Genomic DNA, 57,671 nt, shown 5'->3' with positions numbered 1-57,671 from the left:
ACACTCCTTTTATTTTTCAGTTGAAAAACGAAAGATAATTTTACTTATCTTTCTCTATTGCAATTCTTATTAATTGCGCCAAATCCAAAATATTTTACCCACTTTAAATAGTGACAAAATATATTGGCTGGCGGAAACAATTTAAGACGTAAACCAATCAATATTAATGCAATTATTTTATAGCATAAAATGATTCATCCTAAAACAGAATTACAATTCATTAACAAGGAAGTTGGTTATGGTGTGGTGGCCACTGAATTTATTCCTGCAGGGACTATCACTTGGGTGTTGGACAGGTTAGATCGCGAATTTACACCAACTGAACTTGAATCCCTGGAACCCCTTTATCAGACCATTTTAGACACCTACACCTTTAGGGACAACAAGGGTAGGTTTATCCTTTGTTGGGACAATGCACGGTACGTAAACCACAGTTTTAATTCCAATTGCCTCACAACGGCCTACGATTTTGAAGTTGCCATACGTGACATCCATGTTGGCGAACAGCTCACGGATGATTACGGGTATTTGAATATCCCACAACCCTTTAGAGGCATAGATGAAGGCACCAAACGTAAGGTTGTATATCCTGATGACCTTTTAAAATATTACAAAGTGTGGGACAAAAAGCTTGAACTGGTATTTCCGAAAATCCCGAAGTTGGACCAACCTTTAAAACCTTTGATTTCCGACAATCAGTGGAACGTGGTCACCTCTATTTCTGAAGGAAAAAAAATGATGGATTCCATTAAAAACAATTATTATAAAGCGCAATAAGCGAGGTAACCAATACAAACTCTGACCGTGCAATATAAGTTGTGCGGCACCAATACTTTATTGGACCATAACGATTCAAAATATTATTTTAGCTTTATCAAAAACTGTTCTGCAATCTTCCATCTAAAACCAAAATAATGTTCAAAAATTTACCCTTAGTTCTCTTTATCTTAATTATATTTTCCTGTGCAGAAGAGAAAAAGGAATCGAAACCAGAGATTCCGCCTAACATAATTCTAATTTTCACCGATGATCAAGGGTATCAAGATGTAGGTGTTTTTGGCTCCCCCAACATTGAAACCCCCAATTTGGACCAAATGGCCCAAGAAGGGATAAGACTTAGCAGCTTTTATTCAGCACAACCTATTTGTTCTGCCTCCAGAGCCGGTATATTAACAGGTTGTTACCCTAACCGAATTGGGATACACAATGCACTTGGCCCGGGTAGCCCTATCGGAATAAATTCTTCTGAGATGACTTTAGCAGAAATGCTTAAACGCATTGGATATAAAACGGCAATTTTCGGGAAATGGCACTTAGGCGATAGTCCACAATTCTTGCCTACAAGACATGGTTTTGATGAATTTTTTGGCATCCCCTACTCTAATGACATGTGGCCTTACCACCCACAACAAGGCACAGTATTCAATTTTGGCCCTCTTCCATTATATGAAAATGAAATTGTACTGGACACGCTTACCGATCAGTCCCAACTTACCACGCAAATAACGGAAAGAAGTGTAGATTTTATCAATAGAAACAAACACAATCCTTTCTTCTTATATGTACCCCACCCACAACCACATGTACCACTTTTTGTTTCCGATAAATTCAAAGGAAAATCGAAAAGGGGCCTATATGGAGATGTAATAATGGAAATCGACTGGTCCGTGGGCCAGATCTTGGCTGCCTTAAAAAAGAATGGCTTGGAAGATAATACGGTAGTAATCTTTACATCGGACAATGGGCCTTGGTTGTCCTATGGCAACCATGCTGGCAGTGCACTACCATTTAGGGAAGGCAAAGGTACGGCATGGGAAGGCGCACAACGGGAACCCTTTATTATGCGCTACCCCAACAAGCTAACCCCCGGAAAAACAATAGACGTACCGGTAATGGCCATCGATATTTTACCCACCATTGCAGAAATTACTGGCGCCCGACTTCCCAATTTAACCATCGACGGCAAAAGCGCCTGGTCCCTTTTCTCTGGGGAAAGCGAGGAGAGCCCACAAGAAGCTTATTTCTTTTACTATAGAGTAAACGAACTTATGGGCGTGCGTTATGGAAAATGGAAAATGTACTTTCCACATACCTATAGGACCATGGACGGCCAAGAACCCGGGAAGGATGGACTCCCCAGGGAATATAAAATGATAGAAATGGATGAAATAGAACTTTATGATGTTACATCAGACATTAGTGAAACCAACAATGTAGCAGAGAATTACCTTGAAGTAGTTGACAAAATAAAGCTACTAGCCAATGAAATGCGGCACGAATTGGGAGATTCCTTGCTGGATCTGGAAGGCACCAAAAATAGAGAGGCAGGAAAAATAGAGTAAGTAAAACCGTCTTCTAAAGGCGAACTTAAAATCAAAATTTTTATGACCAAACCTTTCCAGTTTAAACAATTCCAAATTCATCAGGATCGCTGTGCCATGAAAGTGGGAACCGATGGAGTTTTGTTGGGGGCATGGACTTCGCTACAGCACCAACCTGAGTCAATTTTAGATATAGGCTCTGGAACTGGTGTTATTGCTTTGATGTTAGCACAAAGAAGCAATGCCGATACTGTTGACGCCATAGAGATCAATGAAGACGCCTATGAGCAATGCATGGACAATTTTGAAAGCTCTGATTGGGCCGATCGCTTATTCTGTTACCACGCCGCCCTAGATGAGTTTGTTGATGAACTGGACGACGAATACGACCTTATTGTTTCCAATCCACCATTCTATTCAGAAATGGTCTCAAGTGGAGATGAATCCAGAGATTTGGCCAGGCAGAATCAATCCTTACCTTTTGAGGAACTATTGAGTGGCGTTGCTAAGTTAATGTCCAATAATGGGACCTTTTCAACTATTATTCCCTACAAGGAAGAGCAAGTATTTTTGGAAAAGGCGCGTATTTTTAACCTATTCCCAAAACGGATAACAAGAGTAAAAGGAAATCCTGATTCGGAATTAAAGCGCAGTTTAATTGAATTCCAGTTTGGGAATATATCGGTTAGCACGAACGATCTGACTATTGAATTAGAGCGACACAAATACACCCAGGAATACATTGAGCTTACCAAAGATTATTATTTAAAAATGTAACAATAATACTTCCGCGTGTTATATTTTTAAAAAATAATCCTTAATTTGTTTACTTTTGATTCTAAAACCCATTCTATGCGACCAGATTTATTTGAAGCACCCGATTATTACAATTTAGATGATCTTTTATCTGAAGAACATAAATTGGTACGTGATGCAGCCAGACAATGGGTTAAACGCGATATATCTCCCATAATAGAAGAATATGCCCAAAAGGCAGAATTTCCAAAACAAATTATTAAAGGGCTTTCAGAAATTGGTGCCTTTGGACCTTATATCCCAGAGGAGTATGGCGGGGCCGGATTGGACCAAATAAGTTACGGCCTCATTATGCAAGAAATAGAACGAGGTGATAGCGGAGTACGTTCCACCGCCTCTGTACAGTCTTCTTTGGTAATGTATCCTATTTTCACATACGGCAGTGAAGAACAACGAAAGAAATACCTCCCCAAACTAGCTTCTGGGGAATTTATGGGATGTTTTGGGTTAACAGAACCAAATCATGGTTCCAATCCAAGTGGGATGGAAACCAGATTTAAGGACATGGGAGATCATTTTCTTCTAAATGGAGCCAAACTCTGGATATCCAATTCACCTTTTGCGGACATAGCCATAGTGTGGGCAAAAAACGAAGAGGGCCGTATACATGGCCTTATTGTGGAACGGGGAATGGAAGGCTTTACTACCCCTGAGACCCATAATAAATGGTCTTTACGCGCATCCGCCACAGGAGAATTAATTTTTGACAACGTAAAAGTTCCCAAGGAAAATCTGTTGACCGGGAAAAGTGGTCTTGGAGCACCATTGGGTTGTTTGGATTCTGCCCGTTACGGGATAGCCTGGGGTGCCATTGGCGCAGCAATGGATTGTTATGATACCGCTTTAAGGTACGCCAAAGAACGTATACAATTTGGGAAACCCATTGCCGCTACCCAACTCCAACAAAAAAAATTGGCGGAGATGATTACGGAAATCACCAAAGCACAATTGCTGGCCTTTCGATTAGGGCAATTAAAAAACGAAGGACGTGCCACCACGGCCCAAATCTCAATGGCCAAACGCAATAATGTGGACATGGCCATAAAGATAGCGCGTGAGGCCAGACAAGTTCTGGGTGCTATGGGAATCACAGGAGAATATAGTATTATGCGCCATATGATGAATCTTGAAAGTGTTATCACCTATGAGGGCACTCACGATATTCACTTATTAATTACCGGTGCCGACATCACAGGCCTTCCTGCTTTTTAATTAGTACAACATTAGCTGAAAAAATATCAAAAATAGCATTAAGGAACCTTAATGCTATTTTTGTGATATAGGCAAATTTACACCCAATCAAAGTGCGTCTTTGAACAGGTTTTCTCGATCAGCAAGTTGGGGAGTTCTATGCCCAATCCAAGCGTAACCTTACCAAATATAAATTCATAGAATTAGGAAAATCTAGGATAAGTTGAATATATTTTTTTTAAAATCAAAAATTAAGTATATTAACCTATCATATAGATAATATTTACCTATATATATATTGATTTATTAACAATGAAGCAACTTTGGATCCTTAGTTTTTAAGTTCCTTGCACCAATTTTAGAACCTGGACAATCATCCCCCTAATGACCAATACAAATCAAAATACCGTAGTTCTAGTTGAACAACTCATAGCCGGAGAGGAGAAGGCCTTTATCCTGGTAATGGACAAATACCACCAAAAACTTTTGATGTACGCCTATGGTCTTAGCAATGACTACCCACAGGCTCAAGATATAGTGCAAAATGTATTTCTACGATTGTGGGAACGCAGACAAAATATAAATATCAGGGAATCGTTTCAGGGCCTTTTGTACAAATCGGTTTACAATGAATTTATTGACAATATCCGAAAAAATAAACCCACCACTTCATTGGATGAGGCATATTGGAATGCGGTAAATATTGCAGTGGACGATACCAATAGTCAACTTCTAGAAGATAAAATAAGGCTCATAAAAAAGGAAGTGGAGCATTTACCCACAAAATGCAAGCAGGTTTTTTTACTGAGTAAGCAAGATGGTTTAACCAATATCGAAATAGCTGAATATTTAAATATATCCATTAAAACAGTTGAATACCAAATTACCAATGCCTACAACATAATTAGAAAAGGAACGGAGGTCAAAATAAAGAAATTGGTTTTGATGTTCCTCTCTATGGCTAAATTGGCCTAATCCAAGATCAATTCTACTTCTACTACACTAAAGGGAAGATTGTAACCTAAACTAAGGATGCATCCGCACCAAGATTTAGTATATAATCCAATAGTCTTTACCATCAACAAGAATATTTCACAAAAAAACCAGACCTGCATGCGCACGGCATACAGGTCTGGAAAACTATCTCAAACGACTTGGCTATAGATTATTGTAATAACCACATTAGGGACCATGGATCATTCACAGCAGGTTGCAATCTGCCAGTAGCTAGGGTTAAATTAGCTTCATTAAAGGGATCCGACAAGATTTGTCTTTTAGGTATATCTTGCCCTTTTGCACCCTGAATGACATTCTTTTCCAATTCTGGCAAGCCTGTCCTTCTCCAGTCAAACCAAGCTTCACCTGTCAACCAGCCTGCAATCCATTTTTGATGCATAATAGGCACCATTTTATCTGTTGCATTGGTGTAAATTGATTGGGCATTGGCCATATAAGCGGCCTTATCAAAAGCCACTAGAGAATCGCTGCCTTCATCGTATACCGCTGAGCTGGCACCGTCAGCAATTTGCCAGCGATCAAAAGAAAGTTCAATTCCGCTAAGGTAGTAATCCACAGGGTTACCACCAATCCAACCTCGTTCGCTCGCTTCCGCCAAAATAAATTGGGTTTCGCCGCTGCTCATAAACATAGCTGCAGACAGTTCATTCGCATTCTCAGAATATATATTGGTTAGATAAGAGATATGTGGGTTAGATGAATCTCCCAAATATATATCTGGATCCAGCGCTGTAATACCGGAACGAACATCGGTAACCGTATTTCCCATGTTATAATCATTGGGTGCACTTAGCGCAACCCCAAGTCCAACGAACAACGAAGTATTGACATCATTGGTCAAATCTGAATCGGCATTTCTAGCAGCAATATCTACCGTAGTGTTTCGCCCTACCCTACCATCAACCAACTCCACACCATCAGTAGCACCAGGAAAAATTTGAACATCTACCGGTCTTATCCAAGTCGTTAATCTTGGATCTTTTAATTCGATAAGATCCTTAACAATAGTAGCAGAAGGTTTTCTTCTATAGAATTCTGATCGAAAAGTATACGAAAGTGGTCCCCCAGGAAAGCTGTTGTCAGAAGCAGAGCCTACCCATTTTACCGCAGCATTATCACTAATATCCGTCATAATAGGGTTTTCAGTAGGATTGTTGACTATAGACGCTATCTCCGCCGAAGGATCCAAGCCTGTAAGTGTTTTTTCTGATAAACGCATACAATATCTCAAGCGTAATGAATTGGCAAATTTTCGCCACTTTTGACCGTCACCTTGAAAAACCACGTCTGCGTTAGACGCAATACCAATGGTGCCAACACCTTTTAGCATATCATTTGCTGTTGAAAGGTCTGATAATATGCCCAAGAAAACATCTTCTTGCGCATCGTATTTCGGCACAAAGGCATCACCTCTCTCCTCGCCTTTTATGGCTTCTGAGTATGGGATATCACCAAAGGTTGAAGTCAAAAAACCATACGTATATGACTTCATAATAAGGGATACCGCTTGGTAATACTTTTTTTCATCACCTTCCTTCTCCGTTTCCGCACGGTCATAAATATATTGACTATTAGTTAAGATCGGGTAGAAACTATTAAAATTTTTGGTATCCCAAACAAAATAGAAACTATAGAAGTCAACATTATCACGCTGCAGGTATTGGCTCCCAGCACTTACCTCTCTAGCTTTGTAATTGGTTTCTACCTCATTTTTAGCTGTAGAGGTTAGCACATCCGTTAGAACAAATCTAACGTCTATCTTACTCTCCGGCAGGGTATTGGAGCTAATATTGGTCTCGTCTAGCGAATCACTACAAGAGCACACGGCAAGCATACTCATTGATAGAATGGACCATCTTAAAGTTTTATATATCTTTTTCATTTTTTATCTATTTAAAATGTCAAATTAATTGTAAATCCTACGGGAGCAACCCATGGGAGGGCGTTCCATTTTTCTTTTCCTATGTCGTATGAACCGCCATTTTGATAATAGGCAAGTTCAGGATCTATACCAATATCAGCTGCATTCCATATCATAATATTCTTTGTAAAAACAGAGAATGAAATCCTTTGAGCCGAAATTTTTGAGGCAAATTTTTGAGGCAGATCATAGGTGAGCGTAATATTTCTTAACTTAACAAAAGAGAGATCATACATAAAGGAAGATCCCACATCCCATAATCCACCACCTGGTTCCACGACTTTATAAGCATCGAACAACACGGTTCCAGGACCACCAAAGTTCTCGGCATAAGTACCATCGCCATTATCTACTACCCCAGGCCAAAAAGAACCATTGTCAAACCCGTTATAAGGAAAACCACCTGTTTGAGCATCTCTTCCCCCTACCCAAACATTATCAGCTTGGTATTTGGTAGGATTCGATTTAATTTCATTAGCAAGAGCAGTTCCATCACCGTTAAAAGAATTGGAACCCAAAATTCCGCTAAAAGTACCGGCATCACCTTGCCATTTATCAACCCAACCAGAACGTGATGTTCTCTTCATGGTTTCGGAGTAGAAATTACCACCTTGTCGCCAATCAAGATTAGCTGACAATGTGAAATTCTTATACTTTACAGAAGTATTCAATCCCATGGTAAAGTCATTCGTACTCTTGCCCACCTTTGGTTTAAGTGCGTTGTCTTTCTGAAATGTTAAGCCCCCATTATTATTGAGTATGGGCCAGCCCTCGTATTCGCCTGATTCGACTCTTAACACGCTGGTTGAATAAAGGTCGCCAATAACACCGCCAACAAAGGTCTGTTGTGTTAAGCTTCCCGCGTTACCTACACCAATTCTATCAATACCTTCTACTAATTCTACTAATCTACTTTCCTGTTTGGTAAAGTTAACACCTAAATTCCATTCTAAATTCGCTGTTCGCACAGGCACCGTATTCAAAGCCAATTCTATTCCAGTGTTCTCAACATTACCAGCATTAATCGTAGCACTACTAAAACCAGACATAGGCGATGTTGTTACCCCAATAATTTGGTTCCTATTTTGTGTCTTATACCAAGTTCCTTCAAATACAATCCGATTATTAAAGAAACCTAAGTCGGCCCCAACTTCATAAGAAGTCGCTACTTCTGGCTTAAGCGCAGTGTTCGGCAAACTACCCGGTACGGAGTATTGAATATCGTTACCCCAAAAAGTTTGATTCAATATTGGATTTATTGAATACGGATCTGTATCCTTTCCAACTTCTGCCCAACCCGTTCTAAGTTTGAACAAGGATACCCAACTAGGCATCTGAGTCATTTCTGAAATTAACATACTTAGCGAGGCCGACGGATAGAAATAAGATCTATTTTCTTTTGGTAGTGTACTCGACCAATCGTTACGTGCCGTTAAATCTAGGTAAACCATTTCCTTAAAACTTAAGGATGCCAATCCGTACAGACTGTAAATTTCCTTTTCGAATACGCCTGAGTTATAACCCAGCCCCGGCCTGGCTACATTGGACAGAGTATATAAGGCCGGTAATGTAAGAACATCACCACCTCCATAAAGGCTTGTATTTCTGCTATTCAAATAGTTTCCACCAACAGAAGGGTTAATTCTAAAGTCACCTACTTTTTTATCATAAGAGAATAAGAAATCTACATTGGTCTCTCTTTCATCGAGCTTCGTTTGTTCGTATGCCCCAAATGGTTTTACGGCAGAACTACCAAATCCGTCATAAGACCAAGGATAAATTGACTCAATCTTCTCATTATTAGCACTAAATGATACTCGGCCCATAGCTGTTAAACCAGGCAAAAGATCAATATCCAACCGCACATTTCCAAAGCCACGGATCTGATCTAAGGTTCTGTCTCTTTCATAGGCAGAGAACCATGGATTATTAGGAAGAGCTCCAGCTCTCCTTTGTTGCGAACCTTCTACTTCCCAATAATCTTTTAGGTCATTAATATTCACATGCGGTGCGTTAGCGAAAATATCCATATAAATATCATCACTTCCATTGTTCGTTAATGGTAAATTATCTGATGTAGGCTTAGAAATAGTAATATTGGTAGTGAATTTTACCTTGTCCGTTATCTTATAGCTAGTCGCCAACGAAAATCCAAGTCTTTTCAACTCCATTCCAGGAGTAATTCCATCACTTTTCATGTGGTTAATGGAAAAATTAAAACTGCCACGATCATAATTTCCACTTATACTGGCATCCGTTTGGGTCGATAGCCCTGTTTGAAAGAAATCTCGTAAACTATTATCATACATTACTAAAGGTTGGGGTTGCCCATCGGTATTCCATTGCACTGCTTCAACACCTGCTCTTGCACCATACCAATACTGCCAAGACGATTCGTTAAACTGACCCTTTTGACCCGTAGTAAAGGTGTTCTGTAATTCAAAATAATTATAGGGTACACTAAGAGTTGTACTCTGTGTGAACGAAACTCCGATGCCTTTTTTAGCGCCCTCACCAGAATTAGTAGTAATAAGAATTACCCCGTTACCAGCTCTTGAACCATATAGGGCAGCAGCGCTCGCTCCTTTTAGTACCGAAACACTGGCTATATCCAAAGAGCTTATATCAGCCATCGCATCAGTATTGCCCACAGGTGAGCCATCAATAACAAGCAGGGGCTCGTTGTTGCTTGTCAAAGAGGTCTGACCTCTAATAATCACATTCATTTTAGCATTAATGTCACCCCCCATTTCGTTTATTTGAACGCCAGACATTTTACCAGATAGGCCGCTCAATACATTTGTATTGGGCTGCTGATTTAATGTTTCAGCCTCTACTACCGCAACAGCATAGCCCAAAGCCTTTTTTTCTCGTTTCATACCTAAAGCCGTAACCACGACCTCGTCCATTTTTTCAGCGGCATAATCGAGTAACACCTCCAAGGAAGTTTGATTTCCAACTGCCACCTCCTTGGTTTCCATACCTATGTATGAAAACACAAGAACGGCCTGTGCATTGGGAACAGCAATAGTGAAGTTTCCGTCAAAATCTGACACCACCCCTTTTGATGTTCCTTTTAAAACAATGTTTGCTCCTGGCAACACCTCTCCGTCAACATCTTTTACAGTTCCGGATATTTCAATTTGTTGCGCAGCAATTTCTAAGGCTCCTAATTCGCTACTAATGATTTCAGGTCCAAAAAGTATGGACTCGCTATTTTCATACACGTGTGCACTAATATTGAAAAGAGCACCGTAGAACAGCAAAATAGTAAGCTTAATTTTTAAATTGTTTTTAGGAGGGCAAGACCGCCTACTCCTAACATTAATAAGGTTTTTCATAATTTAGTGTGGATTATTTGTTGGGTATTTAATTACTCTTAATCGGAAAGTGTTCGCGTATTTTCCAATTATTATAATGTGTTGGTATTCATTTGGTCTATTTCATATATTTTTCAATTTACAGGTTGGTTCTACTATTATTTTATGCAATCGGATTTTAAGTATCAGCTTAGATAATAATTGTATTAGTACTCCATCTTCCCTCTCCAATTTCCGATACAATGTTAAGTGTTTCAGAACAAAATAGCTTTAACGATTAAGCAAATTAATATTAACTTATTGTTAAATCCGGACCTAATCTACAACAATATCGCTTTAACGATTAAGCAATAATAACAATTAATTTTTACTTTATTCAAAATTTTACCTAAAAATAATTATTGGCTCCCTAAAAAATAACATATTTAGGTCAGGAATACCTCAAAAAAAACCAGGCCTGGATGCAATTTGCAACCAAGCCTGGGTAAAATATTGTTAAAAAAGTATACTATTGCAGTAGCCACATTTTAGACCACTGATCGTTTTCAGCAGGCTGCAATTTACCAATTGCTTGCAACATATTCTCTTCATTAAAAGGATCATCATAATAAAACCTAACAGGAATCTCTTGTCCCTTAGTCCCTGCTATAATGTTGACACTTAAATTTGGAAGTCCTGTTCTACGCCAATCGAACCATGATTCAGGAGTAAGCCATTGAGAAATCCATTTTTGGTGCATAATAGGCTCCATTTTATCTGAGGCATCATTAAAGATTTGTTGTGCCTGTGCCATATACACTCCTTGATCAAAAGGAATAAGGGTGTTGTTCGCTTTATCATACACCGCAGATGGATCTCCGTCCGAAATTCCATACTGCCCCATTGACAATTGAATACCACTATTGTAATAATCTAAGGCACTGTTAGATACCCACCCTCGAACACTTGCCTCAGCCAAGATAAATTGTACCTCAGCAGCATTCATTAGTACTGACTTTACCATTGGATTGGCATCCTCTGCGTACATTTCAGTTAGATACGAAGCATGAGGGTTAGATGCCGCAGCAAGATAGACGCTTCCATCTAGAGTCGCAATTACCTCATTAGCATTGATACCATCCGCAAATTTCTGAAATTGATTAGGATCCGTTAAGGCAACTGGCAAACCAACAAAAAGGGAGGTATTCAAATCGTTCTCCTTATTTCCATCATTATTTATTGCGTTAACATCTACAGTGGTATATCGTTTTAACACGCCACTTTCCTCTACAATTTCATCGGTGGCCCCCTCAAAAATTTGAACATCTACTGGTCTCACCCAAGATGTTAGTCTTGGATCGCCCAGGGCGGTCAAATCATCAACAATGGTAGCTGATGGTTTTCTACGATAAAATTCAGAGCGGTTACTACTTCTTAAGGGGCCTCCGTACCAACTGTTATCGCTATTAGTTCCCACAAATGCAATGCCCGCATTGTCGTCATTGTTTGCTAAAATAGGATACTCAGCACTATTCCCTACTATAGCTGAAATTTCTGCAGCTGGATTAATATCGATACCTCCCTTTTCTGATAAACGCATGTAATACCTTAGGCGTAAAGAATTTGCAAACTTTCTCCACTTCAAGGCATCCCCATGATATACAAGGTCTGCATCAGCAACTTCTTGAATGACCCCGGCTCCCTTTAGAAGGGTATTTGCTTCTGCCAAATCATTTATTATTCCCTTAAAAATGGTCAGTTGATCATCATATACGGGTTTAAAAAATTCCTCCCCTCCATTTTCTGCTAATAGGGCATTCGTATAAGGCAAATCACCAAAAAGAGACGTTAACATCCCATACCAATAAGATTTCATGATTAGTGCAACCCCCTGATAGTAATCTTTTACCTTCCCTGTCTTTTCCTTCTCTGCCCGATCGAAGATATATTTACTATCTTTTAAAGGTTCGTAATAGCCAGCATAACTCGAAGCCTGCCAATTAAAATTAAATCGGTCGTAACTCGTAAAATCACGTTGCAAATATTGGGTGGTAGCAGTAATCTCTGCCGCACCCATATTAAGCTCAGAAGTCATCGTTGCAGATTGGGACAAAATACCGGTAAGAACGAATTTAATGTCTATCTCAGTATCCGGCAAACTATTAGGGCTTACATTTATCTCCTCCAAAGATTCGGAGCACGATGTAGCAAAAAGTACTACCATTGGCAGTAACAGTGCAATTATATTATTCTTTATTCTAGTCATCTTTATTTTTTTTTAGAAACTTATGTTTAGTCTAAGGCCTACTGGGGCGGTCCAAGGGGCCACATTCCATTCTTCAAACCCTTGAGCTCCTTGGTCATAGGCTAGTTCAGGGTCGATTCCGATACCGGCTGCGGTCCAAAGCATAATATTTTTGGCATAAACGGAAATGGCCACATTATCTGCCGAAATAAATTTAGCTACTTGAGCAGGCAATGCATAGGTCATGGTAATATCCCTTAACTTAACAAAGGATGCATCATACATAAAAGCGTATCCGGTTCTCCAAAAACTACCGCTAGACTCTACTACTCTATAGGCATCAAATAATTTTGTGCCAGCATCCCCAAAATTTTCGGTATAGGTACCATCGCCATTGTCTATTACCCCTGGAAAGAAAGCTCCGTTATAATTTCCGTTAAATTCAAATCCACCTAACTCTTCATTTCGTCCACCAACCCAAACATCATTATCTCTATAAATAGGGTTTGATTTGATTTCATTGGCTAATGTTGCCCCATCCGCATAAGAATTAGCATCTAAGATCCCTGAATAAGTACTTGAACTGATCCCATTTTGCCAGTCCTCTATTTTTCCCGAACGTGCCATTCTTTTCATAGATTCGGAGTAGAAATCTCCACCCTGCCTCCAGTCGAAACTAGCGGATAGCGTAAAGTTCTTATATCGAATAGAAGTGTTCATCCCAACAGCAAAATCGTTATTGAAATTTCCAACCTTAATTTGGTTTTCCCGATTTCTATCGACATCCCATCTGCCATTGGAATCCAATATATTCCATCCCGCATACTCACCTTCCTCTACCTTTCTTATATAAGGGGAATACATATCTCCAATGATTCCTCCTACTTTTGTATGAGCACCACCATCAGTTCCTCCACCAAACCTAACAAGGTCAATACCGTCAACCAATTCTACAAGTTTACTTTCCTGTGTGGTGAAATTAAAGTTCATGTTCCATTCAAGATCTTCCGTTCTAATAGGAACCATATTTAATCCAAATTCAAATCCGTAATTTTCCACATTCCCTGCATTAATGGTGGTACTGGTATACCCTGTAAGTGGAGAGACATTCACATTTAAAATTTGGTTTTTGTTTTGAGTCTTGTAATAGGTAGCCTCCAGTCCCAATCTACCCTTAAAGAAACCTAAATCCGCACCTACCTCATAAGAAGTAGCTATTTCTGGCTTTAGCTTGGTATTTGGCATACTGCTTGGAAGTGAATAGGTGAAATCATTGCCCCAATATCCCTGGGTTAAAGTTGGGTGGATTAAATAAGGATCAGTATCTTTTCCTACCTCAGCCCATCCAGAGCGTAATTTAAGCAACGAAATCCAAGATGGCATTTGGAACATTTCAGAAACCAGAACACTTCCAGAAGCGGAAGGGTAAAAGTAAGAACTGTTCTCCTTAGGAAGGGTACTGGACCAATCGTTACGTGCCGTTAAATCCAAGTAGAGCATATTTTTATAGCTCAATGTAGCCATCCCATAAACACTGTATACCGCCTTTTTAAAAGTTCCGCTATTGTATTCTAGACCTCCTCTGGTTACATTGGATAGGGTAAACAACCCAGGAAGCACCAAATTGTCACCTCCAGAACTATAGGTGTTAACTTCACTATTCAATATATTTCCGCCTACAGAAGGAGATATACGGAAATCTCCAAATTTCTTATCATAGGAAAACAAAACATCTACGTTAGTTTCCTTAGAACTACTATTATCTAGGTTATACGCCCCTGTTGGTTTTGTTGTTCCACCACCAAATCCTTGAAAAGACCATGGTTTTAAAGTTTCCTCTTTATTGTAATTACCACTATAAGCTACACGCCCCATAGCTTTGAAATTGGAGGTAATTTCCCAGTCTAGCTTAATATTCCCAAAACCACTTAGTTTGTCAAATTTGTTTTTCCGTTCATTGGCGGAAAACCAAGGGTTGTTGTAACCATCTGTAACCTTGCGTTGTGCAACGTTCGGTGTTTCCCAATAATCTCCGTTTAGGTCATTGATATTTATATGTGGTGCGATATTGAATAAATCAAAATATTGATTATCACCACTTAGATATCGAATTGGATTATTATCAGAATTGGGGTTCGAAACATCAAAATTGGTGGAAACGGTTACATTATCCGTTATTTTATAGGCTGTATTTAGTCGGAAACCAAGCTTTTGAAGTTCGGTGCCTGGAGAGTAACCTTCTCCTTTCAAATGGGATATTGCTAATCTAAAGTTACCCTTATCATAATTCCCACTTATACTTGCATCGTTTATTGTGGTTACTCCCGTTCTAAAGTAATCTTTCTGGGGGTTCTTATAAAACTTTAATGGTACTGCTTCACCATTGCTATTCCATTGTACCGCTGAGCCGCCTTCTTCTGGGCCGTACCAGTGTTGCCATGTGGCTTCATCAAAAATTCCCCTTTGCCCGTTGGTAAATCTATCCTGAGTTTCAAAATATTTATAGGGCGTATTCAAAGTGACTGTAGATGAGAATGAAACCCCAATCCCTTTTTTAAGACCCTCACCAGATTTAGTAGTAACAAGGATTACCCCGTTACCTGCTCTGGAACCGTAAAGTGCAGCTGCACTTGCTCCTTTTAATATGGAAACACTCTTAATATTCATAGCGCTTATATTGCCCAAAACAGCAGTACTCCCAACAGGTGAACCATCTACAACAACCAAAGGCTCATCATTTCCAGACAAAGAAGTTCTACCCCTGATATACACATGGGTTTCCGCATTTAAGTCGTTCCCAGATCTTCGAATATCCAAACCAGAAACCCTACTACTCAATCCACCCAAGGCATTTTCTTGAGGTACCAAGTTCATTTCTTCGCCATCGACCTCTCCTACAGAGTATCCCAAAGCTCTTTTTTCTCGCTTCATTCCCAGTGCGGTAACAATTACCTCGTCCATTTTTTGGGCAGAAGGGTCCATCACAACATCTAAATTAGTGTTGTTCCCCACTACAACCTCCTTGGTCTCCATTCCTATATAGGAGAAGACAAGAACAGTTTGCGAATTGGGTACAGCAATACTAAAATAGCCATCAAAATCGGTAACCACCCCTTTGGTTGTTCCTTTTATAACCACATTTGCACCCGCTAAGATTATACCATCGCTGTCCTTAACAATTCCTTGGACTTCCGATTGTACCGGAGTATCGGATTTAATGGGGACACTTTTAATGTATTTCTTCTCGTTTCTTTTTAGGATAATATGTTTGTCCAATACCTCATAGGACACATTAGTATTGAGAAAAAGCGTTTGCAATATATTCCTAACCTTTTCTTTGTTAACCTTAAGGGTAACAAGTTTACTGATATCCACATCTTTTAAATTATACAGAAATTTAAATTCTGTATGGGCCTCAATCTCATTTAAGACTTTTTCAATGGAGACCTCTTTAAGATCCAGGCTTATTCGCGTATTTTGGGCATAGTTATTAGCCCTAATATTAAATAGTGCAATGAAGAGTAAAATGGTAGTTAACTTCATTTTTAAACTAAATTCCGGGGGGCATAGCTGCCTACCCCTAATTTTAAAAAGGATTTTCATATTTTTGTATTGATTATTTAGATGAGTATTTATTTACTCTAAAATTTCTTGCTGGGAGATGTTCGCGCATCTTCCAGTTTTTTTTGAATTTATTTGCGGTTTATTTTTTTTAATTCATCTGGTAATCTAGTTTAGTTTATGGTTATTTTATCATTTTCAATCGTATAGGCAAACCTATAGCTTGTTCTAAAGGAAGCGAAGATTTGTTCCATTAGCTCATCCTTGTCGAAACTGGCACTAAAATACTGTTCGCCCAGTTCTTTATTATTATTTACAATCCTAACATTGTAAGTGCGCTCCAATTTTTTAATGATATTTTTAAACTGCATACTTCTGAACACCATTTTTCCCGATTTCCAACTGGTATACAGACTAGTGTCTACCTCGTCCAGAGATATGTTACCACTGGAATGGTCATAAACCCCCCTAAAACCGGGCTTCATAAAAGTGGTAGTTGACGGCCCATAAACATCACCGTTGTAAAGCCCAACCGATCCATTGACCAAAACTGTAGTAACCAGTGTATCTTCAGGGTAAGAGGAAAGATTGAATTCTGTACCCAAAACCCGTACTTTTAAATCGTTTATATTCACAATAAATGGATCAATGCTATCTTTTGCAATGGCAAAATAGGCCTCTCCAGTCAAGACTACCTCTCTGGTCTTGCCCGGCAAGAATTTAACTGGATACTTTATGGAAGATCCTGAATTAAGAAATACACTACTGCCATCTGACAGGACCAATTCAAATTGCTTTCCATTGGGAATATTTAGCTGGTTATGTATTAGTTTTTCCGAATCAACGCCTTCATTATAGTTAAGTGTATTTCCTTTTTGTACTCCAACCTCATTTCCTTCTGCATCAATTATCTTTCGCTTACCATCTTCACTAATGACCTCTATATTTCCATTATCCAACTGAAGTGTAATCTGGTTGGCGTCTATTAATTCCTCTACATTAGTTTCATTGAATTTTTGTTCAAAAAAATAACCAAATCCAAGGAGTAAAAATACTACAGCAACTAATTTAAGCAGCATTCGCGGTTGCAACCTGTATATTCCAGATTTCTTTTTCCTAATTTTACCAAGCAAGCGATTCTTAATAGGTTGATTATCAACCTTATTAAGTCCCATATTAATGGCATGGTGCAATAAAACGTAGTCATTGAAGCTTTCTTTGTTGTACGGGTCCTGTAACCAATACTCCAATTCTTTCAATTCTTGTTCACTTGCCGTTTTCGCTAGGTATCTTTGTATACCTTTTTCTATATCCGATGGAATCATTATGCCTGTTATATTAGATATGACGTAAACTAATTGGACCACCCTAGGTTTTAATGAAAAAAAAGAAATTTATTTTTCCACTACTGCCTGGACAAAAAATATGGTCACTGCCAAAAGCGGTGACCATTACGTTGCCCTTTGATAAAAAAGGACCAAGATTCCAAAATATTAATATATTATAATTGAAGAAATGTTGGGTAACTCTTAAGTTCAAATATAGATAACTCCAATGTTGCCTACCAAAGACACACACAGGGCCAATCTGCCTTCAAAAGCTGCCTATTAAGGTCGTGTCCTGAAATTTTATTTTGAAGGGGATTTCTCGGGCCTTTTCTTCCTTACCAAACTATCAGCCGGATAACTAGCCTTTAAATATGCCATTTGAGCCTTAGACCAATCCATAATTTTATCCTGTTGCCCCTGGGTAAGATTGGCTTCTGGATGAAGTCCTAAATAGGTATATGAGGGTATTGGCATTTCCTTCTCTTCCACCATTTCAACAATCTCCTCGAATTTGTGATATTGAATAGCCAAAGGCAATTTTGTGAAGTTTGAAAAATTTAAATGTTTTTTGCCGTCTACCACATGATCATTTAAAAACCAGGCCACAGGCTGAACATTGGAGTACCAGGGATATTCCGTTTTATTGGAATGGCAATCCATACAGGAGACATCCAAGACATACTTCACATCTTCAGAAACCTCATATTTATTGAACATACTGTAAGCAGTATCATCAGAATCATTCTTGTCTGGGCGGATAAATTGAATCAAAATCAATACAGCACCAAGGCCTATTAAAATTTTTTTTATCATAATAAAAATTGTTGGTTAACGGCAAGTACACCTGATTATTCATTTTTGGTGGTGTACTAAAGTAGTATTTTTTTTAGATTAGACTGGCTTTGCTGCAAATGGTTTAATATTTAACACCAACCTAACCGATTGACTGTCTTAGCTTAACACACCAAATTACAATTTAGTGTTATTTTACAGTAACCTAAAAAAGGATACGTTCTTATAATTTGAATTAGCTAAACTAAACCGATGGTCGCATCGGTTTTTTTTGCTGTATTTTGATTTAGGGATTGAGAAATTAACCATTAAGGCTGATATTGTTGGTAATAATCTTCAAAAAAATAGGAATAGCACCGTTTCGTCCTGATCATAACTTAGATATTACTTTTAAATTAGCCAATGTGATTGTTAGCAGACTGTTCTATAGTGGTACAAAAATTCCATTAACGCTTTACAGTATAGGTTGAATTAAAAATTTAGCTACGCAACTTGAAGTACAATCATCCTGAAATTATTGAAGCGGATTAATTAAAACAGATAAAGTAGCCTAGGATAAAAGCACTACACCCTCACAAGGTAATTGGATAAATTCTGCCTAAGTTTATCGAACGAAATTGGTTTCGTAAAGTAGTCGTTCATTCCAACTTCCATGGCCCCTTGGATCGTTTCCTTGGTAACATCTGCAGAGAAACCTATAATAATAATGTCCTTATTGGACTTCCTTATTTCCACAGTAGCCTCAAAACCATCCATTTCTGGCATATGGATATCCATAAAGACCAAATCATATTCGTTTTCGGCTACCGCAACTACGGCCTCCTTTCCATTGCCTACCCAATAAGTGTTTATACCAAAGGTATCCAAGGTCTTCTTGAGCACTAACACATTTATCCTATTATCGTCGACAATTAAAACCTTAAATCCACTTAAATCTATAATATTTGCTAATGGCGCTATTATTTCCGGTTGTACCTCCGTTATAGGAAAACTGAAAGTTATCATAAACTCCGAACCAACACCTTCTGTACTGTCAACTTCAATGTGACCTTCCAGCAGTTCTATTAAAAGATAGGTAATATATAACCCAAGACCGCTACCTTCATGTCTTTTTGTAATACCAGAATCTATTTGCGTAAACCTATCAAAAATGGTTTTAAGCTTGTTTTTTGGAATTCCTATTCCAGAATCCTTTATACCTATACTAATATTAAGGTCATTTTTGAGTATATATTCCTCGTAGGTAATATCTATTCCGCCTTCCTCGGTAAATTTTAAGGCATTCTTTAAAAGATTTGTAAGGATCTGGCCAAATTTTCCAACATCGCCTATAACGTGGGTTTTTGTACCCGAATCCATATCGGAGCGCACATAAAGCCCTTTAGCCTCAATACTGGGACCATAAATACTAATAATATTCCTAAGTTCCTCAGATGGGGAAAAGACATCTTTTTTAAACGTTATTTGGCCAGATTCTATTTTGTCTATTTCCAAAATATCGTTCACCAACAAAAGTAATTTTTTCGAAGAGACATCCATCAAGGATAGATACTCCATTAAAGAACTATCAATTTTCGACTCTTTTAAAACCTCAATAAAACCCATTATGGCATTTAAAGGGGTTCTGATCTCATGGCTCATATTGGACACAAACTCCGTTTTGGCCTTGGACGCCCGCTCCGCCTTTATCCGCTCATCCCTAATACTTTTATTGGTGTTTTTAAGTTTTAAATTTAATTCCCGAAAGCGTTTGTTTTCAATTCTGGAAGATTGATAAAAATAAAGCAATGCACTCATAAGCAGGGATATTAATATCCCAAAAATTAAAATACTGTTAGACGACATTTTCCTTTCTGCCAATATAGCTTTACTGCGAGGCATTAAATAAAAGGTCCAATTTTGCTGATCAAATTCATCCACCTCATAGGACCTAACAAAAATAAGGTCTTCACTAAAGTCACTCGGTGTTGGGTTATTATAGGTATAGAAAGTGGCACCCTTATCATCCTTAATTTCAATAGCGTAGTTTTTCATACCTATTGCCAGTTCATTAAAGGGCGCAGTAAAATCCATTCCAGCTGTAATAGTTCCTTGAAACTTCCCTCCAAAAAAGACGGGGACATCTACCAAAAAGGAATGGCCTCCCTGCGTTAAGGCTGTCCATGATGTTAAATTGGTAGAAGAATCCTTCACATGCCTCATCCATTCCGCTTGCCGAGGATTTCTCGAAATGTCCAAACCCAAAGCGGCCTCATTTCCTTTTAAAGGCAAAATTTTTCTGATAACTTGTGAACTATCTATCCATTCTACAAATTTAAAGGATGGATTTTGCTTTAGAATAAGTAGCGCATCCTCTTCCCAATATTGAAAATAATCCCCATGGCTCATTTCCATACGTTCCATAAGATTCTCCAAGGCCAATATACTATTTTGACCAGAAGATAAAAATGATTGGGATTGTAGAAGTCCATTAACCTCTAGCTCCCTTTTAAGTAATTCTCTGTCCGAATTCAATGAATGATTCCATAAAAGAGTAACAACAATCATTAAAACTGCAAAAACAGCAACAGGATATATTAGTTCTTTTTTTGAAAATTTAAAGGACATGTTAGGAGTTCTCTAGAACGTAAATTATTAGTACAGTCAAAGATATCACAATAAATAAAAAATACCCCCTTTTTCATAGGCATATAAAATTAAGCCTATTTATTACTGTTATCTTAATTTTAACTTTACACCTATTACCGACGAATTAACATTGAAGTTCACTGCCCAAGTTACTTTTTCTCATTTCTTTTGGAGCTGGCCTTAGGATCCGAAAGTAGATTATGAGTTAATAGATAACAGCCAAAGCTCCTTTTATGATTGAAAGATCACCATAGCAGTTTAGTTGGTCCTTTTGGCTATGGGGGATATAAATATTTCTAAATTACTTAAGTATCCATTATTTTTCAGCGGTGCAAAACCTAGGACAATGCCGTAGATGAAATAATTAAAGAAATTTCTAAATAAACTTTTCTAAAAAATTTATCTTTGTTCTAAATAAAAACTATGAGTATGTCTTATGTAGATTTATATAGTACTGGTACACACAGAAGAAATTTAGCGCATTTTGCGTCCATTACCACTTTAGCCGCCATTGACGGTGCAATAAACACCAAAGAAAAAGAATTATTGGACCGTTTCGCCAATAAACTTGACATTACCGAATCCGAATACCAGGAGGTTATGAAATCGGACAATAAATATCCAATTAACCCACCTGCCAGTTCTGAAGAACGCCTGGAGAGATTATTTGATTTGTTCAGAATTATTTTTGTTGACAATGTCATTGATGAAGAGGAGCGGGCTCTGATAACAAAATACGCCATTGGTTTGGGGTATAGGTCTGAAAGTGCCAATTTGATTATTAAACGATCTATAGATATTTTTACTGGAAAAATTGATTTTGAGGATTATTTATATCTTTTAAAACACTAGATCTACATTCTGATTATATAATTGAAAAGGAGCCCAGGGCTCCTTTTCTTATTTTGCGGCCTGCATAAATTCCTCGGCCTTTTCAACCATTTTTCTACTTCCACAAAAGAAGGGTACCCTTTGATGCAATTCTGTGGGCTTTAAATCCAAGATAGGTTTAAATCCATTACTTGCAATCCCATTGGCTTGCTCGGCAATAAAAGCCATAGGGTTGCACTCGTAAAGTAACCTCAATTTACCTTCGGCCGCCACACTGCTCTTGGGATAAAGATAGATACCACCCTTGATCATATTTCTGTGAAAATCGGACACCAAAGAACCTATATATCTTGAGGTATAGGGCCTATCCCCTTCCTCTTTCTGGCAATATTTAATATAATCCTTGACACCTTGAGGGAAATGCACATAATTACCTTCGTTTACAGAGTAGATTTTACCGGTTTCCGGAAATTCCATATTGGGATGTGAGAGATAAAAAGTTCCCAGTGCTGGATTTAAAGTAAAACCATTTACACCATCACCCGTAGTATAGACCAGCATGGTAGAGGTTCCGTACACAATATAACCGGCTGCAATTTGAGCCCTCCCAGGCTGCAAAAAATCTTCCAAGGCTACGGGTGTACCAATAGGGGTTACCCTTCTATAAATGGAGAATATGGTCCCCACCGAAACATTCACATCTATATTGGAAGACCCATCCAAGGGATCAATCAAAACAATGTATTTATTTTGGTGCTTCTTGTCACTACTATTGATACTAATAAAATCATCTTCCTCTTCAGAAGCGATGCCACAAACGATTTCCCGATTAATTAATGTCTGAATAAACTTTTCGTTGGCCAAAACATCCAATTTTTGTTGGTCTTCTCCTTGAATATTGGTATCCCCGGCAGCACCAATAATATCGACCAAGCCCGCCTTATTAACCTCGTGGCTAACGACCTTTGCCGCCAATCTAATTGCATTTATAAGTTTAGAAAGCTCCCCTGAGGAATATTGAAAAGAGGATTGGTTTTCAATAATGAATTCCCCTAGGGTAGTATTTTTTCTATACATAGCTAAAGCATTGTTTATTTGAGCACAAATATCGGTTAATTTGTGAAACTACAACGTTTTCGTAATATATTGATTTTTTAAATTTATAACTTTGTGTTTTATTTGTAACAATTATGGAATACATCATTCGAGATGCCGAAGCCAAGGATATGGCTCAAGTGCACAAATTGATAAAAGAGTTGGCCGTTTTCGAAAAAGAAGACAATGCGGTTGAGGTAAGTGTTGAAGATTTACAGAGGGATGGATTTGGCACCAACAAGTTATTTCATTGCTATGTTGCGGAATCTAACGGCGATGTGGTAGGGATGGCCCTGATATATAACAGGTACTCCACTTGGAAAGGCCCCATTATCCATTTGGAAGATTTAATTGTTACCGAATCAATGAGAGGAAGCGGGCTAGGTGCCGCCTTATTGACCAAGGTTGTGGAACATGGACATAAACTGGGCGTAAAACGCATTAACTGGGAGGTCCTGGACTGGAACGATCCGGCAATTTCATTTTACGAAAGCAGGGGTGCCAAGGTCTTGAGAGATTGGAATGTAGTTCATTTGGACGAAAAAGGAATTCAAACATTTTTAAATATACTATGAGGGTTTTTAAATTTGGAGGAGCATCAGTTAAAGATGCTGACAGTGTAAAGAACGTTGTTAACGTTTTAAAAGAGGTTGGTCATGAAAATACCTTGTTGGTAGTTTCTGCAATGGGCAAGACCACCAATGCCATGGAAAATGTTGTAAACGCCTATTTCAAGGATAAATCGTTGTTGCCCTCGGCAGTACATGAAGTTATTCAGTACCACGAAACTATTCTGCATGACCTATTTCCTAATGATAAGCACCCCGTATTTGCAAGTGTCAAAACTCTTTTTGATGAGGTGCAAGGGTTTTTGGTCTGGAACAAATCTCCTAAATACGGCTTTATCTATGATCAAGTTGTTGGTTATGGAGAATTGGTGTCCACTACCATTCTCAGTGCCTACTTCAATGAAATAGGCATAGCCAATCAATGGTTGGACGTGCGATCCTTGATCAAAACCAATGATGATTATCGCGATGCCATAGTAAATTGGGAGAAAACCCAAACAAATGTTACTGAAAAGGTAGATCAGCGCAAATTAAATATTACCCAAGGCTTTTTGGGCAGTGATGACAACAATTTTACAACCACCTTGGGCCGGGAAGGTTCCGACTACTCCGCTGCCATTTTAGCCTATTGCCTAAATGCAGAGGAGGTGACCATATGGAAAGATGTACCAGGGGTTTTGAACGCTGACCCCAGATATTTTGAAAAAACCGAATTGTTAAACAAAATTTCTTATCGTGAAGCTATAGAACTTGCTTTTTATGGTGCTTCCGTAATACACCCAAAAACCTTACAACCCCTGCAGAGGAAGGAAATACCTTTGCATGTAAAATCCTTTATCAATCCTAAGGACAAGGGCACAACCGTTGGAAAAGGAGTGGGTATAGAACCCAAAGTGCCTTGCTTTATAGTCAAGAAGAACCAAGTCCTAATGAAGCTTTCTTCTCTGGATTTCTCGTTTATAGTAGAGGACAGCATAAGCGAATTGTTTAAAATGCTTCACGATCATCAGATGAAAGTAGACCTGATCCAGAATTCAGCGATAAGTTTTTCAGTCTGTGTCGATAATAAATTTGGCAAATTAGAGGAGCTTTTGAACCAATTGAAAAGTAGGTTTAAGGTAGTACACCATGAAGGTGTTTCCTTGTATACCATTAGGCATTTTGATACAGAAGCTTTAACATCTCTCCAAAATGGCAAGGAGATATTGCTTGAACAACGTGGCAAGGAAACAGTGCAATTGGTAGTGCAATAGGAATATGAATTTATTTGTTGGTACGTTATAATAGGAATAGGTGTAGTGATTTTCCTATCTTAGCGCTGACCAAACTACACTAAGGCATGGGTTTAGTAACCGCAAAGGAAGTAGCCAAGGCTATTAATCTGGATAAATACGGCTTTCTGGGAACATTTATTGGTTGGTTGCTCATGAGGATAACCAAAATTTCCAGTATTAACCGTTTTTATGACGACCATAAGCATTTGGAAGGACTTGCTTTTCTGGATGCCATTTTGGCCCATTATCAGATAAAATTTGAGATTCCAGAGGAAGATTTTAAACGATTGCCAAAACAAGGTTGTTATATTACTATTTCCAATCATCCCCTTGGTGGGATAGACGGTGTACTACTGTTAAAATTACTTTTAAATTACAGATCTGATTTCAAGATAATTGCCAACTTCCTATTGAATAGGATAGAACCTATGTCGCCCTATATTCTTCCCGTTAACCCTTTTGAAACCCATAAGGATGCCAAAAGCAGCATTTCTGGGTTTAAGAGTGCTATGCAGCATTTGAGGGACGGCCATCCTTTGGGTATTTTTCCTGCAGGCGAAGTATCTACCTATAAAGATGGGAAATTAATAGTGGACAGGCCATGGGAAGAAGCTGCCTTGAAACTTATAAGAAGAGCTGAAGTGCCTGTAGTGCCCATTTATTTTCATGCAAAAAACAGTCGATTATTTTATCATTTATCCAAAATAAGCGATATATTTCGTACCGCTAAATTACCCTCCGAAGTTACCAGCCAGAAGAACAGGATCATTAAAGTGCGTATTGGGCAACCCATTTCTGTACAAACTCAGAACGAACAGGAAAATTTAGCAGAATTTTCGGATCTATTGCGCCGCAAAACATATATGCTTTCCAATGCCTATGAAAAGGAAAGGTTGTTGGACTCTATTCCCAACAGTTTAAAAATTCCTAAAGCACCTCGAAAGATTGCCACTGCTGTAAGTACCGAGATTATACAGGAGGAAATTGAGCTATTAAGGGAGAAAGATTGTAGACTGTTACAAAGCAAAAATTACGAAGTCTTTTTGGCCAAGGCTTTGGACATGCCCTTTATTTTACAAGAGATAGGCAGGCAGCGCGAAGTTACCTTCAGAGCGATTGGTGAAGGAACCAACAATTCCATTGACCTGGATAAATTTGACAGTTATTATCGCCACCTCTTCCTTTGGGACGATGAGGAAAAAGTAATTGTAGGGGCTTACCGAATGGGAATGGGTTCCGAAATATTTGAGGAACACGGTATAGACGGGTTTTATTTACAAGATCTTTTTCGATTTGAGCCTGAATTATATAGCATGATGTCCAAATCAATAGAAATGGGCCGGGCCTATATTATTAAGCAATATCAACAAAAACCAATGCCACTTTTCCTTTTATGGAAAGGAATTGTACATACTACCTTGCGATTTCCTGACCACCAATTTTTAATTGGCGGTGTTAGTATAAGTAATCAGTTTTCCAACTTTTCAAAGTCCTTGATGATAGAGTTTATGAAAAGTAATTATTGGGACCCCTATGTAGCACAATACATTAGACCCAAAAAGGAATTTAAGGTAAAGCTCAACGATGCCGACAAAGATTTTATATTTGATGAAAGCGAAGCCGATCTTAATAAGTTTGATAAACTAATTGAAGAAGTGGAACCGGGAAGCTTAAGACTTCCGGTATTGATCAAAAAATATATTAAACAAAATGCCAAGGTTGTTGCATTTAATGTAGACCCCTTATTTAACAATTCAGTGGACGGATTAATGTATATTAAGATAGCCGATCTACCAGAAAGTACGGTGAAGCCAGTAATGGAAGAGTTTCAGGCAGAATTGGAGCGGAAGTTGGCAGAAGGGCAGCAGGATGATGGAGGCCCGATCTAGAAATCTCCTTAAGCCATCTTTATTAGGCATAAAATGCTTTACTGCGCCCCTACAACGGTACTTCTCCTTTCAAATAACAGGTTATCTTTCCAGACATTATCACGTTGGCCTATACGCTCCCTTTTACCTATAAAGCGAAATCCAATATCGAGATGCAATTTCACACTTCCTTTATTTTCGGGAAATATTCCCGATTGCAAGGTCCAAATTCCTGCCCTTTCACTTTCAACAATTAATTGATGCATAAGCAATTTTCCTACCCCTTGGCCTCGATGGCCCTGCCCAATATAAATACTTACCTCTGCTACACCGCCATAAACGCATCTGTTAGACACAGGGGAAAGTGCAGCCCATCCCAATATGGTTTCCCCATTGGCTGCCACCAATCTTCCTATCTTTAGATGTGCGGCATCCCACACCTGGAGCGAAGGCACCGCTTTCTCAAATGTAGCAACGCCCGTATCCATTCCCTGCTGATATATTTGAGCTACCACTGGCCAATCGCTATTATTCATGTGTCGTATTTCCATTTGAAATCCTTTAAGAACAAGTAGATACTAACCACCCGGATTGGATGTCCTATTTATCGTAATATTACGATAAATATTGTCAAAAATAAAGTCAGACCCATAAAACCTGACTTTAAACTATTCTTAGAACCAAGGTTTTTTACCTACTTGATAAGTGTTATAAAATTCTTCATCCGATTTGGTAAGGTAAATAATACCTTCTATGAGACCAATGATTGCAGTAGCCATCACTATAAAACTACCAATTATAAAACACATAGTAGCATAACCAATTACAGTTGACACCAACATTATAATTCCCTCTTTCTGATATCCCATTATAAATTTATGGACCCCCAATTGGCCAAATACTATTGCCAAGATTCCTGCCAGTAATTTTTTGTTGTCTCCTCCGGCCCCTGCCAAACCTTCCTTGAATTCATTAGCCGTTTTTTTGGCTTCCTGCCCAAAGTCCTTTGCAGCTTCCTTAGTGTCCTCTGTAAATTCCTTGGCGGATTCCTTGGCATCTTTTGCAAACTCCTTTGCCGATTCCTTGGCACTTTTAGCAGCGTCCTCTGCCTTATCGCCTAAATCCTTGTTTTCTTCTGACATGGTTGTTTTTTTAGTTGATTAATAATTGAACTAAATGTAATAATTATTTCCCAATCAAAGAAACGCTTTATCATTAGGTTCCCATAATTCCAATTTATTGCCATCGGGGTCTAAAATCCATCCAAATTTACCGTAATTATACTCTTCAATTTCACCTACAATGGTAACTCCTTCTTCCTCTAAAACTTTAAGTAGCTCCACCAAATTCTCCACTCTGAAGTTCATCATAAAGGTAGATTTGCTGGGTTTAAAATAGGGAGTATCCTCTTTCATAGGGCTCCATTGCGTAGAACAATCGCCACCCTCCTTATCTTTCCACCAAAAAGTACAGCCATATTGATCGGTGTTGAGTCCAAGGTGTTTATTATACCATTGTTTAATACCATTGGGGTCTTTGGTCTTAAAGAAAAAACCTCCCAATCCTGTAACTCTATTTTTCATGATAGCCCTATTTTGATTTCCTTAATTTTAGAATGTACGACAATTCTATATATTAAAGGTAAACCATGTGTGCCAAAAAACTTAAATAGCTCCTAACACCACTGGCTTAACAAAATTTCCCCTTTATCTTATCTACCACAGTCTGTGCCAATTTAATTTTACTCTCTACGGTCCATCCAGCCACATGGGGCGTAAGCAATACATTCTCCGCATTGATCAAATAGGTAAAGGCCTCTGGTAATCCTGACTCACTAAACATATCTTCGAAAGACTTTTTTTCATATTCAAGGACATCCAAACCAGCTCCAAGTATTTTACCCTCTTTCATTGCGGCCACAAGATCCTCTGTAACCACGCATTTGCCCCTAGCAGTATTGATCAACCAAAGCGGGTTCCGGAAATCTTTTAAAAACTCGGCATTTATCATATTCTTGGTCGAGTCCGTCTGAGGCACATGTAAACTTATTACCTCTGCCCTTTGTTTTAATTCCATAATCCCTACTTGCCTAGCGTTCTCATCACCCACACCGCCAACTATATCATAGCAAATAACCTCTACATCAAAGCCCTTTAGCTTCTTGGCGAAGGCCTTTCCCATATTGCCATAGCCAATGATTCCTACGGTTTTACCGTCCAGTTCAATACCACGGTTACCTTCCCGGTCCCATTTCCCATTTCTCACCTCTTGATCCGCCTTATTAAGTTTATTAAAGAGCGACAATAACATTCCCAATGCATGTTCCCCAACGGCATTCCTGTTTCCTTCAGGCGCAGCTGCTAGAAAAATTCCCAGTCGCTTGGCATGTTCGGTGTCTATATTTTCCAACCCAGCTCCCAATCGTCCAATAAACTTTAGGTTGGTGGCCTTATCCAAAAAAGCTTCATCAATAGTGAACCTACTCCTGATGATGAGACCATCATATTCACTTATTTTCTTTTCGATCTGCTCTTTAGTGGAGGTGTAATCTTCGTCATTTTGAAACCCCAAAGCATTAAATTGTTCAATGATCAATGGGTGATTTACATCTAGATGGAGGACTTTCATAAAATTTTTATTATGCCGTAAAGATACAAGACCACTTTACTACTGGAAACAAGAACCAAGACTATTTTTTCATAATTTAATATGAATTGTAATAAGCCATTAGTCTGGATATAATAAATTGAGCGGTATTATCGACGGTAAATAGTCAAGATTTGAAGACACTTTCACTTTCTTTATACAATAGGAAAAATTTTCGGCCTGAATTTCTACTATTCCCCGAAACCACTTAACCTTTTCCCAATGTGCCGACTGGAAATATATTATTTTCCCAAAAATTTAATCTTCGGAAAATATCTAACCTCTTTTTCTTTATCAATTAAAAACGTATTGAATATTATGGAGACAAAATTAAATAAATACATAAAAATTAGAAAGAACATATTAAATCTTATACCCGAAATTATATTGCTCATGGAAACAACTCCAGTAGACTTCAAGGAGTAGGCCATATAGATCGCATTACATACAAACCCGAGGGAAAAAATAATTGTCCAGGTAATTTCGAAATTGATTACATCCTTACCAATTCTATTAATGTCCTTCAATTTGTCTTTTTTAGAAATCCACATTATTAACGGAACAAGAATTCCAAGTAAGGGGAAGAAAAGAAAAGTAAGTGCAGATAAGTTTAGAGCTTTCAAAAAACCTTTATCCTCAACAATTGCCCAATCTACTAGTTCGTTTGGTGTAACATTTAATGCTTTTGCTATTCGTTTAAGGGTATCAGCTGTTGGTTCGGTTTCTCCGTTCTCAATACGTTGGATTGTTCTTAAACTAAGTCCCGAATTTTCAGTTAGCCCCTCTTGGGACAAGCCATTTCTTTTTCTTAATTCCTTTACCCTTTTTGCTAAATTTCTATTCTTCATTCTTGGAGTTTAAATAATTTAAAACAAAACTAAATGAGATCTGATGTTTAGGTAGCGTCATCCTTATGACATCTTTACGTCAACTGTGGCGACCGCTCCCATTTAGGTCGTTTAAGGCCAATGCAATGGCATTGAATTTCACCTATAGCTTTGGATTAAATAGCTTCTGCCCCAAACTTAATCACCCTTATTCCCTAAAGACCAATGAGGTTTATCTGCAAATAAAATTAAATGAAGATTTTGCACTAGGGATTGCAGCTGGCTACCATGTAGCGCGGAAAGCCCGCCACCGCCAAAGAAGGTGGAGTGCCCTAGATTCCCAATATAACCTTGGCGATGGAAAAATATATTAAAATTCCAAAAATATCATTGCTAGTGGTAATAAAAGGCCCTGTAGCAATGGCAGGATCTATGCCCCTTTTATGCAAGAACAACGGTATAAATGTTCCAATAATTCCGGCCACTACGGTTACCGTTATCAGGGAAATGGAAATAGCCAAGGAGGTAAGAAAACTACCTTTCCATATCCAAGTAAAAAATAATAGTATGGATGCCAAAACCGACCCATTGAGCAAAGCCAGCAACATTTCTTTTACAAGCCTACCACCAATACTCCCTTTAAGATCATCATTGGCCAAACCCTGCACCATAATAGCACTGGATTGCACCCCAACATTACCGGCCATAGCCGCTATTAGTGGGGTAAAGAAGAATAGTACGCCATAATCGCTCATCAGTGTCTCAAAGCCCCCCATAATGGCTGCTGCCCCTACACCTCCCAAAAGGCCCAGAAACAACCATGGCAATCTGGCTCTGGTCAGGTCCCAAATACTGTCATCCGCCTCTACATCTTGAGAAATACCAGCTGCCAACTGATAATCCTTTTCTGCTTCTTCCCTTATAACATCTACAATATCATCTATAGTAATACGGCCTACAAGCCTACCTATTTCATCGATTACCGGAATAGCCTCCAAATCGTATTTCGACATAATTTTGGCAACTTCCTCCGGTTTTTCATTTACGTTGACCGCATCTACCTTGGGTATATAAACTTCACTAATATGGGTCTTTGTAGAGGTGGTTAGCAAATCTTTCAGAGAAAGTCGACCTTTTAGTTTGCCTTCATCATCTACCACATAAATGGAATGCACCCTGGTCACTTTTTCCGCCTGTGCCCTCATTTCCTTTACACAGGTAAGTACGTTCCAATTCTCATTGACTTTGACCAATTCCTTAGCCATAAGTCCCCCTGCGGAATTTTCGTCATAGCGCAACAGGTCAACAATATGCTTGGCATGCTCCCTGTCCTCCAATTCCGAAATAACCTCTTGGACCATCCCTTTGGGAAGCTCTCCTATAATATCTGCGGCATCATCCGTATCCAACTCATCCAGTTCTCCTGCTATTTCCTTGGCCGAAAGGTTGGCAAGGATGGCTTCCCGTACATCAACATCCAACTCCGTAAGGGTTTCCGATGTTTTTTCGCTATCGAGAAGTTTTATGAGATAGGTAGCGTGGTCCTCGTCCAATTCATTGATAATCTCCGCCACATCCGCATAATGCACCTCAGCTAACAGGGCAGCCAATTGGGCATCCTGCTTGCTGTCTATTAGCTGCTCTATATCAACTAAATATTCCTCGGTGAGTTTAAATGGTGTCATTTGCTATCTTCTGTGTCAACGAAATGAAGTCCGCAACCGTTAATTGTTCCGGACGCAGGCCAAATATAGCATCTTCTTTGAGAACATCAGAAAGATTGAAGGTTTTTAAACTGTTACGAATCGTCTTCCTACGTTGATTAAAGACTGCTTTTACCACCTGCTTGAATAATCTTTCATCCACTTCCAAATGGAAGTTGGACTTCCTTATGAGCCTTAATACTCCCGACTGTACTTTTGGCGGCGGATCAAAAACTTCTGGAGACACTGTAAATAAATATTCAGCATCGTAAAAGGCCTGCACCAATACGGAAAGTATACCATAGGCCTTACTCCCCTCCTTTTCACAAATTCTTTCCGCTACCTCTTTTTGAAACATCCCTGTAAATTCGGGAACCTGATCTTTAAATTCCAACATCTTAAAAACAATCTGCGTCGAAATATTGTACGGAAAATTACCGGTTATGGCAAACTGCTCTTCCCCAAAAAGGGTCCATAGGTCATACTTTAAAAAATCTGCCTCCAAAACCTTAAACTCACCCGTGCGCTGCATTACCTTATTGTGTTCTAGAGGAAAACTGTGGTTTAGGTAAATTATGGAATCTGCATCCAGATCCATGGCCACCAAATCGATATCCTTTTCCAACAAATATTTGGTAAGCACTCCCGTACCCGGGCCTATTTCTATAACATTGCGATATCCGTTCAACGTAAGGGTATCCCCAATTTGCTGCGCAACAGTCTCATCTTTCAAAAAATGTTGCCCTAAATGTTTTTTTGCCTTTACGGGGCTTTCCTCCTTCCACGGTCTATTAAACTTCTCTTTTTTGGAATGAAATGGTTTTTTTCCTTTTTTACTCATGGCGCTTCGTAATAAAGTAATACAATTAGTGTTCGCTTATGATAGCCAACTCTGTCCTAAAGGCAACAAACTTCCCAGCAAAGAGTTCCATCACTTTTTTACGGAGTCTTTCTGCGTCTTCGTCGTAATATTTTTGTAACATCTCTTTAGAATCGGTCGTATATTGAATGGAATAGGTAATGCCGCCCATCTCCTCCTCTACCAAAACTTTGGTCATTAAAGCCTTGGAAAACTTTCCAGTGGCCAACATCTCGGGGATATGGACCTCCTTCATCCACGACAACCAATTCTTCTGAATCGATTCTTCAATATTCATGGTAACATTATAGATATACATGCTATTTCTTTGCTTTCCCAAATGGGAAAATTCAACTTCGTTTAAAAATGTGCCAGGTTTTTTGGACAATTAATTGATACTGTCTCCCCGCAGCATCCTGAAATTCTTCCTAGCCTGTGGAAAATAGTAACTATCCTGATAATTATAGATGATTTTCTCGTAATGGGCCTTTGCCTTTTCAGGTTGATTTAGAATATTCCGATACAATTCAGCCAAAGCGAAATTAGCATCATCCGCCAAAATATCATTGGCATAAAATTCCACTATTTTAAGATAGTTAAATTCTGCCCTTTCATAATCCTTTAACTCCGTTAAAATTTCAGCCTGCTTCATAAGTGCCTCATCCTCAATTTTCTCCCCCTTATGGTTTTGGAGGATATCCTCCAATAGAGCAACGGCATCCTTCTTTTTATTTTGATACGCCAAGAAGTCTGCACGGGCATATTTTTTTAAAGCTGTTTGAGTAGAATCTTCCAAAGAGTTGTCCGAAATCAACAAGCTTAATTGCATGGCATCATTGGCCATTAATTGAGAAGTTGATCCTCTAAGCACCTTTAATTGGGTCAGCGCCCAATCAAAATCCCCTTTATAGAAACTGGTTTGTGCTACCTTAAACCTGGCCTCTTGACCTAGGACATCGTTTTTTAGGTCTTTCTGGATTTGGGAAAAATAGATCAATGCCTGATTAAATTTCTGATCATATACCAATATATCGCCCAAGGTACTTTTAATAAAGGATTTGCCGTAATTATTTAGAGGAAGTTCTAGGCTTTGACCTAGAATTTCAATGGCGGGTTCCGGGGTATTTCTATTAAACGTTAAAAATTTAGAATAGGCAATTTGAAGTTGTAAAGTTTCCATTTCATAACCGTAAACATTTAATAAATCATTAAACTTAGCCTGAACCTTGTCCAGCACTTTTTCATCAGCATCGAGTAAATCTATATCGATAAGATTAAGTTGGGCATCCAAAACCATGACAGCATCGGCACTATTTTGAGAAATATATTCAAATATGTCCTTTGCCGTTTTTTCATCTTGTTCCTCCAATGCCAATTTACCCAATCCCTGTAAACGTTGCAAAGAATTTTCAGCACCCCTTTTATAAATCGCCTTTTCCTGACTAAAGGCACTTTTAAATTGTTTCTGCTGTACAAAAAGCCAGCTCAACAGTTCATTCCACAAAATATCCGGGTTCTTTTGAGCATTCTGAAGTACGACCTTTTTGAATTTTATGTTATTGGGGTTTTCAGCATCGGAACTAATAAAATCATTTATATTCTTAAGTACATTAGCCTGGGAAGCCCTGCCTTCACTAATTAATTTTAAGTAGGAATCATACATTTGTTCTATGTTCCCCTGCTCACCATAAATCCTTGCCTTTTGAAAATTATAATCCAATTGGGGGTTTAACTCCATTGCAAGAGAATATGCCCTAATGGCATAATCCAACAAAGCATATTTTTGAAATCTATAGCCAAGGCCATAGCCGAAATTCGGATTTTCATTTATTTTCTGGAGCGCTGCGTTATAATACTCGGTTGCCTTTTCTGGCATTTCCTGCAAGGTATAATTGTAACCCAGCTCAATCAGCATCGTAGGATAAATATTTTGCCCATCTACAGCCTTCAACAAGAATTGTTCTGCCTTATCATATGCTTCCAATTGTTGGTAGCAGGCAACCAACCCCTCACCATAATCCGTCCTCATTGGGTTTTTGGCGACCAACTTCTCATAAAACACAACCGCCTTCTCATAGGCGCCATCCTCAAAATACTGTTTTGCCAAGAAGTCTTCTTGGGAAAGCAGCAATTGGCAACAGGAAAATATAAGAAAGAAGAGAAATGGTCGCAAGGAATCTTTTTTTTCAAAGATACGTAGAATGTATAAAGTGGACGTTAAGGGGAATACAAAGAATTACCTGGAACAAAACTTTAAATTCTCTATAGATTTTAGATGTAACTTTGATCATTATCTTGTGTACATGAAACTTTTAATAGCAGAAGACGAAACTTCTTTACAACAATCCATAGTTACCTATTTGGAAAAGGATGGGAATGTTTGTGAATGCGCTTCCAATTATGATGAGGCCATTTACAAAGTATCGCTATATGATTACGACATAATTATACTTGATATCAATTTGGTCACAGGAAGTGGCTTGGATGTGCTAAAACAGCTAAAAAAAGAAAAGAAAAAAGCGGGTGTAATAATTATTTCAGCCAACAACTCCTTGAGCGATAAACTTGAAGGCCTAGATTTTGGGGCAGATGATTATATCACCAAGCCCTTTCATTTGGCCGAGCTTAATTCGCGTATAAAAGCCGTTTTGAGACGAGGTAAATTTGGTGGCGATGAAAGTATTGTATTCAATGAAATACGAATAGATACCAGGGCTAAATCCGCCTATATAATGGACACTCCTATGACCCTTACCAGAAAGGAATTCGACCTATTACTTTTCTTTATTACGAATAAAAATAGGGTACTCTCCAAAGAAATTATTGCAGAACACTTATGGGGTGATAATAGCGATTTGGCAGATAATTTTGATTTTATCTATGTGCACATCAACAACCTGAGGAAAAAATTAACATTCGAAGGTGCAAAATACATCAAGACCGCATACGGGAGTGGTTATAAATTTACTGAAGAATAAAACTTGGCCAAGAAGAATATTAAAATACCGCTGTTGCAACAAGCATCCAAAACATTTCTTTGGGCCAGTTTGCTATTAATGATCATTAGTACCTTTGCGCTCTACTTTTACGTAAGTTGGCTTCTTAAGCAGGAAGTGGAAGAAGAATTGTTTTCAGCAGAGGCAAGAATAGAAAGCGCCCTAATTGCAGGAAAACACCCCAGTTCCCTGGCCCCTATAATTGAGGTGGTGGAGGTAGACCACCCCCAAGCTACATTTACTAAAGACACAGTCATATACGACCCCTCCCAAAATGAAATGGAATTGTTCAGGGAATTATCTACCTATAAGAATATAAACAGCAAATTTTACAAGATATCTGTCCGCGTTCTTGTTGTTGAGTCTAAGGAAATTTTATGGGCCATAATCCTTTCTTACATATTTATAATCCTACTTGTTTTTATTTTCCAGTTTTATCTAAATAAATCCTATAACAAGAAGCTCTGGCATCCGTTTTTCCACAATTTGGAACAAATGAAAACATTTTCGTTGTTGTCCAAAAAACCAATACAGTTTCTGGACAGTGAAATTCTTGAATTTTCCGAATTGAATAAAGAGATTACCCTATTGACAGGTAAAGTTAAGGACGATTACGAAAACTTGAAACAATATACAGAAGACGTCTCCCACGAACTACAGACCCCTCTTGCCATTATACAGGCTAAAATTGAAAATATAATAAACGATCAAACGGTAACCGAGGTACAATTTAAACAATTAACCTCTATCCAAAGGGACATACAGCGCTTAACACAATTAAACAAAGGCCTGACCCTGTTGACCAAATTAGAGAATCAACAATTTACGCACAAGGAAAATATTGACATTACCGGTCTTACAGACCAAATCATCGCAAATTTTAGTGAGATAACCTCAATTACCCTTTCCTTTCAAAAAACCAACAACATTTGGGCCAGCATGGATCCTTATTTAGCGGAGATATTGTGCAACAACATAATTTCCAACGCTATTAAGCATAACTCCAATAGCGAGCCCATAACCATTGAAGCTAAAGACATGATTCTTACCGTATCCAATTTTGGCCAAAAGCCAATTGCCAATCCACAACATCTATTTACCCGATTTTACAGGGAAACCAAGGAAACAAAATCGACAGGCTTGGGGCTGGCCATTGTAAAAAAAATATGTGATCTATACGGTTACCATATTTCCTATAAGCATATAAAAGACCATCATTGTTTTTCAATAGATTTTGATACAACACAAGCCTCCTAAAAATAAATATGCCCAAGGAGATAAGCTTTAAATTCTCTTTAGATTATTCTCCTACTTTTCCACAATTTTGAATTTAGAACACCATAATGAAAAAAAACACCTTCCTTTTAATACTATTTATACTACTTGGACTTACAGCAGTTTCCGCACAGAAATCCATCAGCATCACTGGGCGATTGATAGATGCCGACACTAATGAGACCTTACCATTTGCCAATGTCTCGGTAAACCGATTTTCCGATAATGTTTTGGTAACAGGGGCCGTTACCGACGATGATGGTATGTTCTTAATTGAGAATATCCCGGTAGACACCTATACTATTTATTTTTCTTATTTGGGATATGCAGGAGCAACACAAAAAATAATTACAACTGGCCTTAACACTGTATTTGACCTGGGCCGTATAGCACTATTCCCAGACGCAGAAATGCTAAATGAGATAGAGGTTAGTGCAAAACAGGCAACTACCAATTCTGAATTGAATAAAAAATCCTTTAACCTAAGTGATAACATTGCCCAATCAGGGGGTTCTGTATTGGATGCCATGAAAACTATGCCCGGGGTTAGCTTTGATCAAGAAGGTAAAGTAATACTTCGCGGAAGCGATAAGGTCGTTATTTTAATTGACGGAAAACAATCCAGCCTTACGGGATACGGAAATCAAAAAGGACTGGGCAATATCCCAGCTACCAACATCGAAAAAATTGAAATAATCAATAATCCCTCTGCCAAATACGACGCAAATGGATTTGCAGGGATTATCAATATCATTTATAAAAAAGAAAATCAAACCGGGTTTAATGGTGATGTAGGACTTTCATTTGGCCTTGGGGCATTTGATAAAAAGAAGGAGGACACCAAGACCGATCTGGGTTCTTTCTCCCTTAACCCAAAACTTATTCCCAGTCTCAATTTCAATTACAAGACCAATAAATTGAACTACTTTGTTCTATCGGAATTTATAGTGCAGGAAGCCCTGCCAAATAATGAGTTTACTACCCGCCATTATGATGATGGCAGAAATACTATTTCCCAAGTACCTGAAAACCGCAGACAATTTAGGGTAATTATTAATGGCGGCTTGGATTGGGAGCTTACTGAAAATGATGCTATCACCTTTTCCGGAATGTATGATCGCGAAAAACACATAGACACCTCGCAGGTAGCTTTTACAAATCTGAATACCAATACCCGGGAAAGGTATTACAATTGGCAGGAGGAAGAAATTACAAGTTATATAAATGTTGCCGTTAATTACAAACACAAATTTTCCAAGATTGGACATACGCTTAGTGCCAATGCACAATACACTAGAGGGCTGGAGGATGAAAGCTATTTCCTGAACGATAGTTCCGCCATTAGGGTGGGAAGGGACGCCACCAATATTTTGGCCGTTGAACATACAACAAGCTTCTCTGCGGATTATTCCAGGGCTTTAAAGCACGGAAAAATAGAATTGGGAACCAAGGCTAGAATCAGAAGACTACCCGTGGATTATACTATAACTCCTGGGAACAATAGTATTATATATCCCAATATGGGGGCATATTCCGATTGGGGCGAAAATCTTTATGCCCTTTACACCAACTATTTATTGGAACAAGAAAAATTTGACATTGAAGCAGGTATGCGGGCCGAGCACACCGATGTTTTTTATGATATAGATCCCGCAAATAACTACTATCAAAATAACGACGCCTACAACTATTTCGAACTTTTTCCTAGCCTGCGATTTACTTATAAACTCAATGATTACAATAAGTTCTCCGTATTCTATAATAGACGGGTAGACCGACCAGGGGAACCAGAACTTAGGATTTTTCCAAAATACGACGATCCGGAACTCCTAAAGGTGGGCAATCCGTATCTACGGCCACAATTCACGGACGCCATGGAACTTGCCCATAAATACAGCTGGGGTAGCGGTTCCCTTTTTTCTGCATTGTACCACAGAATGACCAAGGATCAATATATGCGTATTTTTAGTATAGACGACTCCAACCCTGATTATGATATTGTAAACAAAATATATCAAAATACAGGTAATGCCACAAATACCGGAATTGAGTTACTGCTAAGTCAGGACATGACCCGAAATTGGAAATTGTCCGCCAGTTTTAATTGGTACGCAAACCACATAGACAACTATACTGGCTCTTTATTATTCCCTTATGTGAGGCCATTTCTTATTGAAAAATCAACCGATAATGCAGGAGATTTTAAAATTAATAACGAAGTTACCTTGCCTAAAAACTGGACCCTACAACTTACTGGCTTATATTACTCGGACAAGAATATTCCTCAAGGCAAAGAACTATCACGATCCTCGATTGATGCAGGTATAAAGAAAATTGTTTGGGACGGTCATGGAGAATTTACACTATCTGCCTCGGACATCTTTAACACATTTGGCCTACGGCAGGAAGTGAAAAGTGATGGTTTTACAGCTATTTATGAGAATTATTTTGAAACACAGATAGCAAGAGTTGGATTTAAGTATAAGTTTTAATATTACAAAACTTCCCTTGTCTTATATTATTCGATAACCAAAGTAATCAATTCAATATTTTAAGTTATTCCCCTTTTATGCATTCGTACCAGCTCATTTATAATCAAAATGGACAAAATTGAAAGTAATACCGCTGAGGAACCGATAGTCCCGAGATTTAACCCGCCCTTTTCTAGAGGTTTTGTTAGTAAGTCTCCAAAAGTGGCCCCAAATGGTCTGGTTAAAATAAAAGCAATCCAAAAGAGTAAAATAGTGGACACTTGGGTATAAAATTTCAAGAATACCACACCCAGTAGCAATAAGCCTATTAACAGTGCTCCACCAGCAAACCCTAGACCCGAATCATCTGCGAGATAATCACCCAAGGCAGTACCTAAAGTATTGGAGCACAAGATAGCTATCCAGTAAAACAACTCTGGTCTAAAGGTTGAAATATTGGATACTTCCAATGACTTTTCCGTCTTCCACCAAACCAATAAAACGATCATGAGACACAAAAAGAGCAGTAATGACCCCTTTGCATATCCCAAGCCAAGAGTTCTATCCATATAATCCGAAATGGTAGTACCTGCCGTACTGGTTGAAATGATTACCAGCCAATAAATTACCGGATTGTATTTTTTTGATTTTAGTTGAAGTATCAATGTCATCAAAAAAAATCCGAGCAGTATAACAGAACTTAACCCATAACCTATCTTTAAAGTCATAGATAGCAGGTCTCCAGCGGTTTCTCCAAAGGTGGTTGCACATATTTTCATAACCCAAAAAACCAGTGTTACTTCGGCCACCTTTTTCATAAATTGTTTCGATTAGTTTAAATAATTAAAAAGCCGTAGTAAATGACAATCCAAAAGCTTCCTTGGAATAAAAAGGAACCAACATTGCAGTTGTTGTCTTTTCCCTTTCCCTTTTAAAAAGTTTATTTTGAAAATATGGCATTAACCAATAGGCAATTTTTGTGCTTAATATTCCAATCCCAGCACCGGCGACCACATCGGTAATCCAATGCCTATCGTTATAAACGCGAAACATCCCTGTTCCGGTTGCAACTAAATACCCAGCTACACCAATCCATGGCGAAACCGACTTGTATTCCTGATATAGAAATTCTGCCCCCATAAAAGCCGTTGCCGTATGACCTGAAGGAAAGGAATTCAAGGAACTACCATCTGGTCTTTTTACCTTAGTTATGGCCTTTAATCCCAAGGTACTTGAACTCATAATAACATACGAAGTAGCAAGAATAATGGTCCTATCCCAAAAATCATGTTCCCCTTTTACCCCTAACATGTTCAACCCATATACAGATAGACCCGGGGCATATTGAGAGAAATTGTCGATGGTTATTTTCTGATCTATATGCTCATTCACCTCTTCTTTAACCCCAGAATTAACCAACTTTAATCCATCGCTTTCAATTCCAACAATACCATAGGCAATTAGTGAAGCCGGAACAATTATGCTTGGGTATTTAAACTTATACTTATTGGAAAAAGCGATACTATCATGACTTGATTGCTGAGCCATGACGGGTGTCACAACACACATTGTGCACATAGATGCCAAGAATACCAAACGGATGAATTTCAAGTTTTAATAGATTTAAATAATACTTTGGAATTCAAAGCTAAATTCCAAATCTCTTTAAAATCTAAAGTCATAAATTAAAGAACCTTAAACATTAGGACAAACTCCCCTGAACTACTCAACTTTAAGTTTCCCTTAGATTTCAAATCTAATTTTATAACATATTTATTCTATCGATCTTAAAATGTGGCAAAAAATATTCCCTGACCGATTTGCACTATTAAAAACTTTCATCCTAATATTCCTAACGCTGTCTTTTTTAGTTAGGATGGTATTCCTGATATGGAGCTTTGGGGAAATTGACACCTCAATCGGAGCACTAATCGCTACTTTCGGTATTGGATTTTTGTTTGATCTAGGCACCATCTCGTTCTTTGCATTGCCTTACTGCATTTATTTACTGCTAATGCCCCAAAAGTTCCACGGAAGTATTGTAGATAGATGGATTACTTATGTAGCTTACACTATAGGTTTAATGATTTTTCTATTTTCTTTCTTCGCCGAAATCACTTTTTGGGACGAATTTAAAAATAGATTTAATTTTATTGCGGTCGATTATTTGGTATACACCTATGAGGTGGTCACAAACATCAATGAATCCTACCCCATACCCTATTTGGTTGGCCTGATCTTGATAGCTGTTGGAACCTTGATTTTTATCACTTATAAAAAAGCTGCATTTTCAAAAACCTTTAAAAGTACGGCCCACTTTAAGGCCAAGTTACTACCCTTTTTTGTGGTTTTGGGTGTAACTATTATTTCAGGCTTTTTTATTAAGAACAAACATGCAGAACAGTTTACCAACAGATACAACAATGAACTATCCAAGGCAGGAATCTATTCATTTTTTTCCGCCTTTCGGAACAACGAACTTTCGTATACTGAATTTTACAACACTATAGATACTGAAAAGGCCTTTGAACTGGTCAAAGCATCCTTCAACAATGAAAATGCAACCTTTATTAAACCAAAGGAACATTCCATATTGCGAACAATTCACCATACGGATTCCATCAATAAACCCATCAAACCCAACATCATCTTTATTTGTATCGAAAGCTTAAGTGGTAAATACTTAAATTCCCTTGGTGGTGATTACAACATTACACCAACCTTGGACAGCCTGGCCAATAACAGCATATTTTTTACCAATCTATACGCCACGGGAACTAGGACCGTACGCGGCATGGAAGCCATAACACTGTCCATTCCCCCTACCCAAGGAAGGAGCATTGTAAAAAGGGCCAACAATACAGGACTATTCACCATTGGAGAAATCTTTGAAAATATGGGATACAGCCGCAATTTCTTTTATGGGGGAGATGGTTATTTCGATAATATGAACACCTACTTTGGCGGCAATGGCTTTAATATTGTAGATAGAGGAAGAGGGTTTTTATTGGATAAGGGAATACAAACTACACGAACCAACATTGAGGATGAAGAAGTTACCTTTGAAAATGCTTGGGGTGTATGCGATGAGGACATTTACAGGAAGGTAATAAAAGAAGCCGATATGGCCCACAAAGCCAAAAAACCGTTTTTTAATTTTGTGATGACCACCTCCAACCACAAGCCCTACACCTATCCAGAAGACAAAATAGACATTCCCTCCGGTACCAGCAGGGCTGGAGCCATAAAGTATACCGATTTTGCCATAGGGGAATTTCTAAAAATCGCTAGGACAAAACCCTGGTTTAAAAACACTGTACTGGTTATAATGAGCGACCATTGTGCCAGTAGTGCAGGAAGAGGGGAATTGGACATCAACAATTATCACATACCTGCTATGATCTGTAATCTGCCGGATATTGCACCCCAAAAAGTTAATAAGCTTTGTTCGCAGATAGATATGTTCCCCACAGTATTTTCGTTTTTAAATTGGGATTACACCAGTAATCTTTTCGGGAAAGATGTTCTTAATATGAAACCAGAAGACGAAAGGGCATTTATAGGTAATTACAGAAAGTTAGGACTTTTAAAGGGTAATAAAGTAATGGTATTGGGAGATCAAAGGAAGGCCAATTTTTATGAATGGAATCCCGCCAATAATAACCTATCTTTAATTCCTATGGACAAGAATTATCTAGATACTACCATCGCATTTTATCAGGTAGCTAATTATTTATACACCCAACAAGGGCTAAAGTCAAAGCAATAAGTATTTTGAAGAATATTCATTTTATCATCAATCCCAAGGCCGGTTCTGGCAATAATATTTTAGATATTGACTACCTAAAGCCTTACTTCAAAGAAACGGATTACAGCCTTTCCGTTAAATTTTCCAAATTTAAAAAACAGGCCATTGTCTTAACAAAGGAATCAGTCAAAGAAGGGGCCCATACTATTGTGGCCTGCGGTGGAGACGGCACCATCAATGAAATTGCCTCCTGTTTGGTAGGCACTAACGTGACACTAGGCATAATACCCATTGGATCTGGCAATGGACTTGCCTCACATCTTATGATTCCTCAAGTTATTGAAAAAGCCATTGAGGTAATTAAAAAGAATGATATGGTGACTATTGATGTTGGAAGAATAAATGAACAATATTTTTTTAGCAATACAGGAATGGGCTTTGACGCCAACGTCATAAAGAACTATGAAGCCCTAAAAAAAAGAACTTTAGTAGGTTACCTCGCCGCTTCCTTTAAATCCTTTAACGAGTTTAACAAAAAAAGGAATGTTAAGATATGCATAGATGAGAACCACGTTATTAATAACCCCTTTTTAATATTTATCTCCAACTCGAACGAACTTGGATTCAACATTAGCTTAACACCAAAAGCCTCCTTGATGGATGGGCATTTGGACGTACTAATAGTTCCCCAAATAAGCAAACTAAAAATGCTGTTGTTTGGTGCTCTCATGTTGATCCGCAGGCCCCATTGGCTTAAGGAAATTAAAACCTATCAAACCAAAACAATACTAATTTCCAGGAATGAGGGACTATTTTTAGACTCGCAAATTGATGGGGAATTCCATAAGGTTGAAGATAAAGACATAAACATTTCCGTCTTGGAGAAATCTTTGGGTATTCTTGTCCCCAAAAACATTGGGCTCCAACTTTAATTTATCTTTAGATTCATTCATTTTATTTATGCCAACCATTGGGTATGCAAGTAGCACACCTGTTAACGGCTTTAAAATGATTTCTATTTTAAACAATGGATTCTTAATAATCCCTCAGTACACCAGGACAGCACTTCTAGTATCCCTAATAATCTTTGGCACCAATATGCTGTCGGCTCAGGACAAAACTATAACCGACATAGGTGATGTTTTACTGATTGCCCTACCAGCATCCGCATTGGGCAGCACCATAGCAGTTGGGGATAAACAGGGAACCTGGCAGTTTACCAAGGGATTTATGTTAAACCAAGCCCTAACGATAGGATTAAAAATGGCCATAGATAAGCCAAGACCGGATTTAAGCAACAATTCTTCCTTTCCTTCAGGACATACGTCAACCACCTTTCAGAGTGCGGCCTTTATTCAAAAACGATACGGTTGGAAATATGGTGCCGCTGCCTACGCCCTTGCAGGGTTTACAGGCTATACTAGATTACAAGCGGATAAACATGACGTTTGGGATGTCTTGGCAGGTGCCATAATCGGTGTTGGCAGCTCCTATATTTTTACGACGCCGTACCAAAAAAAACATATGGAAATCACCTTTAGCAGTAATACGGGCAACTATCTTTTGGGATATTCCTATAAATTTTAATCCTGCGGATCCTAGTCTATTTTATCAAAACCAGTATAGGGAACAAGAACTTCAGGAATTTGTATTCCGTCTGCCGTTTGGTAATTTTCCAATATTCCCGCCAGTACACGTGGCAATGCCAAAGAGCTACCATTTAAGGTATGCGCCAATTGGCTTTTCCCATTTTCGTCCTTATAGCGTAATTTCAACCTATTTGCCTGATACGTTTCAAAATTAGATATCGAGCTAATTTCCAACCAACGATCTTGGGCAGTTGAGAAAACTTCAAAATCGAATGTAAGAGCAGAAGTAAAACCTAAATCTCCGCCGCAAAGACGTAAGATCCTATAAGGCAATTTTAATTCCCTTAAGATATTCTTTACATGCTCAACCATACCATCCAAGGCCTCATATGATTTCTCGGGATGCTCAACACGCACTATTTCTACCTTATCAAATTGGTGTAAACGGTTTAATCCGCGAACATGGGCGCCATAGCTCCCGGCCTCCCTTCTAAAGCAAGGCGTATATGCGGTATGCGTTACTGGAAAATCGCCCTCGTTTAAAATAACATCCCTAAAGATATTGGTTACCGGTACCTCGGCAGTAGGAATCAGATAAAGATCATCTTCACCAACGTGATACATCTGCCCTTCTTTATCGGGCAACTGACCTGTACCATAACCAGAGGCCTCATTTACTAAATGCGGCACTTGAATCTCATTATATCCTGCCGCTGCATTCTTATCTAAAAAGTAAGAGATAAGTGCCCGTTGTAATCTAGCTCCTTTGCCTTTGTAAACCGGAAATCCCGCACCGGCTATTTTAACCCCTAATTCAAAATCTATAATATCATATTTCTTTGCCAAGTCCCAATGAGGCAATGCCCCCTCCTTTAAAACGGGAATGTCCCCTTCCCTAAAGATCTCTTCGTTATCCTCTTCTGTGCTTCCCGCCGGAACTGAAGCATGGGGTACATTTGGGATTTGGTACAATAAGCTTTGAAGCTCCCCGGCTGCTGATGTCAATTCTTCATTCAATTCCTTGGATTCCTCTTTTAAACTACCAGTACGTTCCTTTAAAACATTGGCTTCTGCCGCTTTTCCACTTTTATAAAGGGCTCCTATTTCCTTGGAGATACTATTGGATTCTGCCAGGGTATTATCTAATCGTGTTTGCAGTGAACGCCGTTTTTCATCCAATTGAAGTACGTTTTCAATAAGCGGAAGGGCATCTATATTACGCTTTTTTAAAGCTTCTATAATTTGTTCTTTATCTTCACGGATAGCCTGTAACTGCAACATTTTTTTAAAATTTTATCGTGCAAATTTAACCTAATCTTCGGATTTTAGGCATAAATTTAGCCTAGATATAATCCGCAATTCTAAAATCTATGGTTTTTGAACACTTAGCCTTAAATGTAAAAAACATCAAGGACATTAAAGATTGGTATGTTACCAATGTGGGTCTAAAGGTAGTTAGTGAACAAACGGAAGCTCCTTTTATGACCTTTTTGGAAGATTCATCCGGGCGCGTAATTATGGAACTTTACCATAGACCTGATGAGGAAATTACAAATTTTAAGGCAAAGCACCCCCTCACCTTTCATATAGCTTTTGTATCCGAAAACGCCGAAAAAGATAAAATTAGATTATTGGACAAAGGGGCCAGTTTCGCAGAGGAAATCAAAAAGGCAGACGGAAGCCATTTGGTGATGCTCCGCGACCCTTGGGGTATGCCCCTGCAACTTTGCCATAGGGCCAAAGTTTTTTAGCAAAACACAAATCTTAACCCTTGTGGTTATTATTTCGGTAATGACGGTAAAATCCAATCATTGTGTTTAAAATGACTCCAGGATACCTTCCCAAAATCAATTTCTGGATCTATAAATTGTTGGTGAGGTTTGCCATTGACACTTACCCTGGAATTTACATAGACCGAAATTTCCTCGCCCTTTTCTTGGTATTCCTTTTTTAACCGTTGGGTAAATTGCCAAATAAAATCTGGGTAGCAGGAAACTTTACTTTTTTGTACTCTTGTTAGATAATCATCCAAATTTACCAAAAACGAATTTTTGGTGGTACTATTCACCACTTTAAACGATGTAATACCCGTGCGACTTCGCAGCATCATTCTCCAACTCATTCGGTGCCCCTCTTCTGTCCATAAAACATCGTCTTTTATAAAATAATGCCGGACAGGAAGCCCCAATTGAATTAAAAAATAAATGAACAAAACACCCAAAACTAGCTTTCTATTCTTAGGCACAATAACTTCATCCTTCTGATACGGTTCTTTATGCTTGAAAAATATTTTCCTAATTATCTCTGGTTCAAAAAAGAATACTGAGAATGCCAATGCCAAATATGGGAAAATACCGATTTGAAAAACAATGGAATTAAACAAATGAAAGAAAATCGAGGCCACAAAAGCCCATTTTCGAGTAGGTTTCCATAAAAGGGCGGGTACGATGAGCAAATCGAATAGAATCCCTGAAATACCCACTATCCTATGAAGCACAGGTTCTTGTAGGAAATCACCAATTAAAGGATAGCTCCTTTTGTTTTTAAAAAGTATCTCTATAATACTAAAATCCAACCAATCGCCGTACAACTTGGCAAAGGAAGCATAGGTGTAAACAATAAACAGCTGCAAAACAATTATCCATTTTACACAGGCCGACATCTTATTGGCCTTTAGGGACGGATTACTTCTGGTGTCCAGGGAATAGTTCCTATTAGCGGGCAAAAAGGCCATTATTGTTGCAATTAATATCAATAGATAATAGTGATTATTGTAGGCCGTTTTTTGCATAAGGTAAACCCCTGTCCAAAGCAACGTAAAAGCAATAATGCTATAACGGTACCTATACCCCAAAGCAATGCAAATTCCCAGAGTTCCCATCACAAAAAAATAAAAATACATGCCTAGGCCCGGAAGGGGCTGCAACCATTCAAAACCAATGAAACTAAAGGTAAATTGGGGGTCTATAAGGTTTTTTTTGACCCAACCCGTAATAATGGCACCGTAGCATTCGAGACTGACCAAGATGCCAAAAAATATCCTAAAAATAAGGAGCGGACTATTATCGATTTGCTTAAAAAGAAATCGATCTAACATTTACTTGGAGATAATGGAAAGGGAGGTCTCCCTATCCTTATTCAACTGTGTCTTTAGAGCATCAACGGAATCGAACTTATGTTCATCCCTAATGCGTTCAATTATATCTATTTGAATTTTTTTACCATATAGATCTTGATCGAAATCAAAGAAATTAATTTCGATACTTTTGGTCTTGCCTTCCACGGTTGGATTAAAACCGATGTTCATCATTCCAAAAACGGTTTTGTCATCTATAACACTACTGACCACATAGACCCCATTCTTGGGTATTAGCTTATACTCTTCGGGAATGGATAAATTGGCCGTAGGAAAGTTTAATTTACGCCCCAAACCTTTTCCTTTAACAACGGTCCCTGTAAGCATATATTTATAGCCTAAATACAGATTGGCCGTTTTCATATCTCCCCCCTCCAAGGCCTTTCTAATTTTTGTAGAACTTACGGAAACATCATCGATTTCTTGGGCCGATATTTCTTCTACTTCAAATTCCAACGCATTTCCAAAAGCCATTAGGTCATTTATATTGGCATTCCTATTTCTTCCAAACCTATGATCATAGCCTATTATGATTTTCTTTGTCTTTAAATCATTGACCAAAATATCCCTAACAAATTGGGTAGCGGATAACCTAGAAAACTCTTTGGTAAATGGGTGTACAATTAAATAATCTACACCTATTTCTTCCATTATTTTGATCTTCTCATCTATGGTATTCAAAAGTTGAATAGAGACATCCTTTTGAAGCACCATTCTGGGATGCGGAAAAAAAGTAAGTACTGTAGATTTTAGATTCAGTACTTTGGCATTATTAATGAGACGTTCTAAAATTTTACGGTGACCGATATGCACACCATCAAAAGTGCCGATAGTAATGGCAGTGGGGTGCGCTTTGTCGTAATTGGAGATGCTTTGAACTGTTATCACAAATTGGAATAATAAAAAAACTTATCTTTGAGTTTGTACAAAAACCCGCTTGATGGTTGTAAAATTACGTCTTGTTTTTTCAATATCCATATTTTTTCTTTGCTATTGCGGATTTGGCCAAACTAAATATTGGCAAAAAACCGATTCTAGGAGTAACCGATCCCAGGGGCAGACGGTAGCTTTGGATGTGAAAAATGGCACCACTTTTTCATTGCAAAAGGATATTTTTGTCAATGAACTTAGGTCAACCAACATCAATAAAGCTTCCAAAATAATAAATTTTCCTGATGAAAACGGGGACTTGATTCCGTTTGTTGTCCAAGAAGCCTCAGTACTATCCCCAGAACTTGCCAAGAAATATCCCCAAATAAAATCTTATACAGGTAAGGGTTTAACCAATGCCAAAGACAAGGTAAGATTTAGTGTTTCCCAGAATGGTATTCAAAGCATGATTGTCTACGGGGATAGCAAAAGTGCCACTTTCATGCAGAAACTATCAAATTCCGAGGATGAATATATGGTGTACAACAGAAAGGACGCCTTAATGATGAATACTAATTTTATTTGTGAAACCCAATCGCAAATGGAAAAAAAAATAGGGGCCTCTGCCCTAAAATTGGTGGACGGTCAAGTTCTAAGAAAATTTAGAGTGGCTATCTCTGCAACTGGGGAGTATACTGAATTTCACGGAGGCACCGTGCCAGATGCCTTAGCCGCCATTAATGCCACCGTTACTAGGATAAATGAAATTTTTGAAACCGATTTGGGTATCAGCTTGGAGATTGTAGCCAATACGGATCTTGTCATTTACACCAACAAAGACACCGACCCCTATGGGTCAAATCTTAATTCAGAAATACAGAACACCTTAACTACTGTTATAGGAGCGGAAAACTATGATGTTGGACATTTGTTCCAAAAAGACGAAAATGGAGGAAATGCCGGCTTTATAGCCTCGGTCTGCATAGATTCCAGAAAAGGGAGCGCATATTCTTCGGCATTAACGCCACAAGGAGATATTTTTGACCTCGACTTTGTAGCCCACGAAATGGGACATCAATTTGGGGCCAACCACACTTGGTCCTTTGAATCTGAAGGCACCTTAGTCCAGGCAGAACCGGGAAGCGGCTCCACAATCATGGGATATGCAGGAATCTCAGGCAGCAACAATGTAGCTCTAAACGGTGACGATTATTTTCATTATTACAGCATTTTTCAAATATTGGAATACATTAAAACTACCAGTTGTGGACAAGAGATTTCCATTATAAATTCCCCACCCATTATAGTGTCCTCCGGTAATTTCACCATTCCAAAATCTACAGCATTTAAATTAACAGGGAATGCAACAGATGTGGATGTGGACGATATTCTTACTTACAATTGGGAGCAAATTAATGATGGAATAGTAACCCACAACACCTTTGGACCAACTAATCTAAGCGGAGCCAACTTTAGGTCCGTAAAGCCTACAGTAAAAACTACCAGATATTTTCCAAGACTCAGCAGCATTGTATCGGGTAACCTAACTCAAACCAATCCCAACGTAAACACCACATGGGAAACGGTTTCCAGTGTAGAAAGGGAACTGGATTTTGCACTTACGGTTAGGGACAATTCCGTAGGAGGAGGACAAGTAGCATCGGACCTTGTTAAGGTTACTGTAATAAACAATGCAGGGCCATTCGTCATAACCTCCCAATCCATTAATGAAATTTATACTGCAGGTACCAGGCAAGAGGTTGTTTGGGATGTAGCCAATACGGACCAAGGTCCTGTGAACACCCAAAAGGTAGATATCTATTTTTCCGCCAATGGAGGCGCCTCCTTTCCCATTAAATTGGCCGATAGCGTACCCAACGATGGACAACAGGATGTATTAATCCCTGGATTTGCTACGCCATCTGGCCGAATAATGGTCAGTGCACACGACAATATCTTTTTAGCTGTGAATGCTGTAGATTTTACAATAACCGCCTCAGACATTGTATTGAATTTTGCCCAATTGCAACACGAGGTTTGTCAAGGCAATGACTTGATAGCACCCTTTACCTACCAAACATTTAATGGTTTTTCTGAAGAAGCAACTTTTTCTGCCACTGGAATGCCTCCCGGAATGTCCGTTGATTTTTCCCCCAGCTCTGCCATAGTGAACGATACTATAGTGGACATTACCTTTTCCAATACCGATTTGGTAAATCCAGGAAATTATCCCATAACAATAATCGCCACTTCAGCTACAGTCAGCAAAGAGGTTACCATAGATGTCAAAATCCTGGATAACGCCTTCTCTGATGTAGTACTGCAGTTGCCCACCAATGGATTCACTAATGCACGTATTGCCTCGGTATTGGAGTGGGAGTCCAATACTTCTTATACTTCCTTTGATATTGAGATAGCGGATGAAGCCTCCTTTACCAATATTATTGAGACGGGCAGTGTTATTTTTAATTCCTATTTAACCACTAATTTAGTGCCGGAAACCACCTATTATTGGCGCATTAAACCCAAAAATAGTTGTGGGGAGGGGACCTTTGGCCCTGCATTTAGCTTTACAACTTTAGAAATGAATTGTGCTTTGGAAGTTGCTAAGGATTTACCGCTTACCATTTCAACAATCGGTGCACCTACAGTAACCTCTAAAATTACACTGTTGAACGATCTGCCCATTGCAGATGTAAATGTTAATTTGGACCTGACCCATACATTCCTAGCCGATTTAGAAATAAGCCTTATCTCACCTGCTGGTACTCGAGTAATTCTAGTATCCAATTCCTGTGGAGGAAATCAGGATATATTGGCCACTTTTGATGATGCTGGGGATAGCTTTATATGTTCAACAACACCAGCAGCAATACAAGGGACCGTTAGACCCTTAGGGACTTTAGGTGCGTTTAACGGGGAATCTACGTATGGGGATTGGATTTTGGAAGTAAAAGACATCGCTGCATCGGATGGAGGGTCAATAAATGCTTTCTCCTTGGACATTTGTGTAGAAGGTACCTTCAGGGCAGATGAGGATAAAGATGGCGTATTTGATGATGGTGATGACCTATGCCTTAACACCCCATTGGGAGCTCTAGTAGATTTAAGCGGTTGTCCCGTTTATTTATTCCCTGCGGATAATTTTGAAGTTGAGATCAACAGCGAATCCTGTAGCAACCAAAATAATGGTTCCATACGTGTGGTTGCCGGTATAAACATGGCATACGAAGTTACCCTAACGGGACCTGGAGTTAATGAGAGCAGTAATTTTACCAATTTCTATTTTGAAGAAGGCCTTGCTGCCGGCACTTATGAATTATGCATTATGGGAACGGAAGGTAGTAAGGTATATGAACCCTATTGTTTCCAAGTAATTGTTACACAACCTCCACCTTTGAGCGTGACTACAAAACTTGTTGCGGATGGAAATCAAACCCAATTGAATTTAGAAGGAGGCTTTTTATACAATGTTGAATTAAATGGTATTGTAACCCAAACCAAATCTTCAAGCATAACATTGGACCTAAAAAAAGGAATCAACCAAATTAAAGTATCTACAAATTTACCATGCCAGGGTGTATTTGAAGAGCAATTATTGCTCATTGATGAGCCTTTGGTATTCCCCAACCCATTTGTGGAGGAAATTAGCCTGTTGTTCAATAATGGCCCCAATAGTGTAAATACCAAAATTTTTAATTATAATGGTCAATTGATCAGCAATAAAGATTATACCCTTACCGGCAATGAAATCAGGATTGGCTTTTTAGGATTACCCTCAGGTATTTATATCCTTAAGGTAACTGGAGTGGGGATAAATAGTACTTTTAAAGTTGTAAAGAAATAAGCGGATGAAACCAATAGCCATATTTTTGTGTTTTTTGGCCTTAGTGGGATGCGGAGGTAAGGATTCTCCAAAACCACCCTTGTCCTCACTTCTGGTCTTTCCACAGAAAAACTCTGAATGTACGACCGGACAGGATGTTACTGGAACAAATACCTCTTTAGTAGAGTTTAGGTGGCAAACTTCGGACCACACAGAATCCTATGAGGTAAGGGCTACCAATTTGAATAATACTACTACCCAAACCATTGTAGTAAGCGGAACCTCGGCAAAACTAGCAATAGTAAAAGGCGCACCTTATTCTTGGCTTGTAATTTCCAAAAACACCAAAGTATCGGAAACGGCAAGAAGTGAAACCTGGAGATTTTATAACGCTGGTGTAGAAACCACCTACGCTCCATTTCCTGCAGAAGTTATATCACCCAAAACAGGAACTAACATATCAAAGGACCTTAACAATGAAGTTCTTTTGGATTGGGAAGGTGCCGATGTGGACAATGATCTAGAAGGATATGATGTATATTTTTCAACTGAAACGCCACCAACCACCTTGATTGCTTCACTTACCTCCGGAAAATCGGATTACAAGGTTAGTGTAGTAGCAAATACGGTCTATTATTGGAGAATAGTGACCATGGACCGGGAAGGAAATACGGCAACGAACAGCATTTCTGAATTTAAAGTACGCTAAGGTCTTTATTAGGTGCCGTTAAACTCGTTCATTGTTCTATTGACCCCAGACAATACAAACGAACGGACAAGCTCACCAATCCGCTCATAACGTTTCACCAAGGCATCCTTTTCCTCTTCATTCCATTCCCCCAAGACATAATCTATTTGTTTGCCCTTTCCAAAATTCGAACCAACACCAAACCTCAATCTATTGTAATTGGTAGTGAGCAGGTACTCTTGAATATCCTTTAATCCATTATGGCCACCATCACTACCTTTTGTCTTTAAACGGATTGTTCCAAAAGAAAGATTAATATCATCTGTAATAATCAACATATTTTCTTGAGGAATATTTTCCTTTTCCATCCAATATTTTACAGCCTTTCCACTTCTGTTCATATAGGTAGATGGTTTAAGACACAATATACTCCTGCCCTTAACCTTAAAAGTTCCTAAATCCCCCAACTTTCCAGTTTCAAAGTTAAAACCTTCTGTACTGGATAAGGCATCCAGAATTTTAAAACCAATGTTATGGCGGGTTTCCGAGTATTCTTCCCCTATATTTCCAAGGCCCACAATTAAGAATTTCTTCATACTGTCCAATTCGTCCATCAATGACTTGTTCCTTTTAAAAAATGATTCAAAAACGTGGAACATAATGCTCTTTCAGGAATTCATAAAAATACAAAAGCATCCCGTAGTTACGGGATGCTTTTTACACTTATTTTAGATAAAATCTATTCGTTACCGCCTTCAGCAGATGCTTCTGCAGTAGCTTCAGCTCCTTCTTCAGTTTCTTCATCCTCTTCATCTGTCAAGACCGCATTACGTGCAGCTTTAACCTGAACAACTACAGTCGTTTCTGGGTGAAGGATAGTAAACTCATCTTTTAACAAGGTAGCAACGGAAATATTTCCGCCAATCTTTAATTTAGAAATATCGATATCAAAGAAATCTGGCAAATTATCTGGTAATGCCTTAATACTAAGTTTTCTTTTTCTGAACAACAATCTACCACCATTTCTAACTCCTGGTGAATTACCCAACAACCTTACAGGTATGTCCATAGTAACTTCCTTATCCTTGAACAACTGATAAAAGTCTACATGTAAAATGCTATCGGTTACAGGGTGAAATTGTATATCCTGCATTACAGCATCGAACTTTTTACTGCCTTCCAATTCAACCACAACAGTATGTGCGTTTGGAGTGTACACTAAATCTTTGAACGCTAGTTCTTCTGCTGAAAAGTGTAATGGTTTTTCCCCTCCGTATATCACGCAAGGAACCTTTCCAGCATTACGTAAGGCCTTTGTTGCTTTTTTGCCTACGCTTTCTCTTTCTGATCCTTTAATTGAAATTGACTTCATTGTATTTATTAAATATTAATTAATTTACGCTCTTATTCCCTTACATTAGAAACTTGGAACTAATGGAAGTATTGTGGTGTACTCTGTGCATTACATCAGCAAATAACTCTGCACAGCTTATAACCCTTATTTTTTTGCTTTCCTTTTTTAGTGGTATGGAGTCGGTTACTATAAGCTCCAATAATTGGGACTTTTCAATTTTCTCATATGCATCTCCGGAAAGAAGTGCATGGGTAGTAATTGCCCTAACACTTAATGCGCCACGCTCCATCATTAAATCGGCTGCTTTCGTCAAGGTCCCCGCTGTATCTACCATATCATCTACCAAAACCACATTTTTCCCTTGCACATCTCCAATAAGTTCCATGTGCGAAATTATATTGGCTTGTGCCCTTTGCTTATAACAAATAACTACATCACTGCTAAGCGCCTTTGAATAGGCATAGGCCCTTTTAGATCCACCCATATCTGGTGAAGCAATGGTCAGATTACTTAAATTAAGGCTTTTTAAATAGGGTAAAAATAAGGTGGAAGCAAATAAATGATCTACCGGCTTTTCAAAAAATCCTTGAATTTGATCTGCATGCAGATCCATTGTAATAATTCGCGTTGCACCGGCAGCCTCTAACATTTTAGCCACTAATTTCGCTGCAATTGGCACTCTAGGTTTGTCTTTTCTATCTTGTCTTGCCCATCCAAAATATGGCATTACCGCGGTAATATGTCTTGCTGAAGCCCTTTTAGCAGCATCCAACATCAACAACATTTCCATCAAGTTCTCCGAACTAGGATTGGTAGAACCAATTATAAATACGCGCATACCACGTATAGATTCTTCAAAGGAGGGCTGAAACTCTCCATCACTGTATCTAGAAAAAATAACATTGCCTAAGCTGGAACCAAAAGACTCTGCTATTTTTTCAGATAGCTTGGTACTTTGGGTACAGGTAAAAATCTTAGGCTCCGGTACTTGATATGGCATTGTTAACGTATTGTTTATTAGTTTATTGGATCTCCTTTTAATAAGGAGGTGCAAATTTAGAAATTAATTTGGGTTGCTGAAGTATAAATGTTGTTATTTTTTTGCTGATATAAAGAAAATATTCTTTAGTTTTGCAGTCGCAATTGAGAATGCTCGAGTGGCGGAACTGGTAGACGCGCTGGATTCAAAATCCAGTTCTTCGGAGTGCGGGTTCGATTCCCGCCTCGAGTACAGCAAGGCTTTAACAGAAATGTTAGAGCCTTTTTTATTCCCAGGTACAACATAGGTACAACAAATTAGATTTTCAAGAATAATATTAATAATATGAAAGTTACCAATTAGGATCCATTCTAGTATGGATAGAATAAATGGTTTCGAAAAATTTGCTTGTTATTTATTAGAACTTGCGTTGGAAGAGAATTTTTATTTCAAAAAAATCATTTTGCCTTCAGTTCATGAAAAGTGATTTCTTGGGTAGCATATCAAACATTAACTATTTAACAAAGTCACAGTATTACAAAACTTTTTGAGAGGCTTTTTATTAAAATAGAAGTATTAGATATCCAAATCGACGTTCTTGCGGAAGTTAAAAAACCCCTCAACTCCAAAACCACCAGAACAGACTCGCTTCGCCAATCTGCATTCAGCATCTTTCCGTTTCCGGTTTTTGAACCCCCTCAGAACCGCAGAAAGCACAATCGGCGAAAATGCCGCTTGACCTTTCTTGCCCCTACCCACAAAAAAAAGGATTTTTCCATGATTTCTTAATTTTTTCAACTCCATATTGAACCAGATAAATATTCTGTCTGTACCCATTTAAATTGATATGGTTCTATATGTTTTTAGATGTTAAAATATTGATTATAAGATAGTTATATTCAATATTGATCAACTATATTTATCCTTGGAAAGGATAGCAAGTTGTATTCTAAGTAACTTAGAATTGTCTACTTCTGACGAAGTGTTTGCCTAAAAAAACAATGGAAATGGAACAAGGGAAAAGAGGCCGAAAACGATTGGGAAAAAGTAAGCGGTACCATAAGGTAATGCTCCGGTTCAACGATACGGAATATGGGAGACTCAAGACAATAGCCGGATCTTACAATCTTGACATTTCTCAGCGTGGCGTAATTAGCCCTCTTCTACGAAGGCTGGTATTGGACAGGGAATCGGAGGAAAAGGACAGGCTGCCGGACACCTTGGAACTTGCCCATCATATCAACAGGATAGGCAGCAACATCAACCAATTGGTAAAACTGGCGCACTTCAAGAACCTAAGAAGTCCCAACAGTAGTTTGATGGACGAGATACGAAGGACCAATGAACTGCTAGGCGCACTTTTGGAAATTACAATAAAGGAACGAACGGGATGATAGGAAGGATAGGATATGGGGAAAGCTGTAAGGGAATGCTGAACTATGTCTTCGGCAAGGAAGGCATGCGCATACTCGGCTATGGGAATATGTACTCCCAGGACATATCTCAAAAGTTCTTCGAGAGGGTACTCCATTTCCAGGGACAGCGCAATGCCACCAAGAACCGTTATGTCCATATTACACTGAACCTTCCCCTGGGGGAACACCTGGACGACAAAACCTTCCAAGAAGTATCAAGGGAATACTTGGCGCAAATGGGCTATGGCGGACAGCCCTTTGCTATGGTAAGGCACACCGATACCGGGCACGAGCATGTCCATATCATTACGACCAATGTGGACGATGATGGAAAGGTCCTCGGGATCTTCAACAGCTACCGAAGGAATGTGGCGACCCAACGATACCTTGAAAAAAGGTTCGGACTATTGGACTTACTATATTTAACCGGACATAGAGTTAAGAGCGTTTTAGTTATTAAAATTAACTTTGAAAAATGTCAAGAGAAAAAAGAAATTACACTGCAGAGTTTAAGGAAAAAGCTGTAGAACTTA

46 protein-coding genes and 1 tRNA gene are annotated in these 57,671 nt (G+C 38.6%); 21 read left to right on the top strand and 26 right to left on the bottom strand.

Going from position 1 to position 57,671, the window contains the following annotated elements:
• Positions 1–189: 189 nt before the first annotated feature.
• The 5 genes from CWD90_RS19300 to CWD90_RS19280 all read left to right on the top strand — a co-directional run bounded on the left by CWD90_RS19300 (position 190) and on the right by CWD90_RS19280 (position 5,303).
• Complete coding sequence (locus CWD90_RS19300) at positions 190–777, top strand: SET domain-containing protein (protein ID WP_103477704.1); 588 nt, start codon at positions 190–192, stop codon at positions 775–777.
• A 137-nt stretch (positions 778–914) separates the two neighbouring features.
• Positions 915–2,342, top strand: coding sequence for a sulfatase family protein (locus CWD90_RS19295; RefSeq protein WP_103477703.1), 1,428 nt, complete (start codon positions 915–917; stop codon positions 2,340–2,342).
• Positions 2,343–2,384: 42 nt separating this feature from the next.
• Positions 2,385–3,098 (top strand): tRNA1(Val) (adenine(37)-N6)-methyltransferase, encoded by a 714-nt coding sequence (locus CWD90_RS19290; protein WP_103477702.1) that lies wholly within the window; start codon positions 2,385–2,387, stop codon positions 3,096–3,098.
• Between the two features lie 75 nt (positions 3,099–3,173).
• Positions 3,174–4,349: an acyl-CoA dehydrogenase family protein gene (locus tag CWD90_RS19285; RefSeq protein WP_103477701.1), complete on the top strand. Its 1,176-nt coding sequence runs from the start codon at positions 3,174–3,176 to the stop codon at positions 4,347–4,349.
• Between the two features lie 363 nt (positions 4,350–4,712).
• A complete protein-coding gene (locus CWD90_RS19280; RefSeq protein ID WP_103477700.1) occupies positions 4,713–5,303 on the top strand; it encodes an RNA polymerase sigma factor in 591 nt (196 codons plus the stop codon).
• A 190-nt stretch (positions 5,304–5,493) separates the two neighbouring features.
• Here the strand turns inward: CWD90_RS19280 and CWD90_RS19275 are convergent, their stop codons facing one another.
• From CWD90_RS19275 to CWD90_RS19245, 7 genes are all read right to left on the bottom strand, one after another.
• Positions 5,494–7,227 carry a SusD/RagB family nutrient-binding outer membrane lipoprotein gene (locus CWD90_RS19275; RefSeq protein ID WP_103477699.1) on the bottom strand — a complete coding sequence of 578 codons (1,734 nt, stop codon included), beginning with the start codon at positions 7,225–7,227 and terminating at the stop codon, positions 5,494–5,496.
• 11 nt (positions 7,228–7,238) lie between these two features.
• A complete protein-coding gene (locus tag CWD90_RS19270) occupies positions 7,239–10,607 on the bottom strand; it encodes a SusC/RagA family TonB-linked outer membrane protein (protein WP_103477698.1) in 3,369 nt (1,122 codons plus the stop codon).
• Positions 10,608–11,094: 487 nt separating this feature from the next.
• The gene (locus CWD90_RS19265) at positions 11,095–12,831 is read right to left on the bottom strand and encodes a SusD/RagB family nutrient-binding outer membrane lipoprotein (RefSeq protein WP_103477697.1); all 1,737 of its coding nucleotides are present in this window, start codon (positions 12,829–12,831) and stop codon (positions 11,095–11,097) included.
• 12 nt (positions 12,832–12,843) lie between these two features.
• A complete protein-coding gene (locus tag CWD90_RS19260; protein ID WP_157941278.1) occupies positions 12,844–16,353 on the bottom strand; it encodes a SusC/RagA family TonB-linked outer membrane protein in 3,510 nt (1,169 codons plus the stop codon).
• A gap of 191 nt (positions 16,354–16,544) precedes the next feature.
• On the bottom strand, positions 16,545–17,696 hold the full coding sequence (locus tag CWD90_RS19255; RefSeq protein WP_103477695.1) for a FecR family protein: 1,152 nt from the start codon (positions 17,694–17,696) through the stop codon (positions 16,545–16,547).
• Between the two features lie 303 nt (positions 17,697–17,999).
• The gene (locus CWD90_RS19250) at positions 18,000–18,512 is read right to left on the bottom strand and encodes a heme-binding domain-containing protein (RefSeq protein ID WP_103477694.1); all 513 of its coding nucleotides are present in this window, start codon (positions 18,510–18,512) and stop codon (positions 18,000–18,002) included.
• Between the two features lie 543 nt (positions 18,513–19,055).
• Entirely contained in the window at positions 19,056–21,098 is a 2,043-nt protein-coding gene (locus CWD90_RS19245; RefSeq protein ID WP_103477693.1) for a response regulator, read from the bottom strand.
• A 450-nt stretch (positions 21,099–21,548) separates the two neighbouring features.
• On the opposite strand from CWD90_RS19245, the gene CWD90_RS19240 reads away from it, so the two are divergent.
• The gene (locus CWD90_RS19240) at positions 21,549–21,971 is read left to right on the top strand and encodes a tellurite resistance TerB family protein (RefSeq protein ID WP_103477692.1); all 423 of its coding nucleotides are present in this window, start codon (positions 21,549–21,551) and stop codon (positions 21,969–21,971) included.
• Between the two features lie 48 nt (positions 21,972–22,019).
• Here the strand turns inward: CWD90_RS19240 and fbp are convergent, their stop codons facing one another.
• On the bottom strand, positions 22,020–23,027 hold the full coding sequence (gene fbp / locus CWD90_RS19235; protein WP_103477691.1) for a class 1 fructose-bisphosphatase: 1,008 nt from the start codon (positions 23,025–23,027) through the stop codon (positions 22,020–22,022).
• 113 nt (positions 23,028–23,140) lie between these two features.
• On the opposite strand from fbp, the gene CWD90_RS19230 reads away from it, so the two are divergent.
• The 3 genes from CWD90_RS19230 (at position 23,141) to CWD90_RS19220 (ending at position 26,777) form a co-directional block, all read left to right on the top strand.
• Positions 23,141–23,620 (top strand): GNAT family N-acetyltransferase, encoded by a 480-nt coding sequence (locus tag CWD90_RS19230; RefSeq protein ID WP_103477690.1) that lies wholly within the window; start codon positions 23,141–23,143, stop codon positions 23,618–23,620.
• Entirely contained in the window at positions 23,617–24,867 is a 1,251-nt protein-coding gene (locus tag CWD90_RS19225) for an aspartate kinase (protein ID WP_103477689.1), read from the top strand. Before CWD90_RS19230 ends, CWD90_RS19225 begins: the two co-directional genes overlap by 4 nt.
• An 86-nt stretch (positions 24,868–24,953) precedes the next feature.
• The gene (locus CWD90_RS19220; RefSeq protein ID WP_103477688.1) at positions 24,954–26,777 is read left to right on the top strand and encodes a GNAT family N-acyltransferase; all 1,824 of its coding nucleotides are present in this window, start codon (positions 24,954–24,956) and stop codon (positions 26,775–26,777) included.
• 38 nt (positions 26,778–26,815) lie between these two features.
• Here CWD90_RS19220 and CWD90_RS19215 read toward each other — a convergent pair whose 3' ends face one another.
• From CWD90_RS19215 to CWD90_RS19170, 9 genes are all read right to left on the bottom strand, one after another.
• On the bottom strand, positions 26,816–27,307 hold the full coding sequence (locus tag CWD90_RS19215; protein WP_103477687.1) for a GNAT family N-acetyltransferase: 492 nt from the start codon (positions 27,305–27,307) through the stop codon (positions 26,816–26,818).
• Between the two features lie 123 nt (positions 27,308–27,430).
• The gene (locus tag CWD90_RS19210) at positions 27,431–27,898 is read right to left on the bottom strand and encodes an NINE protein (RefSeq protein WP_103477686.1); all 468 of its coding nucleotides are present in this window, start codon (positions 27,896–27,898) and stop codon (positions 27,431–27,433) included.
• A 54-nt stretch (positions 27,899–27,952) separates the two neighbouring features.
• Entirely contained in the window at positions 27,953–28,339 is a 387-nt protein-coding gene (locus CWD90_RS19205) for a VOC family protein (RefSeq protein ID WP_103477685.1), read from the bottom strand.
• A gap of 106 nt (positions 28,340–28,445) precedes the next feature.
• Positions 28,446–29,384, bottom strand: a complete 939-nt coding sequence (locus tag CWD90_RS19200; RefSeq protein WP_103477684.1) for a 2-hydroxyacid dehydrogenase — start codon at positions 29,382–29,384, stop codon at positions 28,446–28,448.
• Between the two features lie 260 nt (positions 29,385–29,644).
• Positions 29,645–30,250, bottom strand: a complete 606-nt coding sequence (locus tag CWD90_RS19195; RefSeq protein ID WP_103477683.1) for a helix-turn-helix domain-containing protein — start codon at positions 30,248–30,250, stop codon at positions 29,645–29,647.
• A gap of 311 nt (positions 30,251–30,561) precedes the next feature.
• Entirely contained in the window at positions 30,562–31,914 is a 1,353-nt protein-coding gene (mgtE, locus tag CWD90_RS19185) for a magnesium transporter (protein WP_103477681.1), read from the bottom strand.
• Entirely contained in the window at positions 31,901–32,773 is an 873-nt protein-coding gene (gene rsmA / locus CWD90_RS19180) for a 16S rRNA (adenine(1518)-N(6)/adenine(1519)-N(6))-dimethyltransferase RsmA (RefSeq protein WP_103477680.1), read from the bottom strand. Before rsmA ends, mgtE begins: the two co-directional genes overlap by 14 nt.
• A gap of 25 nt (positions 32,774–32,798) precedes the next feature.
• Positions 32,799–33,110 (bottom strand): DUF4286 family protein, encoded by a 312-nt coding sequence (locus tag CWD90_RS19175; protein WP_103477728.1) that lies wholly within the window; start codon positions 33,108–33,110, stop codon positions 32,799–32,801.
• A 69-nt stretch (positions 33,111–33,179) separates the two neighbouring features.
• Complete coding sequence (locus CWD90_RS19170) at positions 33,180–34,964, bottom strand: tetratricopeptide repeat protein (RefSeq protein WP_103477679.1); 1,785 nt, start codon at positions 34,962–34,964, stop codon at positions 33,180–33,182.
• A gap of 130 nt (positions 34,965–35,094) precedes the next feature.
• On the opposite strand from CWD90_RS19170, the gene CWD90_RS19165 reads away from it, so the two are divergent.
• The 3 genes from CWD90_RS19165 (at position 35,095) to CWD90_RS19155 (ending at position 39,554) form a co-directional block, all read left to right on the top strand.
• Positions 35,095–35,769 carry a response regulator transcription factor gene (locus CWD90_RS19165; RefSeq protein WP_103477727.1) on the top strand — a complete coding sequence of 225 codons (675 nt, stop codon included), beginning with the start codon at positions 35,095–35,097 and terminating at the stop codon, positions 35,767–35,769.
• A gap of 3 nt (positions 35,770–35,772) precedes the next feature.
• Positions 35,773–37,044 (top strand): sensor histidine kinase, encoded by a 1,272-nt coding sequence (locus CWD90_RS19160; RefSeq protein ID WP_239986564.1) that lies wholly within the window; start codon positions 35,773–35,775, stop codon positions 37,042–37,044.
• A gap of 86 nt (positions 37,045–37,130) precedes the next feature.
• Positions 37,131–39,554, top strand: a complete 2,424-nt coding sequence (locus CWD90_RS19155; protein ID WP_103477678.1) for an outer membrane beta-barrel protein — start codon at positions 37,131–37,133, stop codon at positions 39,552–39,554.
• A gap of 59 nt (positions 39,555–39,613) precedes the next feature.
• On the opposite strand, the gene CWD90_RS19150 is transcribed toward CWD90_RS19155, so the two are convergent.
• Positions 39,614–40,351 carry a COG4705 family protein gene (locus CWD90_RS19150; RefSeq protein WP_103477677.1) on the bottom strand — a complete coding sequence of 246 codons (738 nt, stop codon included), beginning with the start codon at positions 40,349–40,351 and terminating at the stop codon, positions 39,614–39,616.
• Positions 40,352–40,376: 25 nt separating this feature from the next.
• A complete protein-coding gene (locus CWD90_RS19145) occupies positions 40,377–41,144 on the bottom strand; it encodes a phosphatase PAP2 family protein (protein WP_239986563.1) in 768 nt (255 codons plus the stop codon).
• 265 nt (positions 41,145–41,409) lie between these two features.
• Between CWD90_RS19145 and CWD90_RS19140 the strand changes: the two genes are divergently transcribed.
• The 3 genes from CWD90_RS19140 (at position 41,410) to CWD90_RS19130 (ending at position 44,868) form a co-directional block, all read left to right on the top strand.
• A complete protein-coding gene (locus CWD90_RS19140; protein WP_317045735.1) occupies positions 41,410–43,302 on the top strand; it encodes an LTA synthase family protein in 1,893 nt (630 codons plus the stop codon).
• A 5-nt stretch (positions 43,303–43,307) separates the two neighbouring features.
• A complete protein-coding gene (locus CWD90_RS19135) occupies positions 43,308–44,213 on the top strand; it encodes a diacylglycerol/lipid kinase family protein (RefSeq protein ID WP_103477674.1) in 906 nt (301 codons plus the stop codon).
• A gap of 76 nt (positions 44,214–44,289) precedes the next feature.
• Positions 44,290–44,868 carry a phosphatase PAP2 family protein gene (locus CWD90_RS19130; RefSeq protein WP_103477725.1) on the top strand — a complete coding sequence of 193 codons (579 nt, stop codon included), beginning with the start codon at positions 44,290–44,292 and terminating at the stop codon, positions 44,866–44,868.
• 11 nt (positions 44,869–44,879) lie between these two features.
• On the opposite strand, the gene serS is transcribed toward CWD90_RS19130, so the two are convergent.
• Positions 44,880–46,151 (bottom strand): serine--tRNA ligase, encoded by a 1,272-nt coding sequence (gene serS / locus CWD90_RS19125; protein WP_103477673.1) that lies wholly within the window; start codon positions 46,149–46,151, stop codon positions 44,880–44,882.
• An 89-nt stretch (positions 46,152–46,240) separates the two neighbouring features.
• On the opposite strand from serS, the gene CWD90_RS19120 reads away from it, so the two are divergent.
• Positions 46,241–46,621 (top strand): VOC family protein, encoded by a 381-nt coding sequence (locus CWD90_RS19120; protein WP_103477672.1) that lies wholly within the window; start codon positions 46,241–46,243, stop codon positions 46,619–46,621.
• Between the two features lie 29 nt (positions 46,622–46,650).
• Here the strand turns inward: CWD90_RS19120 and CWD90_RS19115 are convergent, their stop codons facing one another.
• Entirely contained in the window at positions 46,651–47,967 is a 1,317-nt protein-coding gene (locus CWD90_RS19115; RefSeq protein ID WP_103477671.1) for an HTTM domain-containing protein, read from the bottom strand.
• Positions 47,968–48,894, bottom strand: coding sequence for a bifunctional riboflavin kinase/FAD synthetase (locus CWD90_RS19110; RefSeq protein WP_103477670.1), 927 nt, complete (start codon positions 48,892–48,894; stop codon positions 47,968–47,970).
• A gap of 52 nt (positions 48,895–48,946) precedes the next feature.
• On the opposite strand from CWD90_RS19110, the gene CWD90_RS19105 reads away from it, so the two are divergent.
• Together CWD90_RS19105 and CWD90_RS19100 are read left to right on the top strand one after the other, a co-directional pair.
• Positions 48,947–52,723 (top strand): reprolysin-like metallopeptidase, encoded by a 3,777-nt coding sequence (locus tag CWD90_RS19105; protein WP_103477669.1) that lies wholly within the window; start codon positions 48,947–48,949, stop codon positions 52,721–52,723.
• Positions 52,724–52,727: 4 nt separating this feature from the next.
• Entirely contained in the window at positions 52,728–53,411 is a 684-nt protein-coding gene (locus CWD90_RS19100; protein ID WP_103477668.1) for a fibronectin type III domain-containing protein, read from the top strand.
• Positions 53,412–53,419: 8 nt separating this feature from the next.
• Here the strand turns inward: CWD90_RS19100 and pth are convergent, their stop codons facing one another.
• The 3 genes from pth to CWD90_RS19085 all read right to left on the bottom strand — a co-directional run bounded on the left by pth (position 53,420) and on the right by CWD90_RS19085 (position 55,744).
• Positions 53,420–54,049, bottom strand: a complete 630-nt coding sequence (gene pth, locus CWD90_RS19095) for an aminoacyl-tRNA hydrolase (RefSeq protein WP_205161275.1) — start codon at positions 54,047–54,049, stop codon at positions 53,420–53,422.
• Between the two features lie 80 nt (positions 54,050–54,129).
• The gene (locus CWD90_RS19090; protein WP_103477667.1) at positions 54,130–54,762 is read right to left on the bottom strand and encodes a 50S ribosomal protein L25/general stress protein Ctc; all 633 of its coding nucleotides are present in this window, start codon (positions 54,760–54,762) and stop codon (positions 54,130–54,132) included.
• A gap of 40 nt (positions 54,763–54,802) precedes the next feature.
• A complete protein-coding gene (locus tag CWD90_RS19085) occupies positions 54,803–55,744 on the bottom strand; it encodes a ribose-phosphate pyrophosphokinase (protein ID WP_103477666.1) in 942 nt (313 codons plus the stop codon).
• Positions 55,745–55,895: 151 nt separating this feature from the next.
• Between CWD90_RS19085 and CWD90_RS19080 the strand changes: the two genes are divergently transcribed.
• Positions 55,896–55,975, top strand: a tRNA-Leu gene (locus CWD90_RS19080).
• A gap of 324 nt (positions 55,976–56,299) precedes the next feature.
• Here CWD90_RS19080 and CWD90_RS19075 read toward each other — a convergent pair.
• Entirely contained in the window at positions 56,300–56,560 is a 261-nt protein-coding gene (locus CWD90_RS19075) for a hypothetical protein (protein WP_103477665.1), read from the bottom strand.
• Positions 56,561–56,730: 170 nt separating this feature from the next.
• On the opposite strand from CWD90_RS19075, the gene CWD90_RS19070 reads away from it, so the two are divergent.
• Both CWD90_RS19070 and CWD90_RS19065 read left to right on the top strand, forming a co-directional pair.
• Positions 56,731–57,117, top strand: coding sequence for a hypothetical protein (locus tag CWD90_RS19070; RefSeq protein WP_157941276.1), 387 nt, complete (start codon positions 56,731–56,733; stop codon positions 57,115–57,117).
• On the top strand, positions 57,114–57,665 hold the full coding sequence (locus tag CWD90_RS19065) for a relaxase/mobilization nuclease domain-containing protein (protein ID WP_103477663.1): 552 nt from the start codon (positions 57,114–57,116) through the stop codon (positions 57,663–57,665). Before CWD90_RS19070 ends, CWD90_RS19065 begins: the two co-directional genes overlap by 4 nt.
• Positions 57,666–57,671 lie beyond the last annotated feature (6 nt).

The organism is Arenibacter catalasegens (assembly GCF_002909235.1).
Lineage (GTDB): Bacteria > Bacteroidota > Bacteroidia > Flavobacteriales > Flavobacteriaceae > Arenibacter > Arenibacter catalasegens.
This window is presented reverse-complemented; position numbering and strand designations above follow the sequence as displayed.

Excerpts from the sequence above, each read along its gene's own strand:
- CWD90_RS19300 (WP_103477704.1), top strand. The coding sequence starts at position 190 with ATGATTCATCCTAAAACAGAATTACAATTCATTAACAAGGAAGTTGGT.
- CWD90_RS19295 (WP_103477703.1), top strand. The coding sequence starts at position 915 with ATGTTCAAAAATTTACCCTTAGTTCTCTTTATCTTAATTATATTTTCC.
- CWD90_RS19290 (WP_103477702.1), top strand. The coding sequence starts at position 2,385 with ATGACCAAACCTTTCCAGTTTAAACAATTCCAAATTCATCAGGATCGC.
- CWD90_RS19285 (WP_103477701.1), top strand. The coding sequence starts at position 3,174 with ATGCGACCAGATTTATTTGAAGCACCCGATTATTACAATTTAGATGAT.
- CWD90_RS19280 (WP_103477700.1), top strand. The coding sequence starts at position 4,713 with ATGACCAATACAAATCAAAATACCGTAGTTCTAGTTGAACAACTCATA.
- CWD90_RS19275 (WP_103477699.1), bottom strand. The coding sequence starts at position 7,227 with ATGAAAAAGATATATAAAACTTTAAGATGGTCCATTCTATCAATGAGT.
- CWD90_RS19270 (WP_103477698.1), bottom strand. The coding sequence starts at position 10,607 with ATGAAAAACCTTATTAATGTTAGGAGTAGGCGGTCTTGCCCTCCTAAA.
- CWD90_RS19265 (WP_103477697.1), bottom strand. The coding sequence starts at position 12,831 with ATGACTAGAATAAAGAATAATATAATTGCACTGTTACTGCCAATGGTA.
- CWD90_RS19260 (WP_157941278.1), bottom strand. The coding sequence starts at position 16,353 with ATGAAGTTAACTACCATTTTACTCTTCATTGCACTATTTAATATTAGG.
- CWD90_RS19255 (WP_103477695.1), bottom strand. The coding sequence starts at position 17,696 with ATGATTCCATCGGATATAGAAAAAGGTATACAAAGATACCTAGCGAAA.
- CWD90_RS19250 (WP_103477694.1), bottom strand. The coding sequence starts at position 18,512 with ATGATAAAAAAAATTTTAATAGGCCTTGGTGCTGTATTGATTTTGATT.
- CWD90_RS19245 (WP_103477693.1), bottom strand. The coding sequence starts at position 21,098 with ATGTCCTTTAAATTTTCAAAAAAAGAACTAATATATCCTGTTGCTGTT.
- CWD90_RS19240 (WP_103477692.1), top strand. The coding sequence starts at position 21,549 with ATGTCTTATGTAGATTTATATAGTACTGGTACACACAGAAGAAATTTA.
- fbp (WP_103477691.1), bottom strand. The coding sequence starts at position 23,027 with ATGTATAGAAAAAATACTACCCTAGGGGAATTCATTATTGAAAACCAA.
- CWD90_RS19230 (WP_103477690.1), top strand. The coding sequence starts at position 23,141 with ATGGAATACATCATTCGAGATGCCGAAGCCAAGGATATGGCTCAAGTG.
- CWD90_RS19225 (WP_103477689.1), top strand. The coding sequence starts at position 23,617 with ATGAGGGTTTTTAAATTTGGAGGAGCATCAGTTAAAGATGCTGACAGT.
- CWD90_RS19220 (WP_103477688.1), top strand. The coding sequence starts at position 24,954 with ATGGGTTTAGTAACCGCAAAGGAAGTAGCCAAGGCTATTAATCTGGAT.
- CWD90_RS19215 (WP_103477687.1), bottom strand. The coding sequence starts at position 27,307 with ATGGAAATACGACACATGAATAATAGCGATTGGCCAGTGGTAGCTCAA.
- CWD90_RS19210 (WP_103477686.1), bottom strand. The coding sequence starts at position 27,898 with ATGTCAGAAGAAAACAAGGATTTAGGCGATAAGGCAGAGGACGCTGCT.
- CWD90_RS19205 (WP_103477685.1), bottom strand. The coding sequence starts at position 28,339 with ATGAAAAATAGAGTTACAGGATTGGGAGGTTTTTTCTTTAAGACCAAA.
- CWD90_RS19200 (WP_103477684.1), bottom strand. The coding sequence starts at position 29,384 with ATGAAAGTCCTCCATCTAGATGTAAATCACCCATTGATCATTGAACAA.
- CWD90_RS19195 (WP_103477683.1), bottom strand. The coding sequence starts at position 30,250 with ATGAAGAATAGAAATTTAGCAAAAAGGGTAAAGGAATTAAGAAAAAGA.
- mgtE (WP_103477681.1), bottom strand. The coding sequence starts at position 31,914 with ATGACACCATTTAAACTCACCGAGGAATATTTAGTTGATATAGAGCAG.
- rsmA (WP_103477680.1), bottom strand. The coding sequence starts at position 32,773 with ATGAGTAAAAAAGGAAAAAAACCATTTCATTCCAAAAAAGAGAAGTTT.
- CWD90_RS19175 (WP_103477728.1), bottom strand. The coding sequence starts at position 33,110 with ATGTATATCTATAATGTTACCATGAATATTGAAGAATCGATTCAGAAG.
- CWD90_RS19165 (WP_103477727.1), top strand. The coding sequence starts at position 35,095 with ATGAAACTTTTAATAGCAGAAGACGAAACTTCTTTACAACAATCCATA.
- CWD90_RS19155 (WP_103477678.1), top strand. The coding sequence starts at position 37,131 with ATGAAAAAAAACACCTTCCTTTTAATACTATTTATACTACTTGGACTT.
- CWD90_RS19150 (WP_103477677.1), bottom strand. The coding sequence starts at position 40,351 with ATGAAAAAGGTGGCCGAAGTAACACTGGTTTTTTGGGTTATGAAAATA.
- CWD90_RS19140 (WP_317045735.1), top strand. The coding sequence starts at position 41,410 with ATGGTATTCCTGATATGGAGCTTTGGGGAAATTGACACCTCAATCGGA.
- CWD90_RS19130 (WP_103477725.1), top strand. The coding sequence starts at position 44,290 with ATGATTTCTATTTTAAACAATGGATTCTTAATAATCCCTCAGTACACC.
- serS (WP_103477673.1), bottom strand. The coding sequence starts at position 46,151 with ATGTTGCAGTTACAGGCTATCCGTGAAGATAAAGAACAAATTATAGAA.
- CWD90_RS19120 (WP_103477672.1), top strand. The coding sequence starts at position 46,241 with ATGGTTTTTGAACACTTAGCCTTAAATGTAAAAAACATCAAGGACATT.
- CWD90_RS19115 (WP_103477671.1), bottom strand. The coding sequence starts at position 47,967 with ATGTTAGATCGATTTCTTTTTAAGCAAATCGATAATAGTCCGCTCCTT.
- CWD90_RS19105 (WP_103477669.1), top strand. The coding sequence starts at position 48,947 with ATGGTTGTAAAATTACGTCTTGTTTTTTCAATATCCATATTTTTTCTT.
- CWD90_RS19100 (WP_103477668.1), top strand. The coding sequence starts at position 52,728 with ATGAAACCAATAGCCATATTTTTGTGTTTTTTGGCCTTAGTGGGATGC.
- pth (WP_205161275.1), bottom strand. The coding sequence starts at position 54,049 with ATGTTCCACGTTTTTGAATCATTTTTTAAAAGGAACAAGTCATTGATG.
- CWD90_RS19090 (WP_103477667.1), bottom strand. The coding sequence starts at position 54,762 with ATGAAGTCAATTTCAATTAAAGGATCAGAAAGAGAAAGCGTAGGCAAA.
- CWD90_RS19085 (WP_103477666.1), bottom strand. The coding sequence starts at position 55,744 with ATGCCATATCAAGTACCGGAGCCTAAGATTTTTACCTGTACCCAAAGT.
- CWD90_RS19075 (WP_103477665.1), bottom strand. The coding sequence starts at position 56,560 with ATGGGTACAGACAGAATATTTATCTGGTTCAATATGGAGTTGAAAAAA.
- CWD90_RS19070 (WP_157941276.1), top strand. The coding sequence starts at position 56,731 with ATGGAACAAGGGAAAAGAGGCCGAAAACGATTGGGAAAAAGTAAGCGG.
- CWD90_RS19065 (WP_103477663.1), top strand. The coding sequence starts at position 57,114 with ATGATAGGAAGGATAGGATATGGGGAAAGCTGTAAGGGAATGCTGAAC.